This is a genomic window from Vagococcus zengguangii (assembly GCF_005145005.1).
GTDB lineage: Bacteria > Bacillota > Bacilli > Lactobacillales > Vagococcaceae > Vagococcus_A > Vagococcus_A zengguangii.
The window spans coordinates 1955001-2012671 of the sequence record NZ_CP039712.1; the positions used below are offsets into that span (position 1 = coordinate 1955001).

General features: G+C 38.2%; 45 protein-coding genes and 2 rRNA genes (2 of these 47 cut by a window edge). 11 read left to right on the forward strand and 36 right to left on the reverse strand.

The window, feature by feature from the left end:
* The 14 genes from FA707_RS09315 to pth form a co-directional block, all read right to left on the reverse strand.
* Window positions 1-387 (reverse strand): 23S ribosomal RNA (locus FA707_RS09315); it reaches 2530 nt to the left of the window's first position.
* 237 nt (window positions 388-624) lie between these two features.
* Window positions 625-2185: ribosomal RNA gene (locus tag FA707_RS09320) — 16S ribosomal RNA — on the reverse strand.
* Together the 16S and 23S rRNA genes form the textbook arrangement of a ribosomal RNA operon.
* A gap of 510 nt (window positions 2186-2695) precedes the next feature.
* Window positions 2696-4162, reverse strand: coding sequence for a lysine--tRNA ligase (lysS, locus tag FA707_RS09325; RefSeq protein ID WP_136954229.1), 1467 nt, complete (start codon window positions 4160-4162; stop codon window positions 2696-2698).
* Between the two features lie 105 nt (window positions 4163-4267).
* Window positions 4268-5260 (reverse strand): tRNA dihydrouridine synthase DusB, encoded by a 993-nt coding sequence (gene dusB / locus FA707_RS09330; protein ID WP_281277682.1) that lies wholly within the window; start codon window positions 5258-5260, stop codon window positions 4268-4270.
* 13 nt (window positions 5261-5273) lie between these two features.
* Complete coding sequence (gene hslO, locus FA707_RS09335) at window positions 5274-6161, reverse strand: Hsp33 family molecular chaperone HslO (RefSeq protein ID WP_136953940.1); 888 nt, start codon at window positions 6159-6161, stop codon at window positions 5274-5276.
* Window positions 6162-6226: 65 nt separating this feature from the next.
* Window positions 6227-8371: an ATP-dependent zinc metalloprotease FtsH gene (ftsH, locus tag FA707_RS09340; RefSeq protein ID WP_136953941.1), complete on the reverse strand. Its 2145-nt coding sequence runs from the start codon at window positions 8369-8371 to the stop codon at window positions 6227-6229.
* A 68-nt stretch (window positions 8372-8439) separates the two neighbouring features.
* Window positions 8440-8979 (reverse strand): hypoxanthine phosphoribosyltransferase, encoded by a 540-nt coding sequence (gene hpt, locus FA707_RS09345; RefSeq protein ID WP_136953942.1) that lies wholly within the window; start codon window positions 8977-8979, stop codon window positions 8440-8442.
* Between the two features lie 27 nt (window positions 8980-9006).
* Window positions 9007-10377 (reverse strand): tRNA lysidine(34) synthetase TilS, encoded by a 1371-nt coding sequence (tilS, locus tag FA707_RS09350; RefSeq protein ID WP_136953943.1) that lies wholly within the window; start codon window positions 10375-10377, stop codon window positions 9007-9009.
* A 73-nt stretch (window positions 10378-10450) separates the two neighbouring features.
* Complete coding sequence (locus FA707_RS09355) at window positions 10451-10912, reverse strand: S1 domain-containing RNA-binding protein (RefSeq protein ID WP_136953944.1); 462 nt, start codon at window positions 10910-10912, stop codon at window positions 10451-10453.
* 37 nt (window positions 10913-10949) lie between these two features.
* Window positions 10950-11396 carry an FtsB family cell division protein gene (locus FA707_RS09360; RefSeq protein WP_168177391.1) on the reverse strand — a complete coding sequence of 149 codons (447 nt, stop codon included), beginning with the start codon at window positions 11394-11396 and terminating at the stop codon, window positions 10950-10952.
* A 61-nt stretch (window positions 11397-11457) separates the two neighbouring features.
* Window positions 11458-11733, reverse strand: coding sequence for an RNA-binding S4 domain-containing protein (locus tag FA707_RS09365; RefSeq protein ID WP_136953946.1), 276 nt, complete (start codon window positions 11731-11733; stop codon window positions 11458-11460).
* 5 nt (window positions 11734-11738) lie between these two features.
* Complete coding sequence (locus FA707_RS09370) at window positions 11739-13322, reverse strand: polysaccharide biosynthesis protein (RefSeq protein ID WP_136953947.1); 1584 nt, start codon at window positions 13320-13322, stop codon at window positions 11739-11741.
* 10 nt (window positions 13323-13332) lie between these two features.
* Complete coding sequence (gene mfd, locus FA707_RS09375; RefSeq protein ID WP_136953948.1) at window positions 13333-16860, reverse strand: transcription-repair coupling factor; 3528 nt, start codon at window positions 16858-16860, stop codon at window positions 13333-13335.
* Window positions 16861-16870: 10 nt separating this feature from the next.
* Window positions 16871-17440, reverse strand: coding sequence for an aminoacyl-tRNA hydrolase (pth, locus tag FA707_RS09380; protein ID WP_136953949.1), 570 nt, complete (start codon window positions 17438-17440; stop codon window positions 16871-16873).
* A 229-nt stretch (window positions 17441-17669) separates the two neighbouring features.
* Between pth and FA707_RS09385 the strand changes: the two genes are divergently transcribed.
* Window positions 17670-19052: a L,D-transpeptidase family protein gene (locus tag FA707_RS09385; RefSeq protein ID WP_136953950.1), complete on the forward strand. Its 1383-nt coding sequence runs from the start codon at window positions 17670-17672 to the stop codon at window positions 19050-19052.
* Window positions 19053-19104: 52 nt separating this feature from the next.
* On the opposite strand, the gene FA707_RS09390 is transcribed toward FA707_RS09385, so the two are convergent.
* The 3 genes from FA707_RS09390 to FA707_RS09400 all read right to left on the reverse strand — a co-directional run bounded on the left by FA707_RS09390 (window position 19105) and on the right by FA707_RS09400 (window position 20649).
* A complete protein-coding gene (locus FA707_RS09390; protein WP_136953951.1) occupies window positions 19105-19446 on the reverse strand; it encodes a hypothetical protein in 342 nt (113 codons plus the stop codon).
* Window positions 19447-19475: 29 nt separating this feature from the next.
* Window positions 19476-20159, reverse strand: coding sequence for a zinc metallopeptidase (locus tag FA707_RS09395; protein ID WP_136953952.1), 684 nt, complete (start codon window positions 20157-20159; stop codon window positions 19476-19478).
* 154 nt (window positions 20160-20313) lie between these two features.
* On the reverse strand, window positions 20314-20649 hold the full coding sequence (locus FA707_RS09400) for a zinc ribbon domain-containing protein YjdM (protein ID WP_136953953.1): 336 nt from the start codon (window positions 20647-20649) through the stop codon (window positions 20314-20316).
* 165 nt (window positions 20650-20814) lie between these two features.
* Here FA707_RS09400 and FA707_RS09405 point away from each other — a divergent pair, with 165 nt between their 5' ends.
* Both FA707_RS09405 and FA707_RS09410 read left to right on the forward strand, forming a co-directional pair.
* A complete protein-coding gene (locus FA707_RS09405) occupies window positions 20815-22386 on the forward strand; it encodes an AcpB/EbpR/MafR family transcriptional regulator (RefSeq protein ID WP_136953954.1) in 1572 nt (523 codons plus the stop codon).
* Window positions 22379-23569, forward strand: a complete 1191-nt coding sequence (locus FA707_RS09410) for a GGDEF domain-containing protein (RefSeq protein ID WP_168177392.1) — start codon at window positions 22379-22381, stop codon at window positions 23567-23569. Before FA707_RS09405 ends, FA707_RS09410 begins: the two co-directional genes overlap by 8 nt.
* 15 nt (window positions 23570-23584) lie before the next feature.
* On the opposite strand, the gene FA707_RS09415 is transcribed toward FA707_RS09410, so the two are convergent.
* The 5 genes from FA707_RS09415 to FA707_RS09435 form a co-directional block, all read right to left on the reverse strand.
* Window positions 23585-25444 carry an LTA synthase family protein gene (locus FA707_RS09415; protein WP_136953956.1) on the reverse strand — a complete coding sequence of 620 codons (1860 nt, stop codon included), beginning with the start codon at window positions 25442-25444 and terminating at the stop codon, window positions 23585-23587.
* Between the two features lie 21 nt (window positions 25445-25465).
* The gene (gene nadE / locus FA707_RS09420) at window positions 25466-26296 is read right to left on the reverse strand and encodes an NAD(+) synthase (RefSeq protein WP_136953957.1); all 831 of its coding nucleotides are present in this window, start codon (window positions 26294-26296) and stop codon (window positions 25466-25468) included.
* A 78-nt stretch (window positions 26297-26374) separates the two neighbouring features.
* Window positions 26375-27850: a nicotinate phosphoribosyltransferase gene (locus FA707_RS09425; protein WP_136953958.1), complete on the reverse strand. Its 1476-nt coding sequence runs from the start codon at window positions 27848-27850 to the stop codon at window positions 26375-26377.
* Between the two features lie 551 nt (window positions 27851-28401).
* Window positions 28402-28908: a tRNA (uridine(34)/cytosine(34)/5-carboxymethylaminomethyluridine(34)-2'-O)-methyltransferase TrmL gene (trmL, locus tag FA707_RS09430; protein ID WP_136953959.1), complete on the reverse strand. Its 507-nt coding sequence runs from the start codon at window positions 28906-28908 to the stop codon at window positions 28402-28404.
* Window positions 28909-29110: 202 nt separating this feature from the next.
* On the reverse strand, window positions 29111-29956 hold the full coding sequence (locus FA707_RS09435) for a methyltransferase domain-containing protein (RefSeq protein ID WP_136953960.1): 846 nt from the start codon (window positions 29954-29956) through the stop codon (window positions 29111-29113).
* Between the two features lie 131 nt (window positions 29957-30087).
* Between FA707_RS09435 and FA707_RS09440 the strand changes: the two genes are divergently transcribed.
* On the forward strand, window positions 30088-30720 hold the full coding sequence (locus FA707_RS09440) for a copper homeostasis protein CutC (protein ID WP_136954230.1): 633 nt from the start codon (window positions 30088-30090) through the stop codon (window positions 30718-30720).
* 125 nt (window positions 30721-30845) lie between these two features.
* Here the strand turns inward: FA707_RS09440 and mgtE are convergent, their stop codons facing one another.
* The 4 genes from mgtE to yjbM all read right to left on the reverse strand — a co-directional run bounded on the left by mgtE (window position 30846) and on the right by yjbM (window position 34603).
* Entirely contained in the window at window positions 30846-32153 is a 1308-nt protein-coding gene (mgtE, locus tag FA707_RS09445; RefSeq protein WP_425471320.1) for a magnesium transporter, read from the reverse strand.
* 67 nt (window positions 32154-32220) lie between these two features.
* Window positions 32221-33111, reverse strand: a complete 891-nt coding sequence (locus FA707_RS09450) for an RluA family pseudouridine synthase (protein ID WP_136953961.1) — start codon at window positions 33109-33111, stop codon at window positions 32221-32223.
* Between the two features lie 18 nt (window positions 33112-33129).
* A complete protein-coding gene (locus FA707_RS09455) occupies window positions 33130-33921 on the reverse strand; it encodes an NAD kinase (protein ID WP_136953962.1) in 792 nt (263 codons plus the stop codon).
* Window positions 33922-33925: 4 nt separating this feature from the next.
* Window positions 33926-34603 carry a GTP diphosphokinase gene (yjbM, locus tag FA707_RS09460; protein ID WP_154299903.1) on the reverse strand — a complete coding sequence of 226 codons (678 nt, stop codon included), beginning with the start codon at window positions 34601-34603 and terminating at the stop codon, window positions 33926-33928.
* A 164-nt stretch (window positions 34604-34767) separates the two neighbouring features.
* Between yjbM and FA707_RS09465 the strand changes: the two genes are divergently transcribed.
* The 7 genes from FA707_RS09465 (at window position 34768) to FA707_RS09495 (ending at window position 41427) form a co-directional block, all read left to right on the forward strand.
* Entirely contained in the window at window positions 34768-35346 is a 579-nt protein-coding gene (locus tag FA707_RS09465) for a CYTH domain-containing protein (RefSeq protein ID WP_136953964.1), read from the forward strand.
* 419 nt (window positions 35347-35765) lie between these two features.
* On the forward strand, window positions 35766-37340 hold the full coding sequence (locus tag FA707_RS09470; protein ID WP_136953965.1) for an ABC transporter substrate-binding protein: 1575 nt from the start codon (window positions 35766-35768) through the stop codon (window positions 37338-37340).
* Window positions 37341-37443: 103 nt separating this feature from the next.
* Window positions 37444-38406 (forward strand): ABC transporter permease, encoded by a 963-nt coding sequence (locus FA707_RS09475; protein ID WP_136953966.1) that lies wholly within the window; start codon window positions 37444-37446, stop codon window positions 38404-38406.
* Entirely contained in the window at window positions 38406-39239 is an 834-nt protein-coding gene (locus tag FA707_RS09480) for an ABC transporter permease (protein ID WP_136953967.1), read from the forward strand. Before FA707_RS09475 ends, FA707_RS09480 begins: the two co-directional genes overlap by 1 nt.
* 3 nt (window positions 39240-39242) lie before the next feature.
* Window positions 39243-40136 carry an ABC transporter ATP-binding protein gene (locus FA707_RS09485; RefSeq protein WP_136953968.1) on the forward strand — a complete coding sequence of 298 codons (894 nt, stop codon included), beginning with the start codon at window positions 39243-39245 and terminating at the stop codon, window positions 40134-40136.
* A complete protein-coding gene (locus FA707_RS09490) occupies window positions 40129-41034 on the forward strand; it encodes an ABC transporter ATP-binding protein (RefSeq protein WP_136953969.1) in 906 nt (301 codons plus the stop codon). Before FA707_RS09485 ends, FA707_RS09490 begins: the two co-directional genes overlap by 8 nt.
* Window positions 41035-41427 carry an OsmC family protein gene (locus FA707_RS09495; RefSeq protein ID WP_136953970.1) on the forward strand — a complete coding sequence of 131 codons (393 nt, stop codon included), beginning with the start codon at window positions 41035-41037 and terminating at the stop codon, window positions 41425-41427.
* A 78-nt stretch (window positions 41428-41505) separates the two neighbouring features.
* Here FA707_RS09495 and FA707_RS09500 read toward each other — a convergent pair whose 3' ends face one another.
* The 10 genes from FA707_RS09500 to adhE all read right to left on the reverse strand — a co-directional run.
* Window positions 41506-46017 (reverse strand): bifunctional metallophosphatase/5'-nucleotidase, encoded by a 4512-nt coding sequence (locus FA707_RS09500; RefSeq protein WP_136953971.1) that lies wholly within the window; start codon window positions 46015-46017, stop codon window positions 41506-41508.
* Between the two features lie 163 nt (window positions 46018-46180).
* A complete protein-coding gene (pepF, locus tag FA707_RS09505; RefSeq protein WP_136953972.1) occupies window positions 46181-47992 on the reverse strand; it encodes an oligoendopeptidase F in 1812 nt (603 codons plus the stop codon).
* A gap of 35 nt (window positions 47993-48027) precedes the next feature.
* Window positions 48028-49164 carry a competence protein CoiA gene (locus FA707_RS09510; protein ID WP_136953973.1) on the reverse strand — a complete coding sequence of 379 codons (1137 nt, stop codon included), beginning with the start codon at window positions 49162-49164 and terminating at the stop codon, window positions 48028-48030.
* A gap of 137 nt (window positions 49165-49301) precedes the next feature.
* Entirely contained in the window at window positions 49302-50573 is a 1272-nt protein-coding gene (locus FA707_RS09515) for an NCS2 family permease (protein WP_136953974.1), read from the reverse strand.
* Between the two features lie 165 nt (window positions 50574-50738).
* A complete protein-coding gene (locus tag FA707_RS09520) occupies window positions 50739-51749 on the reverse strand; it encodes a YeiH family protein (RefSeq protein WP_136953975.1) in 1011 nt (336 codons plus the stop codon).
* A gap of 49 nt (window positions 51750-51798) precedes the next feature.
* Entirely contained in the window at window positions 51799-52497 is a 699-nt protein-coding gene (locus tag FA707_RS09525; protein WP_136953976.1) for a hypothetical protein, read from the reverse strand.
* Window positions 52498-52611: 114 nt separating this feature from the next.
* The gene (locus FA707_RS09530; protein WP_136953977.1) at window positions 52612-53964 is read right to left on the reverse strand and encodes a C40 family peptidase; all 1353 of its coding nucleotides are present in this window, start codon (window positions 53962-53964) and stop codon (window positions 52612-52614) included.
* Window positions 53965-54083: 119 nt separating this feature from the next.
* Window positions 54084-54596, reverse strand: coding sequence for a rod shape-determining protein MreD (mreD, locus tag FA707_RS09535; protein ID WP_136953978.1), 513 nt, complete (start codon window positions 54594-54596; stop codon window positions 54084-54086).
* Window positions 54596-55459: a rod shape-determining protein MreC gene (mreC, locus tag FA707_RS09540; RefSeq protein ID WP_136953979.1), complete on the reverse strand. Its 864-nt coding sequence runs from the start codon at window positions 55457-55459 to the stop codon at window positions 54596-54598. Before mreC ends, mreD begins: the two co-directional genes overlap by 1 nt.
* 168 nt (window positions 55460-55627) lie before the next feature.
* Window positions 55628-57671 carry the 3' portion of a bifunctional acetaldehyde-CoA/alcohol dehydrogenase gene (gene adhE / locus FA707_RS09545; RefSeq protein ID WP_136953980.1) on the reverse strand. It continues 554 nt past the right edge of the window, so 2044 of the gene's 2598 nt are visible here — the last part of the coding sequence; its start codon lies off the right edge, out of view — the gene reads right to left on this strand; its stop codon occupies window positions 55628-55630.

Genomic DNA, 57671 nt, shown 5'->3' on the forward strand with positions numbered 1-57671 from the left:
AGTTTCGTTTACGGGGCTTTCACCCTTTTCAGCTGACCTTTCCAGGTCGATTCAACTACTACTCACAGCTACCACAGCTGAGTCCTACAACCCCAACGAGCAAGCTCGTTGGTTTGGGCTGTTTCCGTTTCGCTCGCCGCTACTAAGGAAATCGATTTTTCTTTCTCTTCCTGCAGGTACTTAGATGTTTCAGTTCTCTGCGTCTCACCCTCACTAACCTATGTATTCAGTTAGGAGTAACAGCCTATAAAAGCTGCTGGGTTGCCCCATTCGGAAATCTCTGGATCATAGCTTACGTACAGCTCCCCAAAGCTTATCGGAGTTAGTCCCGTCCTTCATCGTCTTCTAGTGCCAAGGCATCCACCGTGCGCCCTTATTCACTTAACCTTATTTGCTACCACTTTCGTGCTAGACTCTTGATTTCCACCAACTAGCGATAGTCAGCTCCATCAACCCTATGTTTTAGCTATTGAACTTTGTTTATTAACTCGTTTCAACGCGGTGTTTTCGGTTTGTTTTAATTTTGTTTCAATATCCAGTTTTCAATGAACGAATGTTTGAGAGTAAACCTCTCAAAACTGACAATGAATAATCCTAACCTGTGTATTCCGTAATATTCCTTAGAAAGGAGGTGATCCAGCCGCACCTTCCGATACGGCTACCTTGTTACGACTTCACCCCAGTTATCTATCCCACCTTAGGCGGCTGGCTCCTAAAAGGTTACCTCACCGACTTTGGGTGTTACAAACTCCCGTGGTGTGACGGGCGGTGTGTACAAGGCCCGGGAACGTATTCACCGCGGCGTTCTGATCCGCGATTACTAGCGATTCCGGCTTCATGTAGGCGAGTTGCAGCCTACAATCCGAACTGAGAACAGCTTTAAGAGATTAGCTTGACCTCGCGGTCTCGCGACTCGTTGTACTGTCCATTGTAGCACGTGTGTAGCCCAGGTCATAAGGGGCATGATGATTTGACGTCATCCCCACCTTCCTCCGGTTTGTCACCGGCAGTCTTGCTAGAGTGCCCAACTTAATGATGGCAACTAACAATAAGGGTTGCGCTCGTTGCGGGACTTAACCCAACATCTCACGACACGAGCTGACGACAACCATGCACCACCTGTCACTTTGTCCCCGAAGGGAAAGTTCTATCTCTAGAATGGTCAAAGGATGTCAAGACCTGGTAAGGTTCTTCGCGTTGCTTCGAATTAAACCACATGCTCCACCGCTTGTGCGGGCCCCCGTCAATTCCTTTGAGTTTCAGTCTTGCGACCGTACTCCCCAGGCGGAGTGCTTAATGCGTTAGCTGCAGCACTGAAGGGCGGAAACCCTCCAACACTTAGCACTCATCGTTTACGGCGTGGACTACCAGGGTATCTAATCCTGTTTGCTCCCCACGCTTTCGAGCCTCAGCGTCAGTTACAGACCAGAGAGTCGCCTTCGCCACTGGTGTTCCTCCATATATCTACGCATTTCACCGCTACACATGGAATTCCACTCTCCTCTTCTGCACTCAAGTTTCCCAGTTTCCAATGACCTTCCTCGGTTGAGCCGAGGGCTTTCACATCAGACTTAAGAAACCGCCTGCGCTCGCTTTACGCCCAATAAATCCGGACAACGCTTGCCACCTACGTATTACCGCGGCTGCTGGCACGTAGTTAGCCGTGGCTTTCTGGTTAGATACCGTCAAGGCGTGAACAGTTACTCTCACGCTTGTTCTTCTCTAACAACAGAGTTTTACGATCCGAAAACCTTCTTCACTCACGCGGCGTTGCTCGGTCAGACTTTCGTCCATTGCCGAAGATTCCCTACTGCTGCCTCCCGTAGGAGTCTGGGCCGTGTCTCAGTCCCAGTGTGGCCGATCACCCTCTCAGGTCGGCTATGCATCATGGCCTTGGTGAGCCGTTACCTCACCAACTAGCTAATGCAGCGCGGGTCTATCCATCAGCGACACCCGAAAGCGCCTTTTATCATTCGACCATGCGGTCAAAAGAATTATGCGGTATTAGCACCTGTTTCCAAGTGTTATCCCCCTCTGATGGGCAAGTTACCCACGTGTTACTCACCCGTCCGCCACTCATTTTGTTTCGGTGGAGCAAGCTCCGGTGAAACAAAATGCGTTCGACTTGCATGTATTAGGCACGCCGCCAGCGTTCGTCCTGAGCCAGGATCAAACTCTCAATAAAAAGTTTTGATAACATCCGAAGATGTCGCTCATTTATGTTTGCTAGCGAATTACTTCACTAAAATTTAAAAATTGCTTGGTTTTGTTTTACACTTTGTAAAACACCCTACACATTTGGTTTGTCTTATTCATTGTTCAGTTTTCAAAGGTCTACTTTTTAAGTCGTTGTCTTTCGTGACAACTTCTAAAGTTTAACATGTTTAGTTGACGTTGTCAACAACTTTTTTAAACTTTTTTATTTTGCTGTTTTAAGAACTTTCGTCCCTGACAACTTCTAAATATTATCACGCATAGTTGAATTCGTCAACCACTTTTGAAAATATTTTTTAACTTTTTTCTTTCGAAAAAACAAGTCGCTCTCTTATAAGAACTTTATTAGATTATCATTTGAGCGAATAATCGTCAAGTCTTTTTTATGAAAAAAGCTTTTTTCAACCAACTTGCTGAAGAAGCCGGATGACTTCTATTAATATAGCAAGTTATGTTGAAAAAAGCAATTATTTTATTAAAATTAATTTCTCATTGTTGGGAATAATAATACGTCACGAATTGATTGAGAGTTCGTTAATAACATAACTAATCGATCGATACCAATTCCTAGCCCACCTGTTGGCGGCATACCGTATTCTAACGCTTCGATAAAGTCTTCATCAATTTCGTTAGCTTCATCATTACCTAATTCTTTTTCTTTCATTTGCGCTTCAAAACGTTCACGTTGATCGATTGGATCGTTCAACTCAGTAAAGGCATTACCATATTCATGGCCACAAATAAAGAATTCAAAACGATCAGTGAAACGACCATCTTCAGGATTTTTCTTCGCTAATGGCGAAATTGATACTGGATGACCATAAATGAAAGTTGGTTGAACTAATGTTTCTTCAACAAACGCTTCGAAGAACTCGTTAACTACATGCCCAAAGTCCATGTGATCTTCGATTTCGACATTGTGTTCTTTTGCAATCGCACGTGCTTCTTCGTCTGTCATTTCTTGCCAGAAATCAACACCACATGCTTCTTTAATTGCATCTACCATGTGGACACGTTTCCAAGGGCCTTCTAAATTGATTAAGTTTTCACCGTATTCAATTTGTAATTTACCTAGAACAGTTTGCGCAACATGTGTAATAATTCCTTCTGTTAAGTCCATGATGTCACGGTAATCAGCATACGCTGTGTATACTTCTAACATGGTAAACTCTGGATTATGCGTTGTATCGATTCCTTCATTACGGAAAACACGACCGATTTCGTAAACTTTTTCCATACCACCAACGATTAAACGTTTTAAGTGTAATTCTAACGCGATACGTAAGTATAATTCCATATCTAAAGCGTTATGGTGTGTAATAAATGGACGAGCCGCTGCCCCACCTGCTAAGTTATGTAAAGTTGGTGTTTCAACTTCTAAGTAACCATTTTGATTTAAGTAGTTACGGATTTCTGAAACAATTTTACTTCTTAACATGAAGCGATCAAAACTGTCGCGGTTACTAATTAAATCTAAATAACGTTGACGGTAACGTTGCTCGACGTTTGTTAAACCATGATATTTATCTGGTAACGGACGTAAGGCTTTACTTAAGAACGTTAATGATGAAGGTTTAATCGTTACTTCACCTGTATTTGTTTTCATGATTTGGCCTGTTACTCCGATAAAGTCACCTAAATCAGCATGATCAAATAAATCATATTCTTCTTCTGTTAACGCATCTTTACGTACGTAAACTTGAATTTGGCCTTCACGGTCTTGTAAGTGAGCGAAACCAACTTTCCCTTTACCACGCTTCGTTACAATACGCCCTGCTACAGTTGCTTCATTTTTTTGTTCTTCTAATTCTTCTTTTGAAAAACCATCATACATTGTATGTAATTCTTGAGAATTATGCGTTCTTTCGAAACGTGTGCCAAATGGATCTAGGCCAGCGTCAGCGATGGCTTGCATTTTTTCTCGTCGTACGATAAGCTGATCATTCATTTCTTGATGTTCAGTCAATTGATATCTCTCCTGTCCTATATATTCAACTACTATAATGACACAAAACTACAAAAAAAGGCAAGGGAAATTTCCCCATTGCCTAGACTAACTTCTTCTTAATGCGATCTCTTCAGATTTTTCCATAAACTCTTCCAAAATCAACGCCATTTCTTCTGGCGTTTCAGCACGATTAATCGCAACTTTTGCTTTAGCCGAACGTGGCACACTCTTCAAATAATAGGCAGCATGTTGTCTAAATTCAAGCGTTGCTAGTTTCGCCCCTTTTAATTTAACTAAACGTTCTAAGTGCAGTTTAGCCGTCGTAATTTTCTCACGTGGACCTGGTTCTTCTAATAGCTCACCAGTGCGTAGATAATGCTCTGTTAAATAGATCATCCACGGATTCCCTAACGCCGCACGACCAATCATCACGCCATCACAGCCAACTTCATCCAGCATGCGTTTAGCATCTTCTGGTGTGCGCACGTCGCCATTCCCCATAAAAGGAATCGTTAAGGCATCATTTACTTGGCGTAAAATATCCCAATTCGCTTTCCCTTCGTACATTTGTACACGAGTACGTCCATGCATCGCAATGGCACTTGCACCCGCTTTTTCAGCGGCTAGGGCATTTTCAACCGCAAATAAATGGTCTTCATCCCAACCGATACGCATTTTAACTGTTACCGGTTTGTCAACCGCTGACGAAACAGCTTCAACCATCTCATACACTTTATTTGGATCTAATAACCAACGCGCACCCGCTTCGGCTTTAATGATTTTATTAACTGGACAGCCCATATTGATATCAATAATATCTGCTTTCGTATTTTCAGCCACGAATTGAGCCGCTTCCACTAAGGTTTCTTTTTGACCACCGAAAATTTGAATACTGATCGGGTGTTCGCCTTCTTCGATATGCAACATGTCTAATGTTTTTTTATTTTTAAAATGAATCCCTTTGTCACTGATCATCTCACAAACGACTAGACCAGCACCAAATTCTTTAACAGTTAAACGGAAGGCACTATTACTAATACCGGCCATTGGCGCTACGACAACACGGTTTGGAATTTCTACATTACCTATTTTCCACAAAGTGGGCTCCCCCTTATTTTGACCCTTCAATCTCAGCGACCAATTCATTTAAATCGTCCTCTGAGAAGTGATACTTATTATTACAGAAATGGCACACTGTTTCAGCACCATGATCTTCTTCGATAATCTCTTTTAAGTCAGCTACGCCTAGTGTCATTAACATACCGCTAAAACGCTCTTTTGAACAATGACAGTTGAACCCAACATCCATCTTGTCTAAAATTTGTAGGTTTTCTTCTCCTAACAAACGATTTAAGATTTCTTCTGGTTTTTCCCCTTGTTCAATTAAACGTGAAACAAATGGAATCTCTGCTAAACGACGTTCAATTTCATCTAGAGTTTCTTCCGTTGCACCAGGCATTACTTGGATCATGAATCCACCTGATGCGATAATTGAATCGTCGGTATCCACTAAGACACTTAGCCCGACTGCTGAAGGCACTTGTTCAGAGTTTGCTAAATAATATGTGAAATCTTCGCCTAATTCACCTGAAACTAATGGAACTTGTCCTGAAAACGGCTCTTTCATTCCTAGGTCTTTAATCACTGTCAATGAACCTTCTGTACCGACAACTCCACGTACATCGATTTTGCCTTTTTCATTTAGTGGTAAGGCAACGTGTGGGTTCGTAATGTATCCTTTTACTTCCCCTTTACCATTCGCATCGACCATAATCAAACCACCTGGTCCATTACCTTCGATTTTTACTGTTAATTTATCTTCACCTTTTAATTGAGAACCTAATAATAAACCACCAACTAATGAGCGACCCAAGGCAGCTGATGCGCTATGCCAAGTATCATGACGTCGTTGTGCTTCGCTTACTGTTTCTGTTGCATTGACTGCAAATGCTCTAATTTGTCCATCAAATGCTAATGCTTTAATTAAATAATCTGTCATGTCTTTCACCTTTTCTTTATTAAACATTAAAAGTGGGTCGCCTAGGCAACCCACCTTATCATATCCTATTGTTGTTCATTTTCACTATCGTTTTGCTCAATTTGATGTTCTGAAGGGAATTCTGTTACTTCAGGTTTCGCTTGTGCCACAACTTCTTCAACTGCTTCTTCGGCATCAGTTGTTGATGTTTCAGTCGCTGTTTCTGGATGTTGTTCATCATATTCCGCTTGCTTTTCAGCTTCTTTCTTTTCTAAAGCTTGTTTTGCTTCTTCAAAAGAACGCGCTGTTTCGCTGGGGAATTCTTCTGTTAAATCATTAGAAGGCATTTCGCCTGTTTCAAATAATGATTTAATTTGACGAGCATCTAACGTTTCGTGTTCTAATAACATTTTCGCAATTAACTCATGTTTGTCACGATTTTCTTCGATAATTTCTTTGGCTTTATCATGTGCTTCGTTTAAAATACGACGAACTTCTTCATCGATTTCGTAAGCCACTTGATCTGAGTAAGCTTTTGTTTGACCGTAGTCGCGACCAACAAAGACTTGATGGTTCCCTTCATACTGAACAGTTCCTAGACGGTCACTCATTCCGTATTCCGTTACCATACTACGTGCTAAGCCAGTTGCTTGTTCGAAGTCATTGCTTGCACCAGTAGATTTCACGCCGAAGAATACTTCTTCTGCGACACGTCCACCAAGTAAGCCAACAATTTGTTCGAACATTTCTTCTTTAGTCATTAAGAAACGATCTTCTTTTGGTAAAGCAATCATGTAACCACCGGCACGGCCACGTGGCACAATTGTTACTTTATGAACGGTGCGAGCATCACCTAAAACTAAGCCACAGATTGTATGACCTGCTTCATGGTAAGCCACTAAATCACGCTCTTTCGCGCTAATGACGCGGTCTTTCTTAGCAGGACCAGCAATCACACGGTCTTGCGCTTCATCAACGTCTGATGAATCAATTTTCTTCTTATCACGACGAGCTGCTACTAACGCTGCTTCGTTTAATAAGTTTTCTAAATCAGCACCTGCAAAACCTGGTGTTTGTTGTGCAATGACTTTCAAGTCAACATCAGCTGCTAACGGTTTGTTTTTCGCATGGACTTTCAGAATTGCTTCACGACCTTTAACATCTGGACGACCCACTAAGATTTGACGGTCAAAACGACCTGGTCTTAATAATGCTGGATCCAAGACATCTGAACGGTTCGTAGCAGCAATTACGATAACACCTTCATTACCGTTAAAACCATCCATTTCAACTAACATTTGGTTAAGGGTTTGTTCACGCTCATCGTGTCCACCGCCCATACCAGCGCCACGTTGACGACCAACTGCATCGATTTCATCGATGAAGATGATTGACGGTGCATTTTTCTTCGCACTTTCGAATAAGTCACGTACACGACTTGCCCCAACCCCAACAAACATCTCAACGAAGTCTGAACCTGAGATTGAATAGAACGGCACACCTGCTTCACCGGCTACGGCTTTAGCAAGTAATGTTTTACCTGTCCCTGGAGGTCCTTCTAATAAGACACCTGCCGGGATACGCGCGCCTAATTCTACGAAACGTCGTGGGTCTTTCAAGAACTCAACCACTTCGACTAACTCTTGTTTTTCTTCTTCCGCACCAGCGACATCAGAAAAACGAATTTTATTAGCTGTTTTGTCAGCTTCTTTGGCTTTTGATTTACCGAAGTTCATCACACCACGGCCACCGCCGCCTTGCTGACCTTGTCCCATCATCATATAGAATAAGAATCCCATAAATAATAACGGTACAATTGATAATAAGATAGTTAAGAAAGCCCCACTGCTGCTTTCTTCCTGAACTTTAACACTTGCTCCAACATCTTCAGCTTTATCAATCACTTTGGCAATTGAGCTGTCATTTGGCAACATGGTTGTGCTAAAACTATCTGTTTCAGCTGTTGTACCTCCAAATACTTTGACACCATTGCTTTCCACTTTTTGTTTCTCGGTATACGTCCCATTAATGACATAGGCACCATTACCTGGTTTTACTTCAAATTCTTTAACCAAACCTTTATCTAATTTTTGACTAAATGTCGAATAAGGTATTTCTGTTCCTACACTGCGGTCTCCATTAAAAAACCAGCTCATTAGTAACGCTAGTGCAATTAATAACACTAGATAATAAGCCGTCCCTTTAGGCGCACCACTCTTCTTTTTGTTCATTCAAGCGCCTCCTCCTATTTTTACCATTGATAGTTATATTTTATCATAACTCCATCAAAAAGTTAGTATTATGACTCGTAGACTTCTTCTTTTAAGACACCTACGTATGGTAAATGACGGTAGTTTTCTTTGTAATCTAATCCATAGCCGACTACAAATTCATTAGGCACTAAGAATCCAGCATAATCTGCTTCTAATTCTACTGCGCGACCTTCAGGCTTATCTAAAAGTGTCACAATTTTAACTGATTTAGCTTGACGATAAATAAATAATTCGACTAAATATTTTAATGTACGTCCACTGTCGATAATATCTTCAACAATTAATACGTCACGTCCCATAACATTTGTGTTTAAATCTTTCACGATTTTAACTTCACCAGAAGAAACCAACGCATCTCCATAACTTGAAACATCCATGAAATCCATCTCTAAAGGCACCTTAATTTCACGAACTAAATCTGCCATAAATGGCACAGCACCTTTTAAAATACCTACTACTAAAGGCATTGTATCTTTATATTCTTCCGTTAAGATAGCACCGAATTCTTGTGTTTTTTGTGCAATTTCTTCTCTACTTACTAATACTTTTTTAATGTCTTTTTCCAACTTATGTTTCTCCTTCCGAATAACTACTCATCTTTTGTAATAAGTTAGCTTGTAAAATATTTTATCAGTTTCAGGGACAATACTCAAATAACTTTTTCTAAAACCGACAATCCAAACAACTTCGTCGTGTCTATTTAACACTAACGGGATGTTGAGACGTTCTGTTTTGGAGATTTTTTTATCAATGAACAGGCGGGAAACTTTCTTCGTTTGCCCTGATGCATCAAGCACGAAGCGATCACCAGGTTCATATGAGCGGACGGTTAAAGGCAACCAATCCAAGGGAATGATCACTTCATCCCTCTCTTGCGTAAGTTTCTGTGTTTCTTCCAGCATGAGTAAACCATCATTCGGTAAAGTAAACTGATCACCTAATTGACTGATGCTTCCTGCTATTTTTTCGCTCGGTGAGAGCTGCTGGTTGGATAGTTTAAGAAAGTGATAAGATTTTTGAACACACCAGTTATCCGCTAGTGTCCACACTTGTTCACCTGCTGTTGTCAAATCACTTATCATTTGTTGCAATTGGCGTTGAGAGAGTGTGCCACCTTTAGCAATTAAATTCCGTTGGAAAAATTCACTCAACAAAAAATAACGCTCCGCTTCAGAAAATTCGCGCCATTTTAGCAAATCAAGCTGTTCACCATACAATTGCTGTGCTACTGTAACCACACATTGTGGATAAAGTTCGCTCACACGAGTCTTAATAAGATCATTAGCTAAATTTAATTGATTCGTAAAATCCGCCCACTTCTCAACGTAGTGTGGCGCTTCATTAGCAATTTGTGGGACAAGATGATGACGCACTCGATTTCTTAGATAGTTATCCTGTTGATTGCTTGCATCTTCCCAATAAGGAACGTGTTGATTTGTGGCCCAATTTTCAATGCTTGCTTTATTGAATGCCAGTAACGGGCGCACGATTTTCACGTCTTCTCGCCAACTGACAGGACGAATCCCTACCATATTTTGTAACGAACTACCGCGAATTAATTTGATTAATAACGTCTCTACTTGATCATCTCCGTGGTGAGCTGTTAGCAACATATCGTACTGTTGCTCTTTAGCCGTTGCAAGTAAAAAATCGTAACGTGCTTGACGCGCAGCTGCTTCAATACCGTTTTCAGAAGTTGGTTCAAGCCACTCGCCTAAATAAAACGATAGTTGATGTTGCTGACAATAGTTTGCGACTGCTTGAGCATCATCATCTGCTTCCACACGTAAATGATGATTAAAATGGGCCACGCCTATTTCAGCAGGACGTAAATATTGTGGTAATCGTTGTAATAAAGCTAGTAAGACCATCGAATCAACTCCACCTGAAACAGCAACTAAGACACGGTCTTGCCCTCGCCAATAACCTTGTTTCTCGATAATCTGTTTAAAGGCTTGCTCCATCTCGCCCTCCTTATTCTCTAAAAAGATAAAAGAGGTGTGACTAATAGTCGCACCTCTTTATTTGTACGTGTTCTTAGCTACGACGTCCGCCGCGGCCACCACGTTTACCTTCTGTGTTACGTTTTAACGATAATAAACGATCTTCACTATCTTTCATGAAATCACTCATTAAATCATCAAAATTTTGTTTTTTCGCTACTGATTGAACAGCCGGTTTACGATATTCTTTACGAGGAGCGCGTTCTTCTCTAGGTTTTCTCGGAGGACGGCTAGCACCTTCATTAGCAGTTCCTTCTGCCCCTTCTAATAAACGACGAATTGACAAGCCAATTTTGCCGTCTGTGCCAACACTCATTACTTTCACTTCTACTGTATCACCAACGGTTAACACGTCGTTGATATCTTTTACGTAATTATTTGAAACTTCACTAATGTGGACTAATCCCGTTTTACCTTCTCCTAAATCAATGAATGCTCCAAAATTAGTAATTCCTGATACTTTCCCCGATACTTTTCCGCCTACTTCAATCGACATAAAACCATTGTTCCCCTTTCAAATCTTTACCTTTTAATTATTGGTTGTTTTTGTTATCTTCTTGTAATTTTTTATCCAATTTAGGAATATAGTAAACCGTCTCATCTTCTGCTGAAATCAATAATTTTTGACGTGCTAACTTCGCTAAATATTCTGGATCATTAAGCAACTCAACTTCTTGTGAAAGCAAGTCTTGTTTATCTGTTAAACTTGCTTGCTCTTTGACTGAACTAGCATACTCTTTTTCAAGAACAGAAATGTGCGTTAAGTTTTTGATGATGGTCGTTCCTAAAAAGCCTAACATCAATACTGAAAGAATGCCTACGACCGACATTCTACGTCGTCTATATATAATTTGCTTTTGAACGTCACTAAAATCTCGTCGTTGCTCTTTTGTATAATGGGTAGCTAACTCGGTTACATTAGACGGTGAATTTTTTTGATTATCTTGTTCATCGTAATAATAATTATTCAATTCTTCCATAGTAACCCCCATAATTAATTTATTTTCTAGTTTCCATTATAGCAACATGTTTAGCCGTTGTCTAATCAAAATTAGGCTTTTCTCGTGTATCAATTTCCTGAATAATTTCATACATAGATGCGGCATCTTCTTTTTTAGTTGATTCATGCAACGCTAACACGTTAACTTCAAGTGTTTTATTCCCAAAGACAATCGTTAATTTATCACCGATAGCTACTTTACTTGAAGATTTTGCTAACTTGTCATTGATTGAAATACGCCCTTTATCAGCTACTTCTTTAGCAACCGAACGTCGTTTAATTAAGCGTGAAATTTTCAAAAATTTATCTAAACGCATAGTCTTCACCTCTTGATTTTATTTATTACTTTATTGACAGAAAAAACCTCATATTCTTCTTCTGTAATCAAGTGAGTTTTGATTACTGTATAACCAAACGTTCCCCCACCAATTAAGGCTGCCGCAGCAGACAGCAAGATAGCAGAGACGCGTTTGTTTAAAAATTGTTCTAATGGCAACCCTTGCCAAACTAGGCGAACCCCCATGACTACAACATACATCAACACGAGTAACACGGTTAAATGAAGTAAATAGCTTGGACGATGTTTACCAGCTTCACGTAAGTATACTTTATCATACAACAAAGCTAAGATGACCACTAGCCCTAAAATTGTCGATATACTAGCACCGATACTACCTAACCAATAAATTAAAGGAAAACTCGTTAATAGTTTTGCCCCCATCCCTAACAAGCTGATTTTAAATAATAATTTATTAGCGTGATTGGTTTGAGCAATCACTTGTAACATTTGAATCACACTCATTAAGGCCACTACTACCACAAACAGACGGATAGCAAAAGTTTCTTTATTATCACCAAATAATCCCACATTTAATTCAGGTACTATAGCTATTAAGCCAACGGTCGCTGCTAATCCGACCATCGCGGCTAGTTTCATTAATTGTTTAAAGCGGGTTTGATAACTTTCACCGACTTCTTTTTTTAATTGCATCAAATTAGGAAGTTGCCCCACCACTAAGGCTGTGCTGATAACCATTCCAACCTGAGCTAATGGTTGCCCACGGTCATACGCACCTTTAATGATTTTCGCCTGCAATTCTGAAACGCCTGACGCGACTAACGCATTTTTCATAATAAATGAATCCACAAGTTGAAAAATGACCAATAACGCTGCATATAAACATATCATGCCACCTTCAGCCAATAACCTTTTCCAAAGTGCCTTAGTATCATGAATTTCGCTCGATACATGTTCAAACGAGATCAGCGTGTTTTCTTTCCGTGTCACCCGTGCAATATACATGACGGCACCAGCTGCTCCAACAAGTGCACCACTTGAAGCAACAACACCCGTTTCATAGACATCTCCTAATAACCCTTTTTGGAGCATCCATGCACTTACCAAAATCACGCCCACACGTAGGACCTGTTCAATTAACTGCGAGACAGCTGTCCCCTCAAGCAACAACTTGCCTTGCATATAACCGCGGTATAACGCCAGATTGGGAACAAATAAAAATAAGAAAGCCGTTATGCGAATAAGTGGTGTCAGTTGGACGTCCCCCATCAATTCAGCTAAAAATCGGGCGAAGACCAAAAAGAAGACACATAATATCACACAAATCAACCAAATCATCCGGCGCAATTGATTAAGCAAGCGCAAAGTCGCGATATTATCATCTGATTCCGCTACTAATTTAGAAATGAATAGCGGTAAACCCTCCAATGCCATTATGCTCGCAATCCCATAAATAGGATAGACTTGTTGGAAGACATAAAAACCTTCGTCCCCTACAATATTTTGAAAAGGCACGCGATAGATAGCGCTCAATATTTTGACCAAAAAAGCACTAACTGACAACAGCACGGTGCCTTTTAATAACGTATTGCTTGCTTTATTATCCATAGGCGTCCCCCTAAGCTGACGCTTCTTTGGTCAAACGTTGTTTACGTAACGCTTCAACAAATTTTGCTAGTTCTTTCAGCCAAACTTCTTCTAACATTTGATTAGGAACCGTTAATGTAATGACCATCACGTCACCATCTTGTCCCATGTCTGATTTCAAGGTAGTAGCGCTTAAGGCTTTAAACAAATCTTCCACCATATATGTTTTCGAACCGACTTTGCTTAAACGAATCGTCAAACGTTGGCCAGATTTTCGAATAGAATCAATTAGCGCACGATCGCCGTCCATCTTAATGCGCCCGACCGTTAATAAATAAACGACTTCATCAGGAAACTCACCGAATCGGTCAATTAAATCGCCCTCTAATTCATCATACATTTCACGACTTTCTAATTGACGGACTCGTTTGTATATCTCAATTTTTTGACGTTCATCGCTAATATAAGTTTCCGGTAAATAAGCGTTTAATTCCAAATCAATTTCAACAGACGTTTTATATTCTGAAGCTTCTTTGCCTTGTTTGCGAGCGACTGCTTCTTCTAACATTTGTGAGTACAAATCAAAACCGACTGTGTCGATAAAGCCGTGTTGTTGCGCGCCCAATAAATTACCCGCTCCACGAATGGATAAATCGCGCATCGCGATTTTAAAGCCAGAACCTAATTCGGTAAAATCTTTAATGGCTTGCAGGCGCTTCTCGCCGACTTCACTCAATATTTTTTGCGGGGCATGCATAAAGTACGCATAGGCAACACGATTACTACGACCAACACGTCCTCGTAATTGATACAGTTGCGATAAGCCCATATGGTCAGCATTTTCAACAAATAGCGTATTAGCGTTAGGAATATCAATGCCCGTTTCGATAATCGTCGTTGTCACTAAGACATCATACGCACCATCGATAAAGTCCATTAAGACGTTTTCTAATTGCACTTCCGACATTTGCCCATGCGCATGCGCAATTCTAGCATCCGGCACTAACGCTTGTAGTTCCCCAACTTTTTGTTCGATGGTATCGACACGGTTGTGTAGATAGAAAACTTGTCCGCCACGTGCCATCTCTCGTTCAATTCCGTCACGAATCGCCCCGAAGTTTTCTTCCATGACGTAAGTTTGAACCGGATAACGGTTTGAAGGCGGGGTTTCAATAACCGACAAATCACGCACCCCAAGCATTGACATGTGTAACGTTCTTGGAATTGGGGTCGCCGTTAAAGTTAAGACGTCAACTTGTTTACGCAATTGTTTTAGACGTTCTTTGTGTTTCACTCCAAAACGTTGTTCTTCATCAATCACAAGCAGACCTAAATCTTGAAATTCAATATCGCTCGATAACACACGATGGGTACCGACCACGATATCTAACTGGCCTTTTTTCAATTGTTCAATCGTTTCTTCTTGTTGTTTCTTACTTCTAAAACGACTCAATAAGCCGACACAAACAGGGAAATCACGGAAACGATCGACCATCGTTTCATAATGTTGTTGTGCTAAAACCGTCGTTGGTACGAGAACCGCCACTTGTTTATTATCGCGAATAGCTTTAAACGCTGCACGAATAGCAACTTCTGTTTTACCATATCCCACATCACCTACTAATAGACGATCCATTGGTTTAGCCTTTTCCATATCTTTTTTAATTTCTTGAATACTACGCAATTGATCTTCTGTTTCAGAATAGGGGAAAGCATCTTCAAATTCTTTTTGCAAACTATCGTCTGGGGAAAAAGCAAAACCTTTTTCTGCCTCACGCGCTGCGTAAAGTTTAATTAAGTCATCAGCAATATCTTCGACTTTGCCGGCAACTTTTTTCTTAGTCTTCGTCCATTCGTTACCGCCTAATTTGTTAATCTTAGGGGACTTCGATTCAGAAGCGACGTATTTTTGAATCAAATCAAGTTGAGTAACTGGAATGAATAATTTGTCATTGTTTTGATACAAAATCGAGATGTAGTCTTGATGAACACCTCCGCTGACCAAGGTTTCCATACCGACATATTTACCAATTCCGTGGTTAACGTGTACCACGTAGTCGCCAACTTTTAATTCATTATAGCTACGTAAACGTTCGGCATTCGAAATCGTTTGACGACGTGCGCGTTTACGCTTAACGGTTTTTAGTAATTCTTTTTCCGTGACGATTACTAGTTTTTCATCAATCCACTCAAAACCATTTTGTAATGCTCCCAGACGAATTTGGGTTTGCCCTTCGATGATTTCACCGTGATGTTGCACGACAACCGGAATATCATAATCTTCCATCATCTCTAGCAGTTTTTGGCTCTTCTCTTCATCAGATGCCAAAATAATTACTGTTTCTTTTTTCTTATGCCAATTCGCAACTTCTTCTTTTAAAAGCGGCATTTGACCGAAAAATTGTTGCATGGCGCGGCACTCGAAACTTGTGACAGCTTTAAACTTCATGCGGCCCATGCCTTTTTGGAACAACGATAAAAATGATTGCGAGATGCGTTCTTGTTTGATTAACTTGCGAATATCTTGTCCAAACGAAATATCCGTTAACATGCGGACTTCTTGTAGTTTCATCGCCTGCCACTCGGCTTCTTCCACTACCAATTCTTTTTCGACTTCTAAAATACGCGCGTAATCATCAAAGATTAACTGGTCGTCTATCTCTAAATAATCAAGTAAGGTGATTTTTTCTGGATAAACTACTTCTAACCATTGGCGAATCGATTCGGTTGGATGACCCTGACTCCACTCACTTGCTAAATCGTCAAAATAAGCCATAAATAACCCTTTATCGTCAGGATCACTCATGACAGCCGCTTGTTTTGCGACTTTCTTACGTAATTTTTCTGAAGCAACTGCTAATTCTTCTTTTGTCACCACGACATCCGTTGCAGGGGTTAATAAGAAACTATCCACATTCTCAAGTGAACGTTGGGTCTCAACATCAAACGTTCGTAAAGAATCGATTTCTGTATCAAACAAATCAATTCGATAAGGATTGGCGTTGGTCAACGGATAAATATCAATAATACTACCGCGCAAGCTAAACTCACCTGGTTTGGTGATCATCCCTTCACGACGATAACCCATTAAAACTAATTTTTCTGTTAAAGCCGTCAAATCAAGCTCTTGCCCCACACTAATGGTTTGCTCGTAAGCTAACCAAGTGTCTTTAGCAGGCAAATAACGACGAAAACCAGCTGTTGGGACAACCAATACCCCTGAACGATTGCTCGCTAAAAAAGACAACGCCTGAATTTTTTCTGCCATGACTTCTGGTGAGACAATACTCATCTCGGCCGACGTCACCTCATCTATTGGAAAACTATATAATACTTCGTCAGGAAATAAATGACGTAAATCTTCTAATATCACGCCCATTTGATAAATGTTAGGTACGACAATTACCGTTTTATTGCCTTTAGCCTGATACAAACTAGCCATCGCTAGCGTTTTAGCTGAATTGGTCAAACCCACTAACAGCTGATTGCCAGATTCGTTTGTTCCTTCAAGCCACTGATTTATTTTAGTTGATGCTAATACTTTTTCTAATAAAGCCATCTTGTCACTCCTAAATTTTGCCGTTGTAGCGGTTCATCGTTCCCACAAAATCATCATGTTGTATCCAATCTTCACACGCATCGGCTGCTGTTTTCACTGCCAGTAGCATCTCTTCATGCGTTCCTTTCGGGAACGGACTTAAAACGTGGCTTACCACATCTTGACCGGGATACGGTCGATTCACGCCAATTTTAATGCGTTTAAAATTTTGCGTGCCTAAATGTTGAATCAAGCTCTTAATCCCGTTATGTCCACCAGCACTGCCTTTTTCACGTAAACGGATTTTCCCCACTGGTAAATCCATATCATCATAAATAACTACAACATCCTCAACCGTTAATTGATAGTAATCCATTAACGGACGGATACAGCGTCCAGACTCATTCATAAATGTTTGCGGCTTAACTAACAGAATCTTTTCACCATTAATGAACAATTCGGCAATCTCGCCTTCAAATTGATATTTATTAAAGCTGACTTTTTCTCGGCTAGCTAGCTCATCTAAGGTTATAAACCCGATATTATGTTTAGTTGGGGCATACTTTTTCCCCGGGTTGCCCAATCCGACGATTATTTTCATTCTTTCATTACTCCTTTATATTTCCTATGTAACACTATCTTTTATGATTTATATTAAAACAAGCACAAAATACCGAGCAATCTCGATTGCTCAGTGTCCCAAACAGTATATCATATTTATGTCTTTCTCGGCTAATCTCATCAATCTCTTAAGAAAGACCTTTTTATATTCTTACTTAATGAAAGTATGATACAATTAATTACAGAAAAAAGTTAAAGTGAGGGAAATTATGAAGAAAAAAGGAATTTTACTCTCATTGTTAGGGCTCCTAATTGTTTTAGCTACGGTGGGTTATTTTGTTAAAGCATCTTTCTATCAAGATCGCTTCTTACCAAAGACAACCATTAACAACTTAGATGTAAGTGGATTAACAGCGGCTGAAGCTGATCGAAAGTTAACAAACAAAGCCGATGAGAAAAAATTTATTATTACCGACAAAGAAAAACCTTGGAAAGAAATGTCAGTTTCAACTTTAGGCGTTGAATATAACTTTAAAAAAGAAGCAACCGTATTACTTGGCAAGCAAAATAAAAACACGTGGTTACTAAGTCACCTTAAGGAACATGACTATACCATTGAAAGCAACGCTATCAACGAAGAGGTCTTAACAAGTGCCTTAAACGAATTAAGCCAAGAGATCACTCAAATCAACGAAACGCGTACCCCTTCAGTGAATGCAGCCATTGCACAAACAGAAAATGGTTTTGAAATCACACCTGAAGTTCATGGTGACGCCATTAACGTTGATAAATTTATTAACGAATTAAAAGACGATTTAGCTCAAGGAAAACATACGATTGAAATTGAAAAATTCGTGGATAAGCCAACCGTCACTAAAGATGATAAACACTTAAAAAAAGAGTTAGAACATATTGAAAACATCACAAAACAAACGGTCACTTACCATATCAACGGTGAAACCATAAATGTTCCATCCGAGACAATTGCCTCTTGGGTACTTTATGATAGTCAAACGAAAGAAGCAACGTTAGACCAAACGGCGGTTCAAAATTATTTAACCGGGCTAGCCAATCAATATAACACAAGTACACAACCAACAGACTTCAAAAGTACGAAACGCGGAGTTGTCAGTGTACCTGCAGGAAGCTATAGTTGGTCTATAGCTGTTCAAACAGAAGCGGCTAATTTAACCGCTGACTTGTTGGCTAACCAAAGCGTAGACCGTTCACCAGCTTATCAAGGAAGCGCCTCTCCAAGTGGGCCCCTTGTAAACAACACTTATATTGAAGTAGATTTAACGAACCAACATATGTGGTACTATAAAGATGGAAAAGTTGTTTTAGAAACAGACATTGTCTCTGGAAAACCTAAAACACCTACACCACCTGGCGTCTTCTATGTTTGGAACAAAGAACTTAACGCTACCTTAAAAGGCACTAACGATGATGGTTCTAAATACGAGTCTCCGGTTGATTACTGGATGCCAATTGATTGGACTGGCGTGGGAATCCACGATTCTGACTGGCAACCAGAATACGGTGGTGATTTATGGAAAACACGTGGCTCACACGGCTGTGTCAACACACCACCTAACATTATGAAACAATTATTCGAAAAAGTTGAAGTTGGGACACCTGTCTTAGTCTTCTAACATTTAGAAAAAGCGCCACGACTAATTGTCGTAGCGCTTTTCTTTATTTGTATTATAAAATCGGCATAGTGTCTAAAAACTTCACTAAAAATTTTTTCACTGTTTCTTTTTCATCCGAAGCATTTGGACCTACCACATTAACTGCTTTACGTCGTTGTTTCACTCGGTCTAATGTATTCGTTAAACTCAAAATTTCTTGTTCCGTTAACAAATCTACAATCTCACGGTACTGGTTATTGCCATTCATATTTTCATCAACAAATTTCTTTAGTTCTTGTTTCTTAGCATACCCTTTTAAACGTTTGACCACTTTTTTTGACGCTAAAATCGCTGCACTTGTCCCTACTACTGCAACTGCACCACTACCTACTAAAACTTTTGTTAAAGACTTCATATTAAAAACCTCCCATGATTCATGATTGTTTAATCATCTCGACGATTACCAAATAACAAAATCAAACGGTAAAACTGTAAAAATGTTGCTAGTGCACTGGCGATATACGTTAGAGCAGCCGCTGTTAACACTTTTTTTACAATTCCTAACTCATCTTCTGTCAACATACCATTCGCTCTCAAAATTTTTATTGCACGATTAGAAGCATCTAGCTCCACAGGTAACGTCACCAATTGAAATAACAACACCAAACCAAAACATAAAATCCCAATATTAACAAGAGAACCTATCGAAAAGAAAAAGCCTCCCAAAATTAACGGAATAGAAAGGTTAGCACTGATATTAACAACTGGCGCTAAAAAATTACGCATATTCAATGGGAAAAACGCCACGTCATCTTGGATGGCATGCCCACATTCATGCGCAGCGACACCAATTGCAGCAACTGATGTTGACGGACCCACACTTTCTGATAAATTCAACATCTTCTCACGTGGGTTATAATTATCTGTCAACGAGCCCTGCATACGCCTTACTTGAACATCATGAATATCAGCATCGTTCAAGATTAAACGTGCAACATCATCACCCGTTAATCCCTTTTCATTTTGAATCTCACTATATTTAGCAAATGTGCTCTGAACATAGCTAGACGCCGCCATTGATAACAATGCTCCTATAATAATCAAAAAATAAGTTTGATCAAACCACATACCACTTCCCCCTTTTTAATTTAATTATATTATAACGTTTTCTTGATAAAGGATAAAAGTTTTAAGTCTTAAAAGCTATTATCCTTAATACATCTTTAGATTTTAACCACAAAAAAACAGACAAGCCAATCTGACTTATCTGTTTCATCACTCATTAGATTTTTTTAACGAATTCTGATTTTAATTGCATCGCGCCGAATCCATCAATTTTACAATCGATATCGTGACCATTAACTGGATTTTCTAAGACACGGATGTTTTTAACCGTTGTACCTTTTTTTATCGCTGTTGAGCTACCTTTGACTTTTAAGTCTTTAATAACCGTTACGGTATCGCCTGTTTGGATAGGATTTCCATTTGAATCTTTTACAACAACCTGCTCTTCAACAGTGTCCTCTTCTTTGAACTCATGGCCACATTCCGGGCATACAAAGAAAAACTGATCTTCGTAGACATAAGTTGATTGACATTTTGGACAATTTGGAATCATTTAGATTTCCTCCTTTTATATTTTTCCTAAGCATAACATAACTATTAGGATTAAGACAATCAGCTAAATGCTATTAAACTGAAGACAGATGTAGTAAAATATTAATATACTTACAAGATATAAGAAGATTGAGACGTTAGATTCAGAAATAAAGGGGTGTGACTCATGAGAAAATTATTAGATAATTCCACGCGACGTCGTCTAGAATTACTTGAATATTTAAATAACGCATCTAAGTGGGTCAGCTCAAATGAACTGGCAATTAATTTAGATGCATCTTTGCGAACCATTAACAGTGATATTCAATATTTAAGAGAAAACTGGCATGAATACGTCACTTTAGAAACATCTAAGAAGAATGGTATCCGCTTAACAACACCACCTAACAGCCATATTCAATTAATTTATCAAGAAATTATCAGAAATTCTGATAACTTTTTACTTTTAGAAAAAATGTTTTTTTGCCCAACAAAAAACTTAGATGATTGGGAAAATGACCTCTACTCTAGTTATTCCTCTCTTTATCGCACAAGTCAATTAATAGATGAAGTCATGCAAAAACACGGATTGGAATTGAAAAAAGCACCATTCCACGTCTCCAATAAAAATGAAGTAAGTGCCCGTTACTTCTTTATCAATTATTTTAATGAAATTTACTTTGTACGCGATTGGCCCTTTGATATCGATCGTGAGTTAGTTAATTCACTATCTATTGATATTGCGGAAGAATTTTTCGGTGTCACTTATCAAGAAATAGATGACTTGATGCTTGTTTATATCAGTTATATCATCGCTGTGAGCTTGACACGACAATCACAGGGTTTTTGGGTAGATTACAAAGATTTTCAACCATCGTTAGAAAAATACTTACCTGTTGTTGTTGGAAAAAAAGGACAACTTCAAACCTTAGCCGAGCGATTAAACCTAACTTATAATGAGGCATTAATTAAAGATATAGCATTAAGTATCTATCTTTTCCGTAAAGACATCATTTCCGATAAACAGTGGGAACATATTTCAACCGGGATTGACGAATTTATTGATCAGCTAGAAGAAGTGTTACATGTCCATCCATCTGATAACGATCGCTATTTAATTAGACGCACTTTCAAGGCTATTTATTTACATCATCAAACCTACCCACATCGAGAAGACGTCTTATTTAATCGTTATACATACAGTGCTAAATTAATTATGGATAATTATCCTGGCTACTCAAGCTACTTGAAATTCGGTTTAAAACAGCTAGAAGAGAAAACTGATTTCCCATGGTACACTCAATATTATGATCATATGATTTATTGGTTAATGATTAAATGGCATAACTTAGCTATTCTAATCGATCAAAAAAAACGTAAAGCAAACGTCCTTGTAGTGAATGACCACGGCAAAGACCACACGCTTTTTTTAGCAAATTTATTACAGCATAATTTTGCTAACAAAGCCGTTATCACGCCTTATACTGGTATTATGTTATCAAAAGAGAGTCTCAAGATTCTTAATTGGGACGATTATGATGTCATCGTTTCAAATTTCTATATACCAGATATTCCAGAAGAAAAACTCGTCTTGGTAAATTCTTATCCAAGCAATCAAGAGTGGGCTAAAATACGTTATGCAATAAACACTGCCCACCAACTGGCTTTAGAATTACTTCATAGTATTTTCAGTTTGAATGATGACCCAAGCGAATCAAGTGGTGCCATTTCTTCTACCAAGGAGTCAGCAAATGGATAGAATAGAATCAATTATCAGTAGTATTACCGTTAACATTTCGATTATTTTTAGTTCTATCTTAATTATGTACTTTAATATTCTTAAACGAATCGTTAATCATCAACCCATTGACTTGAAACACTTTAATAAAATGCAGATGACACGTTCAACTAGAATCTCTTCTGGCTTTATTTTCGGAATTTCTTGTTATTTATTATCAATCAACGGTATCCAAATTGATGCCTGGCAAAAGGTGGATACCCGCTATTTGTTAATTTATTTCGTCATGTATTACGCTTCAACTTTGTCTGGTTTTGTATGTGGGCTAGCTTTTATGACTATAAAATCGGCTGTTATTTTACTGCATGGTTATCCCGTCATGTCAGTAGAATTTTTAAACAACTTAATATTAACAAGTTGCACGTTAGTGATTGCTTATATTTGTACGCGCAATAAAACGATGACTTGGCGTAACAATCTAATTTTCTTGATTATTTTATTTATTGTACGCGCGATATTAATTTATATGTATATTCCCTTTATCGATAATCAGTCTTGGTCGCCAAATTTGATTTCATATTATTTGATTACAGGTGGACTCTTTATTATTATTTACACCTTAATTAAATCAACCATTCGGCTTATCAATTCTATTATTACCTATAAATTAAGCTCACAGATTGATAATTTAACGAGTTTATTTAACCGTTCGGCGTTAGTTGAACATTTTGATGCCTTAACAACCCGTTATAGTTATAGCAAAGAAAAGACGACAGACACGTTAACAATTTGCATATTGGATTTAGATGAATTTAAAGAAATCAATGATTCACATGGTCACGCAATCGGCGATCAACTACTTGCGGAATTTACCGATCTAATGCGGAATTATTTCGATACCAATTATTTATACCGCTTTGGTGGAGATGAATTCGTATTAATGTTCGTCAATGGTCGATTAGAAACAAATGAAGTCGTTCAACATGTTCAAAAATTTGTCGAGAATGTTGAGCAATATCTCTTCCTAGAAAAAATCAAACCACTAAAACTATCAATTTCTGTCGGCCTTGTACAAGAGCCTATAACAGAAGAAATAAACCTTCAAACATTACTATCTCAATCTGATACAGCACTCTATTCAGCTAAGGGTAATGGTAGAAATCAATTGGTAATTTATGAAGAAAAAAAGGATGAGACAAATTAACTGTCTCATCCTTTTTCATTTAAAAAATCCAGTTTTTAAACTGTATTGCTCACCAGCAACAATATCATATTGAATTAATTGATAATCATGATATAAGTCTTTGGTTTTTTCATCACTTAAATCCACTTCCTCCAACCACTGACCGTTTTGATAAGCATTTGTTTTTTCAAAGGCTGGAATTTTTTGTGCTAGTTGAAGCAATAATTGATCCATAGGCACTTGTTTTAGACCTGCCTGCTTCATCATCGTTGACGTGAAGTAAAACGGTGAAATCAGCGCATCATGTTGCTGACTGTTAGCTAAAGATTTCTTTGAATCATACATCAAAAATTCAGTCAAATGTAAGTCAACTGTTGGCACACGTGCTTGCAACGCATCCGAGTAAAGTGCTGGTAAATGATCCCCCCAGAACACCACAATTGTACGGCGTTTCACATGTTTCAAATCGTCTAAAAACTTTAGAAAAGCCTGAGAAGAATACTCAATATCCGTTAAATAATCAGCAATACCCTCTGTGTTGTCATCTCCACTAGCCACAATAGTTCGATCAGGATATTTTTTCCCATAAGGCATATGGGTCTGCATTGTCACGAGATGGACAAAATTAGCGTTATCTTGATTACTTTGCAAGGTTTCGTAAACTTCTTGATAAGCTGATTCATCAGCAATGTACGGATTATCCCCTAACGTTTCTTGATTCGTCATCGTATCTTCATCTAAAAATTCATCAAAGCCAAAAATCTTGTAAACATCTTTACGCTTATACATCGACGTATTATAGGGATGAATCGCTGTTGTTTTATAATTTTGAGCTTTCAAACGCGAAACAATCGTTGGGAACTGCTCTTTTTTAGGTACTAACATCGTGTACGGTGTTGTCATTTGTGCATTCATCAAATCCATTGACAAGCTAGATAACGCCTCAAACTCAATATTAGCAGTTCCGCCACCGTAGTTTTGCGACAACATCAAACCGCTATATGTTTGATTGGCTAACTGACGATAATCCGCTAATGGATCATGTGTTGCTTCAATGCCTAATCTAAATGGATCAGAAAAACTTTCTGACATCACGTAGACAATATTAGGCGCTTCCTCGTCAGTTAGGGTTTCTTGGTCGCTTACTTGATACTTCTTCGTTAATTCTTTAATCGCTTGCTTAGAGTAATCGGCTGGCTTAGACATCGGTTCAACGGTTAAGTTATAAAGAAAACCTGCCACAAACCCCGTATTATAGTAATTCATTTTTTGACTATAAGGAATCCATTTAGCTGTTTTATCATATTCTTTACGTAGTAAATTGTTGGGATTATTAAAGTCACTAATATACCATAGTCCCAACATACTAGCTACTAGACAGACTAACCGTATTAGCTGATGGGCTTTTTTCATTTTGAAACTTTGCCACAGCGTTTTACCTAAAACATAGGCAATAAGTAGCATTAAAATAAGAAAAACAATATATAACGGTGTGCCAATCATATCATGTAAAATTCCCCACTCATCGAGCATCGATAAGTCGTCCGGATACAATGGTTCCATCCGGTTGAACATTTTGGAGTAATTAGCAAACCCTAGCACGATGGTGCCAATAAAGAAAAACAAGCTGCCCATCGGTACCGAACCAAGCAACGTTATCATGAATAGTAAAATACACGCTAAAACTAAACAGGATAATAAGAACTTGCTCGTATGCCACTCGAATGCAAACTTATAGGCCAATTCAAATGACCAGTTATTTTGCGATAATTGTAAGAAATAGTTAGCTAAAAAAGGTAGGGCGAGTACCACTATCCACCCAAACGGTTTAGCGTAACGTTTATTTTTGAATCGTTGCCACGCATTTAACCACTGTTCTTCCTTTTCTTGCCACATATTAAACCACCTCATGGCTATTTATTTTTTCCAAAATGTATCGTAAATAGTGATTGGCAAGTGGCGTTTGTGTTCGCTATTTTGATACAACTGCTCAATACGAGCGCTCGCTTCAGGGGTAACAGCTTTTCCTTCTAAATAATCATCAATCGCCTCGTAAGTAACACCTAATGCTACTTCATCAGGAATTTGTGGTTTATCATCTTCTAAATCAGCTGTTGGTACTTTTTCGTATAAGCTAGTAGGTGCCTGTAATTCTTTTAGCAAGGCGCGTCCTTGACGTTTATTCAAGCCAAATAATGGCATTAAATCAGCTGCACCATCTCCAAACTTCGTATAGAAACCTGTTACTGCTTCAGCCGCATGGTCCGTTCCGATAACTGCACCATTTGTTTGTCCAGCAATTGCGTATTGACTCGTCATACGTAAACGGGCTTTGATGTTTCCTTTGTTAAAATCACTAATGTCAAAACCTTGTGATTCAAATTGCGCTTCTAATTGATCCACACTGTCTTTAATATTAACGGTCATTGTTTTATCAGGTTGAATAAAAGCTAACGCCTCTTGACAATCATCCTCGTCTGCTTGTACCCCATATGGTAAACGTACGGCGATAAATTGATACGTTGTCTTACCCGTTTCTTCACGTAATTCATTAATTGCCATCTGTGCCAGACGACCGGCTAACGTTGAATCTTGTCCACCACTAATACCTAAAACATAGCTATCTAAAAACGGATGTGCCAGTAAATATTCTTTCAAAAAGTTGATACGACGTCTTATTTCTTGTTGCGCATCAATTTGAGACTCAACTTCTAAAGCTTGGATAATTTCTTGCTGTATTGCGTTCATCAAAAACGCCTCCTTCTTCTTATAACAAATTTGGGGATTAGGCTCAGTTAGCCCATCCCCATATAAAATTACTTTATATTATACTTCTTTTTGGTATAAAGATTGAACCTCTTTTTTAACTTCTTCAATAATACTTAATTTATTGTTATAAGCCGCTGATGACAAGTCAACTGGATAAATTTGTGGGTTTAAATCACGACGGTATTCTTCCCATAGAGATTCGTGTCGTGTTGCTGCATATTCTTTCATTTCTTGTAAAGTTGGCATGTCGTATACCAGTTCACCTTTAACAAAGATGTCTTGTAGTAATGGACGTGCCGTAAAATCTTTAATTGTTTTGTTAACATAGGTATGAACCGGATGGAACATAAAAATCTCATCTTGTAAGTCAGGACGTTCTTCCCATAACGCCACGTAGTCCCCTTGTGATTTGTTATCTGAGTTACGCGTAATACGCCACACTTGCTTTTTACCAGGTGTCGATACTTTTTCAACGTTGCTTGATAACTTGATAGTATCTACCATTTCACCGTTATCATCTTCTATCGCAACAATTTTGTATACTGCACCTAACGCCGGTTGGTCATAGGCAGTAATTAATTTTGTGCCAATGCCCCATGCGTCAATTTTAGCTTTTTGCATTTTCAAGTTCATAATTGTTGTTTCATCCAAGTCGTTTGACGCGTAGATTTTAGCATCATGGAAACCAGCTTCGTCTAATTGTTCGCGAACTTTTTTAGAAATATAGGCCATATCTCCACTATCAATACGAACGCCTAAGAAATTAATTTTATCACCAAATTCTTTCGCGACTTTAATCGCGTTTGGCACGCCTGATTTCAATGTATCGTAAGTATCTACTAAGAACACACAATCTTTATGTGTTTGCGCATAGGCTTTGAACGCTTCGTAGTCATCACGGTAAGTTTGCACTAATGAATGCGCATGTGTCCCGCTGATTGGAATTCCAAACAATTTACCCGCGCGCACGTTACTGGTCGCATCAGCTCCACCAATATAAGCAGCACGCGCACCCCAAAGTGCCGCATCTAATTCTTGGGCACGGCGAGAACCGAATTCCATAAATAAATCATCGCCTAAAACTGATTTAATACGAGCGGCTTTAGTTGCAATTAAGGTTTGGTAATTGACCATGTTTAAAATGGCTGTTTCAATCAATTGGCACTGTGCTAATGGTCCTTCTACCTGAACTAACGGTTCATTGTTAAAGACAATTTCTCCTTCAACCATTGAACGGACATCACAGCGGAATTCAAAGTCTTTTAAATACATTAAAAATTCTTCAGGATACTCTTGCGTGTCGCGTAAGTATTGTAAATCAGCTTCCGTAAATTTAAAGTTTTTTAAATAGTTAACAATTCTTTCTAAGCCAGCAAAAACAGCATAACCATTATTAAAAGGCATATCTCTAAAATAACATTCAAACACCGCATGACGATCTGCACGTCCTAGTTCCCAATACGTTTTCATCATATTAATTTGATATAAATCGGTATGTAAAACTAAACTATCATCTGGATATTGGTATGACATAAGTATTAATTCCTCTCTTTATTCACATTTTTAATGAACATAGTATTTCAGTTTTTATTCGTTGATTCCTATCTCTTATATTCTACTATATCTTAACAAAATAAAAAAATACAAAACAACGCTTTAACATTGTTTTGTATTTTTTAGTGATAATTATCAAGTTGAACTGTACGACACAGCTTCAATTACCTTGATGAACGGGCTTTCAGTGGCAACTTCCTCGGCGATATGTCATGACTCTCAAAAATATTTACAATATTTTCGTCGTCCTACGCATATCGCTCGAAAGTTAAACGCCACTTCAAGCACCTTATGTAATCCGGATTTCATGAGCATCCCCTCGAAAATAATTCTCCCCATTTCAAAATATGAAAAGCTATTTTTGAATGGGTTTCATTATTTTTTGGGGATAAACGCTCGTTCAATCACTTTATCTAATCCGGATTTCAGGCACAGCTTTCTCGGTAATATGTCACGATTCTCAAAAATTGTTGCACAATTTTCGTCTTCGTGCGCATATTACTCAAAAGCTGACCGTGCCTTCAATCACTTTATGATAACTTATCGTTTTCGTAGATGTGGGTTAATTCTAGATTTGGGAATGATTGTTGTTTTAAGGCTTCATAGACGATTAAGGCCGCTGTGTTAGATAAGTTTAACGAACGTACATGTTCATCGTTCATCGGAATACGAATACACGCTTCTTCATGAGCGCGCATGAATTCTTCTGGTAAGCCTGTTGTTTCTTTCCCAAAGATAAAATAATGATCTTGACCGTCGTTGTAATCAACATCTGAATAGACGTGACGGGCAAATTTTGAGACTAAATGAAGAGGTTTATCACCCAAATACTCCATAAAAGCTTCTAATGAAGCATGATAGGTAATATTAACATCATGCCAGTAATCTAAACCAGCACGTTTCAACATTTTATCATCTGTTGAGAATCCTAAAGGTTCAATTAAATGTAAAGGAGAATTTGTGGCAGCACAAGTTCTTGCAATATTGCCGGTATTGGCTGGGATTTGTGGCTCGAACAATACGATATGATTGGTCATAGTAACGCCTGCTTTCTTAATTTTGAATAAAAAAAAACGTAGCGGCTCGGTGTCAGTCCACGGCGAGTCCGTACGTTAGTGAGGTTTATTCACTAACTTTTATCAGAACAGGAATCTGAGAAAAATCAATGAAACAACTAGGACTACTATAGCAAAATTAATACTGTTTGGCAATCAATTTCACAGCAAAATCACGAAAAAATCAAGCAAATTCACCAACTAGCACAAGAACATCAATTGTTATAGTTTTAATTGGATGTTTTTTAATCTCCTCACGTTGTGTCTCACTCGCTTGCCAGTGCAAGGGCGACATATATAAAAAGTCTTCATAATGGGGAGATGGAATGTCGAATTGATACGTTATTTTTTCTTCAGAAACTAACGTTAATTCCTCTTTGAAACGTTCGTAAACTTTCTCATTAGAATATGTTTCTTTTTCAGTTCCTCCTAAAATACGCTCGCGTAATTCTTTTAGATACAGCGGGCCAGGGATGATTTTTATCAATTTGCCTTGTGGTTTTAACACACGAGCAAATTCATGATAATGGCTAGGAGAGAAAATATTTAAAATATGGCTCATGCTTTGATCTTGAATCGGTAAATTGGTCAAATCAGCCACTAGCCATAGTGCATCAACCGCTTGATTGGTCGCTAATTCAATACCTTCTTTTGAAATATCAAACCCGATATTAACCGGTGAAACGACTTGTGTGGCTAATTTTTGTAAAAAGCTCCCCTCACCACAGCCAACATCTAACAAGCCATCTACATCCTTTAAATGCTTGGCAATTGCTTCAAGCATTGGCGTATACATTTCCGTTTGAATCATTTGTTGACGGTGACTCAACATTTCTTTTGTATACTCACTTTCAATTTTTTTATTCAAAAAATATAGTGAGCCTTTTTTGGCTAAATTATAAACATGACCCTGCGTACATTTGATGCTGTGCCCTTCAATTTCAAAGGCACTATGGCACTTAGGACATGCTAATCTATCAGGATGATTCGCAATCCAGCTAGCAGCGCGGTCAATTTTTTTTTGTAACATGACTTTTCCTCACTTCTATTGCTAGCGACTCATCGCTAGGTCTCATAATCTTCGTTCTTATCATAACACAAATGTATTTCCGACACATTTATGTTACTATAATATTAACTAAAAACTGGAGGTTTCTTATGATTATTAAAGAATTTTGTGCTGAAAATTTCACCAATATCCCTCAAGCGATTCAACGTGGTGCGCGTCGCATTGAACTATGTGATAACTTAACCGTTGGAGGCACCTCAGTAAGTCTTGGTGTCTTAACAGAAACAATTAGTTACTGTCATGAACTAGAGGTATCTGTCATGACGATTATTCGTCCACGTGGCGGAGATTTTTTCTATAACGATACTGAACTAAAAATGATGGAAATTGATATTTTAGAAGCAAAAAAAGTTGGGGCTGACGGCGTTGTGATTGGTTGTTTAACCGAAGATCAATCAGAAATTGATATCGAGGGGATGGATCAATTATTAGCTCATACTGAAGGGTTACAAGTGACCTTCCATATGGCGTTTGATTCTTTACCAAAAGAAGAACAGTTCAACGCCATTGATTGGTTAGTCGAACGTGGCGTTGAACGTATTTTAACGCACGGTGGTCCAGCTGGCACCCCTATTCAAGAGAACTTCGAACATTTAAAAGCCTTGATTGCTCACGCTGATGGACGCATTATTATCTTACCTGGTGGCGGGATTACTACACAAAATGCCCAAGAAGTTATGGATACGTTAGGCGTTAAAGAAGTTCATGGTACGAAGATAGTTTAAACCTCTACGAATAAAAGTGTTATTGCAGAGGGAATTCCCCAGCTATTGCTTTATTTATCCTATCTTGTCTAAAAATAAAAGTAAAAAACAGTCACAAGGATTAACGCCTTGTGACTGTTTGCTTTTTATCCAATAAAATAACTCATAAATAAACTTGCGATACTAAAATAAATCAAGACACTCGTCAAATCACTCAACGTTGTGATAAACGGGCCACTCGCAACGGCTGGATCAAACCCTAACTTGTCCATTAACATTGGAATCAAGCTACCTGCTAAGTTGGCAACTGTAATCGCACATAACATCGCCATCCCAATCACGAAACCGAGCGTAAAGTTATGTTTCCATACACCAACAATTACCATAATAGTTAAGCCAGTAATTAAACCGGTAATAATACCTGTCACTAATTCCGAGAAAATTAAACGAATAAAACTACGATCATCTTCTTGCATCGCTAAACGTCGGACCGCAACGGCTAGTGATTGCGTACCCGCATTTCCCGCTGTCCCAGTAATTAACGAAATAAACACAGCTAAAATACTTGCCTCACTCACTAACGCTTCATAATGACCAATTAAAGTAGCTGTTGACATCCCTAAAAACAACAACGTAATTAACCATGGCAAACGTTTTTTCGCCGCATGTAGAGGGTTTTCTGCTACTTCTTCAACATCGACCCCGGCCAAACCAGAGTAGTCAGACGCTGCTTCTTCATCGATAACATCGATAATATCATCGACCGTAACAATCCCGAGCATTCGATTTTTATAGTCAGTAACTGGCACTGCTAAGAAGTCATAGTCACGCATGGTATTCGCAACATCCTCTTGATCGTCGCCAACTTTTACCGAAATAACACGTTCACTCATGACATCGCGAATCAAGGCTTGATCATCGTTAACAATTAAATCCCTTAATGAAATAACCCCTACTAAGTAACCTGCTTCATCTACAACGAAAATATAATAGATAATTTCAGCGTCTGCTGCGGCTTCTTTTAAGTAGGCCATCGCTGACTTCACTGTTTGATCCGCTGCAATGGCAACGTACTCAGTCGTCATAATCGAACCCGCTGTATCATCCTCATAATGTAAAAGATTTTTAATCTCTTTTGCACTTTCTGGTTCCATGATACTTAAATACATCGCAACATCTTTTTTATCTAATTGATTCAACGTATCTACTGCGTTATCGGTAAACATATACGATAACATATCCGCTGCATAGCTTGAATCCATTTCTTTTAATAATTGCTCAACATCTTCTTGTTCTTCTTCAATACCATCAAATAAATCCGCTAACTCTTTGGGAGATAAATAACGATAAAGTTGCTGACGTTCCTCACTTGATAAAGCAAGATAAAACTCACCCTGTTCATAAGTATGTAATTCAAAGAATATTTCACGAAACGTCATCATATCGCCGTTCATCAATTCTTCCAATAAAAACGGCGTCACATTTTGATTCACTTCTTCTGCCATTAAATCCCCCTCCTTCTCACGATAATACTTGTTGCATGTCATTTGGTAAAGCTTGTTCTAATTGAATGGCTACTTGCGTAAACGGATGAACAAAGCTTAAGCGTGCACAATGAAGCGCCTGCCTTGTTAAACCCAAATCCATTCGGCCATCGTACATATCATCCCCTAATAACGGATGACCAATTGCTGAAAAATGTACACGAATTTGATGTGTCCGCCCCGTATGTAGCTGAATATCCACCAGCGAAAAATCTGGACAGGTTTGTAAAACGTTATACTCTGTATGCGCAGATAATCCGCCCTCACCCGTCATACGCTTAATAATACTCGTTTCATCGCGCATAATTGGCAAGGTGATATCACCTTGCCCTGACAATTGCCGAGTTGATTGATTACTTACTAGCGCTTGATAATGCTTGTGAATCGTACGCGCTTGTAGTTGTTTATCCATCATCGCATGGGCATAGCCATGTTTTGCGAATAACATTAAGCCCGTCGTATCACGGTCTAGACGCGTCACGACATGGACAATTTGATTCACATAGCCTTGTTTGACATAATAACCCTTGACTCGATGTGCCATCGTGCCACTTGGATGGTATTGCGCCGGAATCGAAGCAACTCCACTAGGTTTATTAACAACTAATAAATGCTCATCTTCAAACACAATTTCAAGCGGATCGTATTCTGGTATAAGTGTTTCATGTTCTCCTTCATCAGGAATCGTCACTTCTACGTGATCACCTGTATTTAAATACACTAACACATTTTGAACGGTACCGTTCACTTGAATTTCGCCACCTTGAAACTTAATTTTTGCGAGTAACCCTTTGGATATTCCTTGGTTCTTCAAAAACGTTCGTAACATTAGCGGACTTGTTTCTTCATAAGTCCAATTAAACTTCATTTTCTGTTTCCTCTTGTTTTATTTGATAAAGGCATCTTTGACACGCGTCCAAAAATTATTATGACGATAACCACCAAAATGGATGCGTTCTTTAGCCACACGATAAGATATTTTATCAATATTTGTTTCTGACATTGCTAAATTATCGATCATTAGCATGTGCTCTCCTAATTCACTCATCTCAATTGTCACCCAGTCTTGATGACCAATCACGAGTGGTGAGCCAAGTGTACGATAGACACGATTGTTAATTGAAGCAATCTCCGTCAATTGTAGGGCATTTAAACTCGGATGCAACACTGCCCCACCTACACTTTTATTGTATCCCGTTGAACCCGTTGGTGTAGATACAACGAGTCCATCTCCACGAAATTGCTCAAACAACTCCTCTTTTAGCAAAACTTCTGCACGCATCGTGCCACTATTACGACGAATCACACATTCATTTAATGCTAAAAAATGTTTTGGTTCCTGATTATCACGGTACGTGACATGTATATCTAAAAGTGGATAGCTCACACTATGACTCACCAAATCTTTTAAGGAATCAACCAATTCCTCTAATTCAAAATCACGCCAGTCTGTATAAAAACCTAAATGACCAGTATGAATACCAATGAATCGAACACGATCTAAACGATGAGCAAACCGGTGAAAAGCTGACAACAACGTTCCGTCTCCACCAATTGTAATAACTGTTTCTGGGGTTTGATTGTTAAGCGTCAATCCTTTTTCAACAATTAACTTTTCAAGTTCTCGCTTTTTCAACTGGGAATGGTCCGTATCACTCGCAAAAACAGCTACTTGCATGCTCTTATCCTCCTATATTTTTAGCAATATCATCATAAAGCGCGACTATATTTTCTTCAAAATCTGGACCTTTGCCATGTGAAAACATATGTTGAGCTTCTTGAATCTCTTCACGAATTTCTGACATTTCTTCATCTAATAAGTAAGCTGCTTCGGCCGCATTAATTAAGCGTTGTTTAATTTCGACAGGAAAATCACCTTGATACTTATAGTTTAAAGAATGTTCAATCGTCGCCCAAAAATTCATCGCTAATGTTCTAATTTGAATTTCAGCGTATATTTTTTTCTCGCCATCAATCGACTGGACTGGATATTCAATAATCAAGTGATACGAACGATAACCACTTTCTTTTTTGTTGGCAATATAATCCAGTTCGTTGACAACACGCATGTCATTACGTTTTTTTATTAACTCAACTACTTTGTAAATATCATCAACGAATTGACACATAATACGTAAACCTGCAATATCTGTCATTTCGGTCTCCAAACGTTCACGACTGATACCACGGCGTTTTAATTTTGTTTTAATGCTGTGTTCTGGTTTTACTCGTCCCGTCACAAATTCAATTGGTGAATGCTCACCTTTTTCACGGAACTGTTTACGAATCCCTTTTAACTTAATTTTCAATTCCGAAACAGCTTGTTCATACGGAACGAAAAATGTGTGCCAATCTTCCATTATTTATCGACTCCTTAAACTAACCAATAATCACTAATCGTTTATATTTTAGCATATTCCAACGAAAATAGTTATTCTTCTCTATCTGAAAAAACAACCTTTATTTGACTGACAGTAAAAATTAAGTGACAATTAACTTAATATCAACTAAAGGAGCGCTCAACATGCCAGAACAAATTGAGATAGAATTCAAAAACTTATTAAGTGAAAACGAGTATCACGAATTATTCAATGCCTTCAAAATGGAGGAAATAGCCCCCATTGTCCAAGAAAATATTTATTTAGATACGCCAGATTTTCAATTAAAAAAACATCATGCGGCTTTACGTGTGCGTGTTAAGGCTAATAATAACGGGGAAATCACGTTAAAAACCCCTTTACCACAAGGATTATTAGAAACTAACATACCACTTACACCATCTGAAGTCATTTCATTTATGGAAACACATGTATTACCTATTAAAGACGAACTAGAAACTAAATTAACTGCACTGGACATTTCACAACCTGACGTACATGTCTTCGCTTCACTTAAGACAAAGCGTTTGGAAAAAAAATTATCGTCCGACATTTTGCTTGTTCTTGATGAAAGTTGGTATCATGGGCAACATGATTATGAATTGGAAGTCGAAGCCAGCTCCTATGACTCCGGCAAACAATTCTTTGAGTCATTATTACAAAATCATCACATTCAAACACGTCCAACCCCCAATAAAATTCAACGCGCCATGAATGCAACGTGATGAATTATTTACTTAAGTCCACCAAATGTTATACTTTTTCCCTCAACTCTTCGAAAATGTTCGAAGAGTTTTTTTCCTCATAACAAAAATCATTAATAATATAAAACATGCTATTTACCAGTTAAATGGCCAAAACCTATTACTTATAGACTATTTTCATCCACTAATACAATACTGTTCTCATTTATAGCTGCTATGTGTTTTATTAATGTTTTAATAAGAACAAGCACTTTTGTTCGTTTACCGTTATTTTAACGTTCTAAGAAACATTGACAGTACAAGCCAAATCGTAAATATTCCTATTTTCTCAAAACAAGACAAATTATGAATATTTTGATTTTTTGTATGTTATAATCACGTCAATGCTTACAAAAATTAAGCAAAAGTTTATTTTCTATAGGGAAAGGAATGTAGTAAAAATGAAGAAAAAGTTTTTAGGGTTATCAGCTGCCACAGTCTTAGGGTTATTGGTATTAACTGCATGTGGCAACAACGATGAAAAAGATACATCAAAAGCAACTAACGACAAAGATACGTTTACATATGCCATTAGTGGCGATCCAACTTCTTTAAACCCAATTAATGTGAGCGACCGTTGGGGCTTAACCGCTACTAACATGGTCTATTCACCACTTGCGCGTATCGAAGAAGATGGCACTTTAAAATATGAATTGGCGGACAGCATGGAAACTACCGACGGCGGTAAATCAGTGACTGTTCACCTTAAAGAAAATGTGAAATGGTCAGATGGCGAAAAATTCAACGCCGATGACGTAGTGTTCACTTATGAAAATAAAGTCTTAAAAGAAAACGGAAACGCTGATTCTTTATGGGTAGGTGACCAACCTATCGAAACTGAAAAAGTGGATGATTATACAGTCAAATTCAACTTCCCAGAAGTTAGCGCCGCAGCAGCGAACAACATTGCAACTGAAACTTACATTATGCCCGAACACTTATATGAAGGCCAAGAAGAGATCGATTTTTCAGGTTCTGAATTAGCCGACGGGAACGTGGTTGGAACTGGCCCTTACTCATTAAAAGAATACAAGCGTGGCGAGTACATGCAATTTGAAGCAAACGAACATTACTATGGTGGCAAACCAAGTGTTAAAAACATCACACTACGCATTATCTCAAATGCTGACACAACTAAAGTTGCCTTACAAAAAGGTGAAGTTGATGCCTCTATGGTATTACCAAGTGATATCGAAGATTTAGAAAAAAATGACTTAGCAACTTACGCTTATAGTGAAAACCGTGTGGGTTACATGGGCTTAAACTTAAATTCTGACAAATTAAAAGATCAAAAAGTTCGCCAAGCTATCTTCTTTGCGTTAAATAAAGACGACATGAACAAAGCCGCTTACTTATCTGAAGAATTTTATAACACACCAAACACTATCTTGCCTCCAAACAATCCATTTGCAACAACTGATGTGGAAACTTACGCGCAAGATGTAGAAAAAGCAAAACAACTATTATCTGAAGCTGGCGTAACTGATTTAAAAATCAATTTAGCTTACGGTTCAGATAATCCAGAGCAAACATTACAAGCAACATTAATTCAACAACAATTACAGGCCGTTGGCATTAACGTTGAATTAGCTGGTGGTGATGCTGCTGCAATTTTTACTGAATTAAGAAACCCTGGTTCTACTAAGTACGACATGTTCTTAGGTGGTTATATCATGGGGAACGATCCTGATTTATACTCTGCTCTATACAAATCAGGTGCCGGTGCTAACTACTTTAACTACGCAAGTGAAAAAGCAGATAAACTATTCGAACAAGGTGCTGTTGAATTAGACGAAAGCAAACGTAAAGAAATTTATGCTGAATTACAAGCAACGATTAACAATGACGCCGTTGTCTATCCAATCGTGGATAACAAAAAAATACTAGCCGCTAGCAAAAACATTCAAGGAATTGAAGACGCACGTCTAGTTCCAATCTATTCATTTGAAGATTTATCAAAAATCTCAATTAAATAATTGGTTGATTAACAGCACAATAATTCTGATTATTGTGCTGTTTTTTTATTTAGGCGTATAATCTTTTTAAGCATTATGTTTTTTTAAAGGAAAGGAGCTCTACATGATTAAATATATTCTCAAACGATTATTGCAACTAATTCCGCTCTTATTAGTTATTTCTTTTATCGTTTTCTTTTTAATCCATCTAGCACCTTATGATGCGATTGATGCGATTGTCACCCCTAACATGTCCGCCGAAACAGTTGAATTAATGAAGCAACGCTACGGACTTGATCAACCCTTCTTAGTTCAATACGTGAAGTGGCTAACTGAAATTTTTAAAGGTAATATGGGCTTTTCTTTACTTAACCAACAAAGTATTTCAGCTGAATTAGCGACACGTATTCCTAATACGATGAAATTAGTCATCCCTGCTTATATCACAGCCTTAATTTTAGCGATGGTCCTTGGTTTATTAGCGGCTGCAAACAAAAATAAGTGGTTGGATAAAATCATTGACGGCTTATGCTCTATCGGGATTGCGACACCAACTTTTTGGTTTGCGATGATTTTAATTTATTTCTTAGGTTACAAATTAAACTTATTACCGATTATCGGGATGTATACAATTGGGCAAGATGCTAGCTTTGGTGACTTTTTCAAACATTTCTTCATGCCCTACTTAGTATTAACCGTTGCTTTCTTCCCAGACTTAACTCGCTACATTCGTACGTCAGCATTATCGCAATTAAATGAAGATTACGTGACGGTTCAACAAGCCTTTGGTGCAACTAAAAAAGAAATTTTTATGAAGCATATTAGTCGTAATGTCTTAATTCCGGTTGTCACTCAAATTGGGCAAGCCTTGCCGATGCTAGTGACGGGTGCGATTATTACTGAAAGTATCTTCGGATGGCCCGGTGTCGGTCCTTATATGATGACAGCCACCAAAGCCTTAGATTATCCCGTTATAATGGCAATCATGTTACTATCCGCGACATTAGTCATCGTAGGGAATTTATTATCTGATGTGCTATATCGTTTGGTTGACCCTCGTATTCGTCAAACAGGAGGTGGCAACTAATGTTTAACATCAAACGTCTAAAAAAAGTGTTAGCTAACTCGCCTACATACTGGCTTGCGATTGTATTCTTAACCTTTTTAATTTTACTGAGTTTAGCTGCTCCCTTTATCCCAATCGATCCTAATAAAACAGACGTCAGTAACATGTCGGCAATGCCAAGTTTAGAGCATCTTTTCGGGACTGATGAAGTTGGACGTGACTATTTTATCCGCGTTATTCACGGTGGACGAATTTCGTTGCTAGTTGGGGTTCTAGCGATGATTGCTTCTACCTTTATCGGGACGGTTATTGGTTTAGTTTCTGGGTATTTTGGTGGTTTAATCGACAGCATCTTAATGCGTATAGTTGACATTCTTTCAAGTATTCCTTGGATGGTGCTAGTCATTGTCCTAAGTGTTTTTCTAAAACCTGGACTAGTTACGATTATTATTGTCATTGGGTGTTTCTCATGGATGTCGACCGCGCGTTTAGTACGTGCAGAAACTTTATCTGCAAAAGAACGCGAGTATGTGGTGTACGCTGATTTTATCGGCATTAAACCACTTAAAATTATTACCCGCCACATTTTGCCAAACGTCTTACCAACCTTAATTATTGCAGCAACCATGAATATTTCTGGCGCCATTATGACCGAATCAGCCTTAAGCTTCTTAGGAGTTGGGATTCAACAACCGATGGCATCTTGGGGAAGTTTATTACAAAACGCTCAAAGTAGTCTCCAACGTGCCCCACATATGGCAGTTTTACCAGGTCTCTTTATTATTTTAACCGTCTATTCATTTAATACATTAGGCAACTTCTTACGTGATGTTGCGTCAGTTGAGGAGGCTTAATTTATGACGAATATTGTATCAATTAAACAACTTACTGTTAGCACTAACAAAAAAAATCAAGCGCCAACTGAACTGATTCACGCGATTGATTTACGTTTTACTAAAGGAAAAATCACCGGTGTAGTGGGTGAATCTGGTAGCGGCAAAAGTTTAACAATGAAAGCTATCATGAATATTTTGCCAGAAAGTTTAGTAGCAGATATGGCCTCATTTCGTTTTAATGATGAGCCGGTTGATTTCCATAAACGCTTACCTGCTTCAATGATTTTCCAAGATCCAATGACGGCTCTAAATCCTTTACGTACGATTGGTTATCATTTAGTTGAAGTTATCCAACGTTTTCAAAAAGTTCCAAAAAAACAGGCATTGAAATTGGCCGAAGCTGAACTTGAAAAGGTTGGGATTACTTATCCAGCGAAACGTTTGAAGCAGTACCCGCATGAATTGTCAGGTGGTATGCGTCAACGGGTGATGATCGCGATGGCTCTGTTAGCAAAACCTGAATTGTTAATTGCTGACGAACCAACAACCGCGCTGGATGTGACCATTCAAGCACAAATTTTAGCTTTAATTAAAGACATTCAAGCTCAAGAAAACTTGTCAATGATTTTAGTCAGTCATGACTTTGGCATTATCGCTGGCATGTGTGAAGAAATTAAAGTGATGTATCAAGGAGAAATTGTTGAAGAAGGGTTAACAACAGAGGTTTTCAACAATCCACAACATTTATATACTAAAGAATTGTTAAAAGCCATTCCTAACGGCAACAAATCAGATAAACTATATGCAATTGATCATCAAGCATTACAACAACGGATGAACCAACCGCATCATTTTGAGTCCATCAGCGCGACTCATCGTTACTTAGCACTCAATCCGGAGGTGGCTTATGACTAAAGAACTTATTCGCTTAGAGAATCTAAGCAAACATTTTCCAATCAAAAAAAGACTAGGACGCGTAACCGAAACCTTGAAAGCGGTAGACCATGTATCTTTTAGCATCAATCAAGGGGAAACACTTGGACTAGTCGGCGAATCAGGTAGCGGTAAAACCACACTGGGGCGCACGATTTTACAATTAGAACAAGCAACCTCGGGGGAGCTTTATTTTGACGGAATCGAAATGACTGAGTTAAACACGAAAGAAAAACGTGCGTTACAACAACGTATGCAAATTATTTTTCAGGACCCCTACGCTTCACTTAACCCTAAGCGTACCGCTTTAGAGCAAGTAATCGAGCCATTAAGCTTACAGTTTGATAAACAAGAAGCTAGGCAACGGGCGACTGATATGTTGGCAAAAGTCGGGATTGAGGGCGAGGCTATTCACAAGTATCCACGCGAATTTAGTGGCGGACAACGACAACGAATCGGGATTGCCCGTGCCGTTGTTATGGAACCAGATTTTATTTTGTGTGATGAACCCATTTCAGCTCTAGATGTCTCAATCCAAGCACAGATTATTAATTTACTCGTAGATTTACAAGCTTCACTCGGGCTAACTTACTTATTTATATCGCATGATTTATCAATGGTACGCTATATTTCAGATCGTATCGCGGTGATGTATCTTGGAAAATTGGTTGAATTAGGACCGACAGATAAAATTTTTAACGAACCGCAACATGCGTATACGAAAAAGTTATTATCAGCAATTCCCGTTGCGGATCCTGATTTGGCTACCCAAGCCTTTAATTCTCAACAACAAACACAACTAAATAAAGAAACGATTTCAAATCAAGGTAATTGGACCGAGGTTAGTCTTGGCCATTTTGTCTTAAAGGAGGAAATTTAGATGAGTCAAGAAACATTAGAATTAGTTCAAGGAGCTAAAGGCATGGAGTTACCTTTAGCACAAGGAAATTGGGTGTTATTACGTGAAGAAGGTTATTCCCCTGTTCAAAGCTTAGTCGCAGCAACTGGCGCTTGCGGGGCGTATGTTTACCAAAGCGTTTTAGAAAATTCTAAAATCCCTTATACATTTCATAAAGTAACCATTACTTACGATCGTGATATGGAACAAGCTCCAAACCCCATCTCAGCTATTAGCATGACCTTTCATGTAACCGTTGAAGAAAGCTTACAAGACCGTGCAACACGTGCATTACGTTTAGTTTCAAAACATTGCCCGGTTATTCAATCATTAAACCCAACCATCGACATTGAAGAATTAGTTGAATTTATCTAAAGTAAAAAGAGTGTCCGACCTTTTTAAGGTAAGACACTCTTTTTTTACTTATTAAGTCACAGCGACTTTGTGATTTAGCTAAGCGGCTTTCTTACGATTAACAACGTAATAAGCACCACCTGTTCCAGCAACAACGATTAAACCAATAATCGCATAATCAGCCACTTTTTCACCGGTAGACGGGAATTTAGATTGCGGTTTGCTATTTGGTTTGGTTGTGCCACCATTATTTTGGTTATTACCATGTGGTTTCTTATTAACTGCCACTAATTGTTTCATCGCTGCAGTTAATGTTTGGGTTACTTCATCAATTTGTGCTTGCGTTAAAACTTGATCTTCTTTTAAGACAAATGAGAAAATTGAACTTACTTTAACTTGCTGTGCGTCATTTTGTTTTTGTGCAGCTTCAAGTACCTTGCTCGCTTCATCTCTCACCGGCACAAAATTCGCCCAAGTCTTAGCAGTGTAATTAGCTTCTTCTAATTGTTTAGCTTCTTTCACCGCTTGCTCTAAATCAGTTAAGACTAAGATGTCACCTGTTTGACCTTCACCACCTGTGGTAATTAAAGCTTTAATCGCTTCATCTAATTGTTGTGCTTTTTCGTTAATGATCGCTTGGGCTTGACCTTCGTCAGCACGTGCGTCATCCCCTAGTTGTTCATTCACTTTCACGGCATCGGCTAACACACGCTCGATTTCAGTTAAAACAGTTTGGAACTCTGACCAACTCTCCGCTGTGAAGTCTTTTTCTTTTAATTTGTACGCTGTTTCAATCACTTTTTCTAAGCTAGCTAAGTCTAGTTTACCAACTAAATCAGCCTCGATTAAATCTTGAATCGTTAACGTAGTAATGTTTGGCGTACGGTTATTTGGTGTTGCCTCAACTGTCAACACACCCGTATTAACTCCTTCTGCTAAAACAGGACGTAAGAAGTGCGTTAAGCCAGGTGCCCCGATAATTTCCCAATTATCGCTTAATTCTTCAGCTGGATCAATCACCTCACGAGCTTTAATATATTCAGCAATCATCCCACGCAACGTTTTAGGATCAGTATCAAAGTATGGTGTAGCTGTGACATAACCTTTTTCTTGTAAGCCACCTAAACGATAATTATTCACCGCTAATTTATAGACTTGATCATCTTTAATCGCTTGACCTTTAATAGTTGGATTAATAATTCGTTCACCGACTGGTTTTGAGACATCGATTTGGTAATCAATGCCCGCAAACATGTCATAGTTATAGACGCGAATCTTACTATCGATTTCTCCTGGTCCACCAAAGCTGACGGTTAAATCGCCGTCTTGGTACTGGTTATAGTAACGGGCATTATCTTCCATAAAGGCTTTTAAGTTTTTACCAGTTATTTCGACACCCACTAACGTGTTGGCATATTTGTAAATATCAAAAATATTCGCGTAAGTAATATCTCCTTTATCTAAACGACTATCTGCTTTGAATAAAGCCGCTGCTGAAACATCTGCGCCAGTTGCTTCTAATTGAACATTATTAATTAAAGAAATTAGCGCTGTTGGTTGCATTTGCGCTTCAGGAATCCCTTTAATTTCTTCTTTTGGCAAGAAGTTAGCAGACGCTTGACCAATTGGTTCGCTAATAAATTTCAACGTTTCATCATGCGCTGCTTGCGTTGCGTCTTTGACTGCTTGACTAGCTGTCACATCAGCCATACTAACTGATTGAACATCAGAATCATTAACGACCCATTCACCTGTTGCTTCATCATAAACTAAGTCTAAATCGATACGAGAAATTTCAGAACCAGTATCTTTAGACGCGCCAACAGGTTTTTCGTTCCCCTCAACATCTGGCATTTTATTCGCAATTGTTTTGTGGTCGTGACCGATAATGAACGCATCAATTCCCGTAACATTCTCGATAACATTGCGTGCGGCACTTGCAGTATTAGAGTTATCTAAGCCGGCATGAATAGAGGCAATAATCACGTCTGGTTGCTCTTCTATTTCGATTTTTTCAACTTGTTTTTCAGCCTCCGCTTGTAAACCATTAAAGGTCAAGTTTTCAACACGCGGACCATCCCATAATGGAATATCCGGAATCGTTAATCCTAGAATCGCCACTTTAATACCATCTTTTTCAACAATCGTGTAGCTACCTACTAAGTTTTCTTCAGTTTCTGTCACGTAAGTATTAGCTGATAGAATTGGAAAATCAGCTTCTTTAACTATTTTTTTAATCAGATCTTGTCCGAAGTTAAATTCGTGATTTCCTAGTGTCATTGAGTCATAACCTGCTACATTCATCGCGGCAATCACAGGATTTGGTTCTTTTTTCAACTCTTTATCTGTGTTGTATAAATCATCTGTTAAAATCGTTCCTTGGACAATATCCCCATTATCTATTAACACGACATTTTCTGCCCCAACTTCGGTACGTACTTGTTCAGCATAGCCGGCAATTTTTGCAATCCCAACATTTGCTTGTGCGTTGTCTTCATAAGAGAAATCCCAAATGTTACCATGAACATCCGTACTGCCTAAAATTGTTAATGATTTTTCTCCAGCTGCTTCAGCGGCTGTTTTACGACCTTCAACTTTAGCAGAAACTTCTTGTTTTTCTTTAATATAATTCACAAATATATCGGTATCAGGATCTAAAGCACCGATTAATTTCGCACGCGTGAAAGCTTCAAAGCCATCCCCGCCGCCTAATAAGAAATCGTTAATCACGACATGATACGTCGCTGTTTCATCAAAAGCTTTTTCTTTTCCATCTTCATCGATAATTGTTATCTCTTTGACTTGACGGCTATCACCATCAGCGGTTTTTTCACCTGTATACGTATATTTCAGACCTGCTATTTGCAAGAAATAATATTCATTAAATTGTTGATTTAAGGCGTCAATTAAATCAGAACCTTTAATCGCGACCACTTGCATGACATTTCCGAATGGTTGTACCGCTTGGGCTGCACCCCAAGTGATTTCCCCTTGATCATTCACTGCCAAATCAGCCCGAATTCCACCATTATTGGTCATGGCAAAATCAATTGGAAGAGCCTTTCCTTCGTTATCTTTCATTGTTTTTCTAGCCATGTAAAGTTGGGCATCGGTAATTAAGTTACCTAATGCTGATTCTTGGTCGCTATCATTGTTCACTTCTCGTGAAATAGATTGACCATCAGCCGTTTTACCAATCACTTCGTTGACCATACTCTCAATTCGCTCATCCGCATCAGACACAATCTCTTTAATCTCCGCATTTGGTGTTAAGCTTGATGCTTCAGGTGTAGATTTATCAGTTAAAGTTGGTGCCACCACACCACTAGGCACCTCAGAAAAATCTTGTGTTTCTGGATCAATCTCACCAATGACATTGGCGAAAGCTTTCCCTTGTGACGTACTTTGAATAACACGTACTCCCTCAACAACACCATTCGCATACGAATGACTGTGACCAGCAAAGAAGATATCCACTGAATTCTCCGGATCTAATTCTTTCGCTTTCTGAATAATATCAACAGTTTCGCCGCTAATAGCCGCATCAACCCCTGAGACACCGGTATGACCAATAACCACAATTGCATTAACGCCTTGTTTTCTTAATTCTTTCGCGTTATCAACAATCGCTTGGGCTGGGTCAATAAAGTTGTAGTCTCTAGTATGTTGCGCTAACACTAAGTTAGGAATTTCTGACGTCACTACTCCAATAAAACCAACTTTTGCCCCATTTAGTTCATGAATTGCATAAGGAGCATAACCGAATGGCGTTTGGCCCGTTGTCTTATCAATAATATTCGCCGATAAGATTGTCATATTAGAGGCTTCACGTGGGTAAGCGTTAATAATTTCTGTATCTTGAACACTACCTGGTGTTGGTTTTTGTCCTGTCAGAATACGATTGAACTCAGTTAAGCCTTCATCAAATTCATGATTCCCCAAAATACCATACTGAATACCTAAACGATTGGCAATTTTAATGGTTGGTTCATCTTGTAGTAAAGCTGAATTGGATGGACTAGCCCCCACTAAATCACCTGCTTGAATACGAATAGAATTTTCACTGCTGTATTGCGCTTTAAAATTCGCAGTAGCTTGATCTAATTCTGCTGCTAAATAAGCTGCAGTACCCGTATTTTTATATGAAACATCTAAATAAGCTGAACCAGTGGTACTAATTGCCCCATGGAAATCATTAAACCCAAGAATTTGAACAGGTACATCTGCTTCTTCAGCGTTTTCTGCCAGTTTTTGTTCCTTAGGTACAACGGCTTCTTTTTCATCTTGTGCTTTATTGACTTCTTCCGACTTAACTTGTGATGATACCTGGGTCTCAGTTTGATTGGCTGATATCGCTTGAGATTCTGTCGCCTGTGCCGTTTCTTTCCCGTCTACAGATTGTCCCCCTTCTTCAATCTGGTCTTCGGTAGAAGTTAGAGCGTGTTCCTCAGTGCCCTTTTCTTCTTCCTCTTGATCGACAACTACTTCCTCCGACAGTTGCTCCGTTGAAACATCAATCGCTGTGACTAAGGCTGGTGCTGCACCTGCTATATAACTTGCTAGCAAGGTCGCAACCATGAACTTATTCATTATCAAACGCGTTTTTTTCATCCTCAAAATCCCCCCATTTATTTTATTGAACACCTCTAACTTAACATGAAGGCGTTTACTTATCAATGTTTTTTAAAAGGTCCTTATACATATAAATACGCCATTTTAACAAAACAAAAAACAGGAGGTCTAGCAGTTGCTAATACTCCTGTTTTCGTTATTTTTATAATTGATCAATCAAGGCTTCGAATTCATCTAATCGTGTTTCAAAGACTTTCATGGCATCTTCAATGTACGTAGCCTGTGTCATATCAACACCTGCTTTTTTCATGATTTCGATTGGATAGTCACTACGTCCAGCTTTCAAGTAAGCTAAGTAGTTTTCTAAAGCGCCCTCTTCACCGGCTACAATTTTAGCTGCTAACGCTGAGGCAGCCGCAAAACCTGTTGAATATTGATACACATAATAATTATAGTAGAAGTGAGGAATACGCGACCACTCTAATGCAATCTCTGGATCTTTTTCAACAGCTGGTCCATAATAGTCCGCATTTAAGTTAGCGTAGTAATCACTTAAGAATTCACTTGTTAACGGTGTTCCTTTCGCATCTTCAACATGGATAAAGTGCTCAAATTCCGCAAATTGGGTTTGACGGAAAACTGTTCCTTTGAAACCATCTAAGTAGCGATTCAAGATAAACGCACGCACTTTAGGATCTGTTTCAGTCGCTAACAAGTGCTCAGTTAAGATATTTTCATTTGTTGTTGAAGCAATTTCTGCTAAGAAAATTGAGTAGTCACCATAAACATATGGCTGATTGCTACGTGTGAAGTAGCTATGAACACTGTGTCCCATTTCATGCACTAATGTGTACAATTGATCCAAACTATCATGCCAGTTCATTAAAATATAAGGGGCTGTATCATAAGCACCTGAAGAATAAGCACCACTACGTTTCCCTTGATTTTCGACCACGTCCACCCAACGATTTGAGAAAGCTTCTTCAACCACTTTGGCATATTCTTCGCCTAAAGGTTGTAACGCTACTTTAGTTTTTTCAACTGATTCTTCATAAGAATAGCGAATTGGTGCATCGCCTAAAATGGGTGTGTACATATCATACATATGTAACTCATCGACACCCATCATTTTTTTGCGTAACGCCACGTAACGATGTAATAATGGCAAATGCTTATGAACAACTTCTACCAAAGTATCATAAACACTTTCAGGAATATGGTTACCTGCTAAAGCAGCAGCACGAGCTGATGGATAGTTGCGCACTTTAGCTTTGTAGTTATGAACTTTCACGTTACTTGCTAAGGTTGTTGCAAACGTGTGTTGGAATTGCTCATAAACGCTGTACAAGCCTTTGAACGCTGCTTCACGCACTTCCGGTTTCACACTCTCCATTAATTGACCATAAACACCGTGTGATAATTGAATTGGTTCGCCCTCTTCCCCTTCGATAATTGGGAATTTTAAATCGGCATTGTTTAAAATTGCAAACGTATCACCCGCTGTACCGAAAATTTCGCCGGCTCCAGCTAATAATGCTTCTTCTTTTTCAGATAAAACATGCGCACGCTCTGCTAAAGTTGATTTAATCATTTGACGGTACACTTCAAGTTTTGGTTCTTCTTCAAAATAAGCCCAAACTTCTTCATCCGTTAATTGTAACATCTCTGGTTCAAACCAAGAAATAGCTTCAGACGCTTTCGCCACTAAACCGCTCATTTTGCTAGACATCCCTTGATACTTCGTATTCGCTGTATCTTGGTCGTTCTTCATGCTTGTGTAGACATACATCGTTTCTAATTCACGAGTTAATTCTAACGTTGCTTCGATTGCGGCTAAGAATTGTGATGCCCCTTCTTTTAATGTTCCTTGGAATTTTTTGACCTCAGGGATTTTTTGCTCAAAAGCAGCGTAACTTTCTTCAAACGCCTCATCTGTTGCAAAAATTTTCGTTAAGTCCCAAGTCAACGCTTCAGCTAGTTCTTCGCGTTTTGGTAATTGTTTTGGTTCACTCATTCAATTCTCATTCCTCTCTCACTATATGATAATAATTATGATACCACATTATGAGGCAATCGACTAACAAACACCCTATTATTTAAAAATTTTTCAATAAATTGCTGAATCTCTTCTTCCGTCAGCATAATCCTAGGTGGCTGTTCACTTTTAATCTCTCGTTCGTGTATCTCAATCAAGGATAAATCTGCTAATAACTCTAACCATTCATCAAACTGACTCCGATTGATGTGATTTTCTTCAGCACTAAAGACCTCCTCTTTCTGGCAACTTTTTTGTTGATGCAACAACTCCAACAATTTAATTCTTTGTTTAATAGCGTTTAAAAAACTTGTCTTTTCTAATATATTAGGTAATAAAATAATGGGATGTAATGCTAATAAATGATAGCCTTCCACATATAACGCACGTTGAATACGCATCACTTCCTTTTGACGACTGTATAAAGCCCTTTGCAAATACTGAAACTGTTTCTGATAAGTCTCTCCTAACAAATACTGCCACTGATGATAAATATTTCGAGAAAAAATGCCCGTCATAATAAACTGAAGAAATTCAGACTGAGTTAAAATTAATTCGCTATAAGACAATTCATGGGTAAAGGCTAACTCTTGAATATGATACGTCAGTACAACCTGCTCACTTGTCACATCAAGAAACAATAAATAATTACCTAATTTGGGATGCCATTCAAGAAACGCACGTTGCAAGCTAGTCAATCTCTCGTTTAAACGAAACTTTTGACCTAAAACCCAACAAACTTTAGCCTGCTGACTGTTGTAGCCTTGATTTCGCTCCGCTAAACGTTCTAAAGCTAAAGGGCTACACTGAAACTCGATAGCAACATGTTGATCTAACCAAACATCCGGACGTTGTTCAATAGTCATAAGCGCATATTCAAGCTGCACGCCAATCTCAGCTTGTTTTGCCCACTGATAAATTAACGCCTTTCCAACTAAGTGCTCCATCGTCTCTGGCTCACTCAATCCTTGGCATTTGTGGCGGTGCTTATGGGCAAAATGGGGCTGTTTAATCATCCCTAATTTCATAATGACCGCTTGATGACAGGTCGGACAAAATAACTCTTGTGTACGCTTGCGCTCTAAATCAGTGCGTGTCTCTTCCATAATATTAATGATTTGCCCTTCTCCAGTTTCCGCTACTAGCATCATTTATCACCTCAACAATAAAATACGCAAAAAAAGAGACCCAACATTAAATGTTAAATCTCCTTTTGGAATAAAGTTTACGAGCCACTCAAAAAATTGTGAGTGTTTTATCAGAGCTAAACATGCCTTCAATCACTTTTTTATATCCACACTTTGGCTACTAGGTAGCATAAGAATAGGATGGATATCAGACAAACTGTTGGTGTTAGTTCTTTGCGTTTGCCGGCGAAAATTTTAACTAGTGGGTACGCCACGAAACCGAAAGCCAAGCCTGATGAAATACTCATTGAAAAGCCCATCATGACCATCATTAAGAACGGTGCAAACCACTCTGAAAAATCAGCTAAATTGATATGTTGTAAGTTACTCATCATTAAACAGCCAGTAATAATAATAACTGGAGCTAACGCTGAACTTGGAATATACGATAAGAAGGGAATCATAAAAATACTAATAAAGAACAAAATACCAGCGACAACCGAAGATAAACCTCGTTTAGCCCCTTCTTGAATACCCGTTGAACTTTCAGCAGCTGGAATTGTAGGACTTGTTCCTAAAATGCTTGAGAGCATCATCACTCCCGCATTGATAATAGAAGTTTTTTTAAATCGTTCTTTGCTTATCCATGGCAACAAACCATTAAGCAAGCCAACCGATTCAAAAATCAAAATCATCGACAATGAAAATGTTCCTAATAAAAATTTAATACTAAATAAACTTGAAAAATCTAGTTTCCCAACAATCTCTGGATAGTCTTTAATCGCTGAAAGACTAAAACTGTTCTGACCGACATCTACTAAACCTAATAAATTGGCAATAATCGTCATCACGATAATCCCAATAAAGAAACTACCTTGTACATTTTTCAAAAATAAAAATAACGTTAATATTAACGCTCCAATCGTTAATAACATGTTAGGATCTGTGAAGTGATTTAATTCCATAAAGGTTTCTTCACCTCGAACAATAATCTGGCCATTTTCCAAACCTACCAAGACTAAAAACAAGCCAATACCAGATGTGATACCATGTTTCAAACTTTCAGGGATTGATTCGTTCATCTTGTCAATAATCGGTGTCACCGCAACGATTAAGCAAATCAAACTTGCCATGAAACTAATCGCTAAGGCTTCTTGCCAGCTCATCTGCATGTCTTTCACTAAGTTATAAGTGACAAACGAATTGACCCCCATCCCTGTTGTTAAAATAATAGGAACATCCCCTAGTAAACCAATTAGTAAACAACCAATCACTGAGATAAAAATCGTACCAAAGACACTTAATTCAGGTGGTAAGCCCGCTTCGGCTAAAATCATTGAATTTACGATGATCACATAAGAAATCGCAAAAAAAGACGTTAGACCACCAAACAATTCCTTTTTAACATCAACATTTTTCCATTGTTTAAACATAATTTCTCCTTTCATCGCACAAAAAAAAGTATAGACGGGTAGCAAGAAGCCCACCCACCTATACATAACGAAAAATACTATTTAGTTATTGCTTTATTAAAACGCTTTACCAGATTATTTTAGCATGCTTTGGATTGTTTTTCAATCGCAGACACGCTAAAACTATTAAGAAATTAACATACTAATTAAAGCATAGGCTGTCAACATTTGTAAACATGCTACCAATAAGCCATACACCATCGCTTTAGGTCCTTCTTTGACCAAGTGTTTAATGTTCACACGCAAGCCAATCGCCGCTAGCGCCATGATTTCAAACTGATTACTTACCCATTTAATACTAGTTACTAGCGTTGCGGGTAAATCAATGATTGTTGACGTTAATACACAACCGATAAAGAATGCCATAATAAACCACGGAATCTTAACGCTTAGCTTGCGAGTTGTTGCTAGTTTTTCGCCACTACTAGACACCGTTTTTTCTGTATCCAACTTGCTAAATACTAGCACAACGACGATTAATAAAACCACCCGTAACAGCTTAAAAATGGTCGCCATTTCAGTTACTGGCTCACTCACCATTTTAGCAGACGCAACGACTTGCCCGACTGACTGTAAATTACCGCCAATTAAAGCACTTGTTTTCATGACAGAATTACCAAACCATTGAAGGGATAATAGCGGTGCGACAATCATCAGCAAGGTTCCGGTTAAATTAACAATCGTAATCGCTAAACCTTTGTCTTTTTCTTTAGCCCCAATGACTGGCGTCACCGTCGCAATGGCTGAGGAACCACATACCCCATTTCCAGCGCCCATCAACAAACGAAAATCAAGTTGATAGCCCATCCACTTACCTATTAAAATAACGCCCACTATCGTCACAATCATCTGTAAGACCACGTAAGTAATACCACCTAGACCAATCTTAGCCACTGACTGTAAACTTAATGTTAACCCTGTCAAAGCAATCGCAACTTCTAGGAGCTTGCTCTCTGAAAACTTCGTTCCTTTATCAAGCTTCGCTTGATTGCCCACGATATTTCCCACAATAATTCCTAAAAAAATTGCTATTAAAGCACTTCCTAACGTTGGCACTAATTTAACCAGTTGTTGCGCCATAACACTAAGTACTAATGACAACACCATTCCCGGTAATATTGTATTTGTTTTCTTCATATCTTCACCCTTAGACCATTTCAACTAGTTCTTATTTGTTATAACATAACTATTCTACTACTTTATCAGAAAATATTACATATAAGAAATAGCTCGCTTCATTCGTTAAATTTTCCTTTTTAAAATAAGCTGATCCTTCATTAAAAGTTGCTAAAGAATCTCCTTTAGTCCAAACATTTAACATCACTGGTTCATTAAGTCGCATCTTTTCGGCAGGATCAATACGACTATTTCCCGACGAATCATAAGAATAATGGCTTAAATCGGGCATATCAAATTGATAACTGACCCCGCCATCAACTGTTGAGGAAGCAACTGCGATTGGTCCCAAAACATGTATATCCTCTCCTTCCTCTTCTTTCTTAAGCTCATCATTCAAGCTAATATTTTCATACTGCGCCCAAACTAAATTCCCTGTTCTATCAGCACTGAATAGGTCCGAATCATCAAATAAAACCCCTCCAACTTCTTCATGACGAACTAATTTATCTTTTTCATAAACATCAAAATAGACTAACATTTCTTTGACATCATCCGTCACATTAAATGCTAAGCCACCCAAATTATTTCCTAGTAATGCTGTAAAAGGATTATCATTTTCTTCTCTAACTAACGATTTCATCTGACCAGCTTTAAGATTACTAGTTGTTTTGATTGATGATTCTCTAGACTGGCAAGCAGTTAATAATAAACCACTTATGGCTAAACTTCCCACAAATAATGACGTCATCATTCTTTTTTTCATCATAAACACCTCTCCTCAAATGTGATATCATCATATCATATTTTATTGGTTTTACGAACAAAAACACAAAAAACTAGAGAATCGAAATAATTCTCTAGTTAACATTTTGAATTAATATTATCTTACGCGTACTGCGAAGTCTGGTGAGTAATATTGGAATGAACCATATTTGATTGACTCACCTGGTTGTGGTGCATGGATGTATCCAGTTCCCCCAGTTGAAATCGCTACGTGATGTGTAGCACCTTGTGGACCCCAGAATAATAAATCTCCAGCTTGTGCTTGTGATAATGGAATCACTGTACCTGCAGATTCTTGAGGTACTGTCCATCCGCCAATTTCGCGGCCAGCAGCTTTACGGAATACATAAGCAGTAAATCCAGAACAGTCGAAGACATCCGGACCTTTACCACCCCAAACATAAGGTTTCCCAATATGTTTAGCTGCTTCTGCTAAAATTGCTGAAGCGTTAATAGATGAACTTGGCGGTGTAACTACTTCTGGCGCTTCAGTATTACTATCTACTGTGCTTTCAGTATTGTCATTACTTTCAACTTGACTGTTTTGTGATTCTTCAGTACTTGAATTTGAATTAGTTGTTGAAGAGTCATTATTGTTAGTCACAAGTGATTGAGATTCAGATGATGAAGTCGTTGTTTCGCTTGCTTCTTCACTGTTAACGGTTGATACTTGTGTTTCAACAACTTTTGCCGCTTCTCTTGCTGCAGCAGCAGCTTCGGCAGCAGCTCTTTCTTCAGCTTCTCTTGCTAAACGAGCTTGTTCAGCACGTTGACGTTCTGCTTCTTCTTTTTGAGCAACATATTCAGCTTTTTTACCTTCTTCAGTTGATTTCTCAGCTGCGATTGTATTAACTAAAACTGTTTGTTGTAATTCTTGATCAACTAATTGACCTTTTTGAGCTTCTAAATCTGAAGCTACCGCTTGAATTTCTTTTAATTTATCTTCTGTTTCAGCTTTTTTATCTTCAACAGCTTGTTTATCTTCTTCTTGTTCTTTTAATAAAGTGTTACTAGCAGAAACAAGTTTAGCTGAAGCCGCTACACGTGTAATAGCATCAGATAAATTATCCGCTGATAATACTGCTTCAAGATATCCTGAAGACATACCACCAGTTTGAACAGCACGTGCTTGTTCTTTCAAACGCTCGTCGCGTTTTTCAATTTTATCATTTAAGTCTGAAACTTCTTTATTTAAATCAGAAACTTCTTTACCTAAAGTTGCTTGTTCTTTTTGTAATTTTTCAGCTTTCTCACGAATTGCTGCAATATTTTCTCTAACAGCTGCTAATTCAGCTTCTGCTGTAGCCGCCTTGTCACTTAATTCTTTAATTTTTTTATTTGAATTTTCAATTTTTTGATCAAACTCATCTGCGTGAATAGTACTTGGTAATGCTAAACTTCCACAAGCCATTGTACTTACCAACAACATTGTTAATAAACGTTTCTTCACTCTAGTTACCCCCGTATTAATTCTCTATATAATATAATTCTTTCCTACATCTACAGGAATAATCTTACCACACTACTATGACAGCAATATAATAGTAATATTACAATAATATTTCAAGGCTATCTTTTTTTATGTAACAATTTATTAATCGGATACGCTAATAACACGTAAAAGAAGATATTCATAAACAACGTTGGGCCTAATTCTCGGGCAATAAACTTGATAAAATCACCTTCTATTAAGTTAAAAATAACTTGAATAAAATAGGAACTCGAATCCATTAACGTAATAAATATCACTAAACTTAAGAATAAACTGGCAATCGTCGGTCTTACATATTTAAAAATCCAATAAGCTAAAGAAACCGTAATTGGCAATGATACCGTAAAGATACCCAAAATGCCATAATAGTAGCTGTCAATAATTAACCCTAAAACAATTGATAACGTCATTAAATAACCACGCTTAAAAAATAGGCTAGCTAAAATTAACCCTAGTAGCATAAAATGACTCAAAATCACGTACTGATTATCAAACGCCAATCGTAATATATTACTAATTTGAGCATCTAATAAGGTTGCCATTAACAAAATAAATGGTAACCAAATTTTAATTACTATGCTTTCTTTCATTATTCTTCACTTCCTGCCATACGTTTGACGACTGTTACCACAGAAATGTCGTAGAGCGATGAAGCTGGTTTAACATAAACTTCTTTTTCTAGTCCAAAATTAGTTGTTTCGATTTTTTCAACCGTACCAACTATTAAGCCCTTAGGAGAACTTGAGCCTAATCCAGATGTTAGGACTTGATCATCTTTTTTTATACCTTCAGTAGAATTAAGCTGTTTCACGATAAACATATTCGTTGTTTCATCGTAATTTTCTAGTAATCCAAAAACAGGCTCTCCACCCGCTAAGTTAATCATGACTGGAAAGTAATTTGAATTTTGGTTCGTAGATGTTAATAATTCAATTTTTGAAGAAATATTGTTAACCGCAATCACACGTCCAATTAAGCCTTTACTACCCATAACTGGCATATCAACTTCGATACCATCAACTGAGCCCTTATCGATAATTAAGATATCTTGCCAGTTATCTGGTGATCTTGAAATCACATTAGCATTAACTTTCTCCTGCGTTGTTAAAGTTGCCCCTAATTCTAATTGTTCGCGTAATTCTTTATTTTCTTTCTGTAACAAGTCGTTTTCGACTTGAACTTCTGCATAACTATCTAAACGCTTTTTCAACTCAGAATTTTCTTCATAAGTACCAAAAATATCCCCTATGACATGAATACCTTTTTGAATCGTTCTAATTGGATAAGACAATCCTTTATCTAGCGTTGCGACCAAATCGTTGGTGACAGCTTGGAAAACATTCGTTTCGTTCTTGCGGTCTCGCTGAAGAGCACTCACACTGATTAAAATAACCACAACGATTGTCAAAATGATGGCAATTATCATGTTTTTACTTAAATTAAATTTTTTCACTTTTCCACCTCAAGTTCTTTTAAAACCAAAAAACAATCTTCATTAGTTTACCATTTTTAGGGACTTTTTTCCACAAACAATCCTCTAAACATCGAACTAATCAAATAAAAAATAAGGAGCGTGGCAAGCACGGCTCCTTATTTTTTTCAACTATTTAGGGGTAGTTAATTACTTTCCATTATATGCTTTAATAATGATGTCTTTCAGTTCACTAATTAATGGTTCTTTAGGATTAGCGCCTGTACATTGATCTTCGTAAGCTAATTCTGCTAATTCGTCTGCTTGAATATCAACTTGTGCTTTTGTCACACCTTGTGCTTTGAAGCTCATATCGATACCACATTTTTCACCTAATTCAGAAACGGCTTTGGCTAAAGATTCAACCAACTCTTCAGTTGTTTTACCTTTTAATCCTAAGTAGCGCGCGATTTCTGCGTAGTCTTCGTCAGCACGGAAGAAATCATATTTAGGGAATAACGCATGTTTTGATGGATCTTTTGCATTATAACGAATGACATGTGGTAATAAAATCGCATTCGTACGGCCATGCGGAATATGGAAAGCAGCTCCACATTTATGAGCGATAGAGTGACAAATACCTAAGAATGCGTTGGCAAAAGCCATACCAGCTAAAGCTGAGGCGTTATGCATTTTTTCACGATTTTCTTCGTTTGGACGTAAGCAAGAATCTTCTAAGTTTTCAAACACTAATTTGATGGCTTGTAAACTTAAACCTCTAGTATAATCTGATGCCATAACAGAAACATAAGATTCAATCGCATGTGTTAACACGTCCATCCCAGTATCTGCTGTCACTGATTTTGGAACTGAGTAAACAAATTGTGGGTCAATAATCGCTACGTCTGGTGTTAAAGCGTAGTCAGCTAATGGGTATTTAACGCCTGTTTCGCTGTCGGTAATAACCGCAAAAGGTGTTACCTCAGAACCTGTACCAGAAGTTGTTGGAATCGCAACAAATTTAGTTTTTTCTGCTCCTGGAATTTTATAAGTACGTTTACGGATATCCAAGAATTTTTGTTTTGCGCCAAAGAATTCAACATCTGAATGCTCATAGAACATCCACATACCTTTCGCCGCATCCATTGGTGAACCCCCACCTAGTGCGATGATTGTATCAGGTTTGAATGATGTCATTTGAGCTAAACCACGTTCGACAGTATCACTTGATGGATCAGGTTCAACATCAGCGAACACTTCCACTTGAACTGAATTAGAACGACGATTTAATGTATCAATTACACGGTTAACATAACCTAAACTTACCATTCCTTGGTCAGCGACGATAAAAACGCGTTCCACATCTTTCATGTCTTCTAGGTAGTTTAATGAATTTTTTTCGAAATAGATTTTTGGTGGTAATTTAAACCATTGCATATTGTTCCTTCTTTTCGCTATTGTTTTTGTATTGATTAAGTTAATGGCTGAAACGTTTTTAGAGACTGAGTTTTTACCGTATGAACCGCAACCTAATGTTAATGATGGAATCATTTCGTTGTATAAGTCACCGATACCACCTTGAGCAGCTGGAGAATTAACTAAGACACGACAAGCTTTCATGCGTAAACCGAATTGTAATTGTAACTCTTCATCTTCAGTATGAACAACTGCTGTATGTCCTAAACCAAACTCTAACATGTTTTCGCAAAGTTGTAGTGCTTCTTCACGGTTGTTTGCTTTCACCATTGCCAAAACTGGCGATAATTTTTCTAATGATAATGGGTACTCAATACCTGTTCCTTTAAGTTCTGCCATTAAAATTTTAGTTCCAGCTGGTACTTTGATACCTGCCCATTCAGCGATAGTTGTTGCTGGCATTCCTACTACTTTAGCGTTAACTGCTGTTTTCGCTTCATTCATCACAGTCGCTTCTAATTTTTCGATTTCATCTTCTTTAACAAAGTAAACTTGGTGCGCTTGGAATTCTGCTTTTACATCGTCATAGATTTCTTTATCAACGATGATTCCTTGTTCAGATGCACAAATCATTCCGTTATCAAAGGTTTTAGATACGATTAAATCGTTAACCGCGCGTTTGATTTTTGCTGTTTTTTCAACGTAAACGGGTGTGTTACCAGGACCTACACCTAAAGCTGGTTTACCAGTTGAGTAAGCTGATTTAACCATGCCTGATCCACCTGTTGCTAAAACAATTGCCACACCTGGATGGTTCATTAAGCCACTTGTTGCTTCA

What these genes read in the sequence shown, in the direction of transcription:
- lysS (WP_136954229.1), bottom strand. Translation starts at nt 4,162, where the DNA reads ATGAATGATCAGCTTATCGTACGACGAGAAAAAATGCAAGCCATCGCT.
- hslO (WP_136953940.1), bottom strand. Translation starts at nt 6,161, where the DNA reads ATGACAGATTATTTAATTAAAGCATTAGCATTTGATGGACAAATTAGA.
- ftsH (WP_136953941.1), bottom strand. Translation starts at nt 8,371, where the DNA reads ATGAACAAAAAGAAGAGTGGTGCGCCTAAAGGGACGGCTTATTATCTA.
- tilS (WP_136953943.1), bottom strand. Translation starts at nt 10,377, where the DNA reads ATGGAGCAAGCCTTTAAACAGATTATCGAGAAACAAGGTTATTGGCGA.
- FA707_RS09355 (WP_136953944.1), bottom strand. Translation starts at nt 10,912, where the DNA reads ATGTCGATTGAAGTAGGCGGAAAAGTATCGGGGAAAGTATCAGGAATT.
- FA707_RS09360 (WP_168177391.1), bottom strand. Translation starts at nt 11,396, where the DNA reads ATGGAAGAATTGAATAATTATTATTACGATGAACAAGATAATCAAAAA.
- FA707_RS09365 (WP_136953946.1), bottom strand. Translation starts at nt 11,733, where the DNA reads ATGCGTTTAGATAAATTTTTGAAAATTTCACGCTTAATTAAACGACGT.
- FA707_RS09370 (WP_136953947.1), bottom strand. Translation starts at nt 13,322, where the DNA reads ATGGATAATAAAGCAAGCAATACGTTATTAAAAGGCACCGTGCTGTTG.
- mfd (WP_136953948.1), bottom strand. Translation starts at nt 16,860, where the DNA reads ATGGCTTTATTAGAAAAAGTATTAGCATCAACTAAAATAAATCAGTGG.
- pth (WP_136953949.1), bottom strand. Translation starts at nt 17,440, where the DNA reads ATGAAAATAATCGTCGGATTGGGCAACCCGGGGAAAAAGTATGCCCCA.
- FA707_RS09385 (WP_136953950.1), top strand. Translation starts at nt 17,670, where the DNA reads ATGAAGAAAAAAGGAATTTTACTCTCATTGTTAGGGCTCCTAATTGTT.
- FA707_RS09390 (WP_136953951.1), bottom strand. Translation starts at nt 19,446, where the DNA reads ATGAAGTCTTTAACAAAAGTTTTAGTAGGTAGTGGTGCAGTTGCAGTA.
- FA707_RS09395 (WP_136953952.1), bottom strand. Translation starts at nt 20,159, where the DNA reads ATGTGGTTTGATCAAACTTATTTTTTGATTATTATAGGAGCATTGTTA.
- FA707_RS09400 (WP_136953953.1), bottom strand. Translation starts at nt 20,649, where the DNA reads ATGATTCCAAATTGTCCAAAATGTCAATCAACTTATGTCTACGAAGAT.
- FA707_RS09405 (WP_136953954.1), top strand. Translation starts at nt 20,815, where the DNA reads ATGAGAAAATTATTAGATAATTCCACGCGACGTCGTCTAGAATTACTT.
- FA707_RS09410 (WP_168177392.1), top strand. Translation starts at nt 22,379, where the DNA reads ATGGATAGAATAGAATCAATTATCAGTAGTATTACCGTTAACATTTCG.
- FA707_RS09415 (WP_136953956.1), bottom strand. Translation starts at nt 25,444, where the DNA reads ATGTGGCAAGAAAAGGAAGAACAGTGGTTAAATGCGTGGCAACGATTC.
- nadE (WP_136953957.1), bottom strand. Translation starts at nt 26,296, where the DNA reads ATGAACGCAATACAGCAAGAAATTATCCAAGCTTTAGAAGTTGAGTCT.
- FA707_RS09425 (WP_136953958.1), bottom strand. Translation starts at nt 27,850, where the DNA reads ATGTCATACCAATATCCAGATGATAGTTTAGTTTTACATACCGATTTA.
- trmL (WP_136953959.1), bottom strand. Translation starts at nt 28,908, where the DNA reads ATGACCAATCATATCGTATTGTTCGAGCCACAAATCCCAGCCAATACC.
- FA707_RS09435 (WP_136953960.1), bottom strand. Translation starts at nt 29,956, where the DNA reads ATGTTACAAAAAAAAATTGACCGCGCTGCTAGCTGGATTGCGAATCAT.
- mgtE (WP_425471320.1), bottom strand. Translation starts at nt 32,153, where the DNA reads ATGAACGGCGATATGATGACGTTTCGTGAAATATTCTTTGAATTACAT.
- FA707_RS09450 (WP_136953961.1), bottom strand. Translation starts at nt 33,111, where the DNA reads ATGAAGTTTAATTGGACTTATGAAGAAACAAGTCCGCTAATGTTACGA.
- FA707_RS09455 (WP_136953962.1), bottom strand. Translation starts at nt 33,921, where the DNA reads ATGCAAGTAGCTGTTTTTGCGAGTGATACGGACCATTCCCAGTTGAAA.
- yjbM (WP_154299903.1), bottom strand. Translation starts at nt 34,603, where the DNA reads ATGGAAGATTGGCACACATTTTTCGTTCCGTATGAACAAGCTGTTTCG.
- FA707_RS09465 (WP_136953964.1), top strand. Translation starts at nt 34,768, where the DNA reads ATGCCAGAACAAATTGAGATAGAATTCAAAAACTTATTAAGTGAAAAC.
- FA707_RS09470 (WP_136953965.1), top strand. Translation starts at nt 35,766, where the DNA reads ATGAAGAAAAAGTTTTTAGGGTTATCAGCTGCCACAGTCTTAGGGTTA.
- FA707_RS09475 (WP_136953966.1), top strand. Translation starts at nt 37,444, where the DNA reads ATGATTAAATATATTCTCAAACGATTATTGCAACTAATTCCGCTCTTA.
- FA707_RS09480 (WP_136953967.1), top strand. Translation starts at nt 38,406, where the DNA reads ATGTTTAACATCAAACGTCTAAAAAAAGTGTTAGCTAACTCGCCTACA.
- FA707_RS09485 (WP_136953968.1), top strand. Translation starts at nt 39,243, where the DNA reads ATGACGAATATTGTATCAATTAAACAACTTACTGTTAGCACTAACAAA.
- FA707_RS09490 (WP_136953969.1), top strand. Translation starts at nt 40,129, where the DNA reads ATGACTAAAGAACTTATTCGCTTAGAGAATCTAAGCAAACATTTTCCA.
- FA707_RS09495 (WP_136953970.1), top strand. Translation starts at nt 41,035, where the DNA reads ATGAGTCAAGAAACATTAGAATTAGTTCAAGGAGCTAAAGGCATGGAG.
- FA707_RS09500 (WP_136953971.1), bottom strand. Translation starts at nt 46,017, where the DNA reads ATGAAAAAAACGCGTTTGATAATGAATAAGTTCATGGTTGCGACCTTG.
- pepF (WP_136953972.1), bottom strand. Translation starts at nt 47,992, where the DNA reads ATGAGTGAACCAAAACAATTACCAAAACGCGAAGAACTAGCTGAAGCG.
- FA707_RS09510 (WP_136953973.1), bottom strand. Translation starts at nt 49,164, where the DNA reads ATGATGCTAGTAGCGGAAACTGGAGAAGGGCAAATCATTAATATTATG.
- FA707_RS09515 (WP_136953974.1), bottom strand. Translation starts at nt 50,573, where the DNA reads ATGTTTAAACAATGGAAAAATGTTGATGTTAAAAAGGAATTGTTTGGT.
- FA707_RS09520 (WP_136953975.1), bottom strand. Translation starts at nt 51,749, where the DNA reads ATGAAGAAAACAAATACAATATTACCGGGAATGGTGTTGTCATTAGTA.
- FA707_RS09525 (WP_136953976.1), bottom strand. Translation starts at nt 52,497, where the DNA reads ATGATGAAAAAAAGAATGATGACGTCATTATTTGTGGGAAGTTTAGCC.
- mreD (WP_136953978.1), bottom strand. Translation starts at nt 54,596, where the DNA reads ATGAAAGAAAGCATAGTAATTAAAATTTGGTTACCATTTATTTTGTTA.